Source organism: Streptomyces sp. NPDC048290, assembly GCF_040652095.1.
In the GTDB taxonomy this organism is placed as follows: Bacteria; Actinomycetota; Actinomycetes; order Streptomycetales; family Streptomycetaceae; genus Streptomyces.
In genome coordinates, this window is sequence record NZ_JBEZLM010000009.1 from 251,462 (window position 1) to 307,273 (window position 55,812).

Here is a 55,812-nt window from a genome sequence, read left to right on the forward strand (position 1 = left end):
GACCGGGGTCCACTTGCCGGGCGTGTAGTCGTTGGTGAAGCCGAGCGCCGCGTACTCCAGCGAGATGTCCGCGCCGTCCTTGCCCGCGAGGTAGGCGTTGACCCCCTTGGCGTAGGACTGGAGGTACTTCTTCGTCTCGTCGGTCAGCGTGGAGTCGTACTCCTCCTTCGCCACCCGGTCCCAGCCGAGCGTGCGCAGGAAGGCGTCGTTGTCGACCTGGCTCTCGCCGAACATCTCCGACAGGCGCCCCGAGGTCAGATGGCGGCGCACGTCCATCTCGTAGAAGCGGTCCTGCGCCTGGACGAAGCCCTGGGCCATGAACAGGTCGGCGTCGGAGTCGGCGTAGATCTGCGGGATGCCGTTGCCGTCGCGCCGGACCTCCACCGGGCCGGAGAGACCGTCCAGCGTGATCTCGCCGGTGGTCTGCGGGAACGAGGCGCGCACGGTGCTGATGGTCCAGTACGCCCCGTAGGCGAGGCCGCCGACGATCGCCAGCACCAGGACCAGCACGATCAGCTTCGCCCTGCGTCCCTTCTTCCTGCCGGCTGTGCCGGGCTTGCGACCCGTGGTGGCGGTGGTGTTGGGGGGCATCGCTGTCCTTGCTGTCCTCACGCGAGCGGCAGGGCGGGCTGTGCTTTTGACTGAGCGCTGGAGCAACCATAGGCGCAGGGCCTGAGGGCACTTGACGCGGACCGGTGAACCGGCGCGCACGAGCGTTCGATCTTGCAGGGTAGCCGCGTCAAGAAAGCGTCAAGAGTTAGGTAAGGTAACGAAGTAGTTGGGATACGCGGCGCGGAGCCTCGTGTCCGATGTAGGTGACTGCTCATGCGCGGGGAGCGCGCGTGGGCCAGGGAAGGGAACGGCCGCTGACTGTCCACGACCTCAACGAACTCCTGCTCGTCTGCTCGCTCGTCCTGCTCGTCGCCGTCGCCGCGGTCCGGATCTCCTCGCGCAGCGGGCTCCCCAGCCTGCTCGTGTACCTGGGCATCGGCATCGCGATGGGCCAGGACGGCATCGGCGACATCCAATTCGACAACGCCGCACTGACCCAGGTCATCGGATACGCGGCCCTGGTCGTGATCCTGGCCGAGGGCGGGCTCGGCACGAAGTGGAAGGAGATCAAACCGGCCCTGCCCGCGGCGTCCGCGCTGGCGCTGGCCGGGGTCGCGGTGAGCGTCGGGGTCACGGCGGCGGCCGCGCACTACCTGGTCGGGCTGGAGTGGCGGCAGGCGCTGATCATCGGGGCCGTGGTGTCCTCCACGGACGCGGCGGCGGTGTTCTCCGTGCTGCGCCGGATCCCGCTGCCCGCGCGGGTGACCGGCACCCTGGAGGCCGAGTCCGGCTTCAACGACGCCCCGGTGGTCATCCTGGTCGTCGCCTTCTCCACCGCCGGACCCATCGACCACTGGTACGTACTGCTGGGCACGATAGCGATGGAGCTGGCGATCGGCGCCGCCATCGGCCTCGCGGTCGGCTTCCTGGGCGCCTGGGGACTGCGGCATGTGGCGCTGCCCGCGTCCGGTCTCTATCCGATCGCCGTCATGGCCATCGCCGTCACCGCCTACGCGGCCGGTGCGCTGGCCCATGGCAGCGGCTTCCTCGCCGTCTATCTCGCCGCCATGGTGCTGGGCAACGCCCGCCTGCCGCACGCGCCCGCCACCCGCGGGTTCGCCGACGGGCTCGGCTGGATCGCCCAGATCGGCATGTTCGTGCTGCTCGGTCTGCTGGTCACGCCGCACGAACTGGGCGACGACATCATCCCCGCGCTGGTCATCGGGCTGGTGCTGACCATGGTGGCGCGTCCGCTCAGCGTGGTGCTGTGCCTGGTGCCGTTCCGGGTGCCCTGGCCGGAGCAGGCACTCATGTCCTGGGCCGGGCTGCGCGGCGCGGTCCCCATCATCCTGGCGACCATCCCGATGGTGAACGGCGTCGAGGGCAGCCGCACCATCTTCAACATCGTCTTCGTCCTGGTCGTCGTCTACACCCTGGTCCAGGGGCCCACCCTGCCCTGGCTCGCCCGTGTGCTCCGGCTCGGCAAGGGCGACGAGGCGGCCGACCTCGGCATCGAATCGGCGCCCCTGGAGCGGCTGCGCGGCCACCTGCTGTCGGTCGCGATCCCGGACGGGTCCCGTATGCACGGCGTCGAGATCAACGAACTCCGGCTCCCGGCGGGCGCCGCGGTCACGCTCGTCGTCCGGGAAGGAAAATCGTTCGTTCCGCTGCCCACCACGGTGCTGCGGCGGGGTGACGAACTTCTCGTGGTCACCACGGACCCGGTCCGCGACGCGGCCGAGGCGCGGCTCCGCGCGGTCGGTCACGGCGGCAAGCTGGCGGGGTGGCTGGGGCCGAACGGGAGGGGGCGGCCCGGTTCCGGGCCCGGTTCCGGGTCGGGGGCTACGGGGGTGCGGCGGCGGTAGGGGGTGCTTGTCGGTGGGGCCGGTGGGGTGTGTGCCGGTGGGGGTGTGCCGGTGGGGATGCCGGGCGGCCGATTTAGGCAGGACCTATAGGCAGGCCCTATAGGCAGGACCCTGCATCGGCCTTCGGCCTCATGTCGGCCTTGTAGGCGGGCCCTGTATCGGCCTTATGGGCAGGCCCTATATCGGCCCTATAGGCGGGCCGCATGAGCGGGACGTGGGCGCGGGACGTGGGCGCGGGGACGCGCGAACGCCAACTCGACACGGGAGCCCTTGTACGGGAGCCCTTGTACGATTGGGGCGGACCTGATCGAACCGACTCTGCCTGACGCAGAGCTGGCGCGACCGTATGGCGGCCGGGACGCACCTCGCAGTGGATGCCGGTATCTACCGCAGTTCCGCGCAAGAGGACAGCTCTCGGCGCCCCCGCACGGGCGCGCTACCAGGCGGCAGAAAGGCACGGGGCCGTGGATTCCGCGGTCACCAGCGAACCGTCCGGCAACCCGCCCGAGACCCCGGGGACCCCCGCGGCACCGGCGGACTCGCCGGAGCTTTCCCGCCCGGGTTACGGGCGGCTGCTGCGCACCAAGGGCGCCTGGACGTTCCTGCTCCCCGGCTTCGCCGCCCGGCAGCCGTTCGCGATGCTCACCATCTCCATCGTGCTGCTGGTGCAGCACACCACCGGCTCCTACGGCGCTGCGGGCGCCGTCGCGGCCGTCACCGGCGTGTCCATGGCGCTGTTCGCACCCCTCACGGGCCGTCTCGCCGACCGCTACGGGCAGGGCGCGGTCCTGCTCCCCGGCGTCCTCACGCACACCCTGTCGGGCCTCGCCCTGACCGCGCTGGCGCTCGCGGACGCCCCCCTGTGGGCGCTGTTCGCGGCGGCCGTCCCCACCGGCGCCTCGGTGCCGCAGATCGGCCCCATGGTGCGCGCCCGCTGGGCCGCCCGGCTCCAGGGCACCCCGCTGATGAGCACCGCCGCCGCCTTCGAGTCCGTCACGGACGAGCTGACCTTCGTCGTGGGCCCGCTCCTGGCGACCGCCCTGTGCACCACCGTCGACCCCGCCGCCGGACTGCTCACCGAGGCCGCGCTCACCCTGATCGGCGGTCTGCTGTTCGCCGCGCAGAAGAAGAGCCAGCCCCAGGTGTCGGCCGCCCGCCATCTGCGCGCGGCCCACGGCTCGGCGCTGCGTGTGCCCGGCGTACGGGTGCTGGTCGTGGCGTTCCTGGGCATCGGGTCGGTCTTCGGCGGCATGCAGGTCTCCCTGGCCGCGTTCTCCGAGTCGATCGGCGAGCCGGGCCTGAACGGGGTCCTGTACGGCGTCTTCGCGGCGGGCAACATGCTGGCCGGTATCGCCTGCGGTGCCATCGCCTGGAAGTCCGCCCCGCAGCACCGCCTCCTGGTGGGCTACGCGGCGCTCACGCTCACCGCGTCGGGGCTGTGGGCGGCGCATTCGGTCCTGGTCCTGGCCGGGCTCGGGCTGCTGGTCGGCATGTCCATCGCGCCCGCTCTGATCACCGGCTACACCCTGGTCGACGGCCTGGTTCCGGCCGGTGCCCGCACGGAGGCGTTCACCTGGCTGACCGGCGCCGTGGCGCTGGGCCAGGCGGCGGCCGTCACCGTCGCCGGACAGCTGGAGGACCGCCTCTGGGACGGCGCCGGGTTCCTGGTGCCGATGGGCGGCACCGTGCTCGCCCTGGTGACGCTCGTGTCCCTGCGCTCCCGGCTCGCGACCCGCCCCCGGGGCCGTACGGTGGCGCGTGGCGTGGGTCACCGCGCCCCGGTGGCGGTGGACTGATCCCGAGGAATACGTCACTATGGACCGTCGTTAGCACTCATCGAGTGAGAGTGCCAGGAGGAAGACAGTGCCGACGTACCAGTACCAGTGCACCGAGTGCGGCGAGGGCCTCGAGGCGGTGCAGAAGTTCACCGACGACGCCCTGACCGAGTGCCCCAACTGCGGTGGCCGCCTCAAGAAGGTGTTCTCCGCGGTAGGCATCGTCTTCAAGGGCTCGGGCTTCTACCGCAACGACAGCCGCGGCTCGTCGTCGAGCAGCGCTCCGGCGTCGAAGTCGTCGTCGGGTTCGGACTCCAAGCCGTCGTCCTCCGACGCCAAGTCGTCTTCGTCGGCCTCGTCGACGTCGTCCTCGTCGTCCTCGTCCTCCGACTCGAAGTCGTCGAGCGGCTCCGGCACCTCCACCAGCAGCTCCGCGGCCTGACCTCGGCGCTCCCCGCACCTGTGGCTCCGCGGCCCGACCGCCGCGTTTCGCGCTCCGCGTCCCCCGCTGTCCTGAGCGACGGCGGGGTTTTCGCGTTCCCGGTGGTCCGGGGAGCCCCGCCCTGGGGGGCTGATCCCGGCTCCGCCGCGCCCGGCCCGCCCTGCGGCTAGGGTGCTGGGCATGGCGAACGCAGAGATCGGTGTAATCGGCGGCTCCGGCTTCTACTCGTTCCTCGACGAGGTGACCGAGGTCCAGGTCGACACCCCCTACGGGCCGCCCAGCGACTCCCTCTTCCTCGGCGAGATCGCCGGACGGCGGGCCGCCTTCCTGCCCCGGCACGGCCGCGGACACCATCTGCCGCCGCACCGCATCAACTACCGCGCGAACCTCTGGGCGCTGCGCTCGCTCGGTGTGCGCCAGGTCCTCGGCCCGTGCGCGGTGGGCGGTCTGCGCCCCGAGTACGGCCCCGGCACCCTGCTGGTCCCCGACCAACTGGTGGACCGTACGAAGGGACGGCCCCAGACCTACTACGACGGACTGCCCCTGCCGGACGGGACCGTTCCGAACGTCGTCCATGTCTCCCTCGCCGACCCGTACTGCCCGGTCGGCCGCGCGGGGGCGCTCAAGGCGGCGCGCGGCCGGGACTGGGAGGTGGTGGACGGCGGAACGCTGGTCGTGATCGAGGGACCGCGGTTCTCCACCCGCGCCGAGTCGCTGTGGCACCGGGCGCAGGGCTGGTCCGTGGTCGGTATGACCGGCCACCCGGAGGCGGCACTCGCCCGTGAGCTGGAGCTGTGCTACTCCTCGCTCACCCTGGTCACCGATCTGGACGCGGGCGCGGAGACCGGCGAGGGCGTCTCGCACGACGAGGTGCTCAGGGTGTTCGCGGCCAACGTCGACCGGCTGCGGGACGTGCTCTTCGACACGGTGGCGGCGCTGCCGTCCAACGACGACCGGGACTGTCTGTGCGCGAACGCGCTCGGCGGGGCGGACCCGGGGATCACGCTGCCGTAGAGGGCGGGGCTCCGGAGGGGGAAGGCGGAACTCCTCGTTCGGGTGGCGGAGTTGTCCACAACCGGGGAGTAGGACACGGGCCTCGGCGGGGGTCGGCGAGAAGCCTCATCGTGGGCTCATCAGCCGATTCCTCCACTGGCGGTGATCCCCGTGACGTTCCCTCCTCCCGACCCCTCATTCCCTTCGCCTTCCTCCCCCTACTTCTCCGGCGTCGACCCGTGCCCGCCCGGCAGCGATGTGCCACCCCCGCGCTCCGTGCCGCCGTTCCCGCCCGTGCGGGTGCGCGGGCTGCGGTACGGGGCCTGGCGGCTGGTACGGCGGTGGCGGCGGGTGCTCGCGGCCGGTCTCGCGGTCATGGCCGCCGCCCTGGTCACGCTCGGCCCGCGCGCACCGGCGGACGCCGGGGGCGACCGGGCTGACGGACTCGACGGACGGGCGCGGGGGCATCCGGCGGTCGGGCCGCACGCCGGTGAGCGGAAGGCCGTCCGGCAGGAGCCCGACGAGAAGGTGACCGCGCCCGTGCGGATCGCCGACGCGGCCACGGTCCGGCTGCTGCGCCCCGGTGACCGCGTCGATGTGGTCGCCGCGCGGGAGCCGAGTGCCGATGGGGACGCCCGGGTGGTGGCGCGGGGCGCGCTAGTGACCGAGGTGCCGGAGCCGGTGGACGAGGCTGTGGACGACGGGGCGCTGGTGGTGCTGTCGGTCCCGCGCGCCACGGCCGTACGGCTGGTGGACGCGAGCACGACGGGCCGGCTGGCGGTGACGCTGTGCGGACCGGGCCGAACGGGCTGACCTGGGTCAATGAGCTGAACAGGGCGAGCTGGCCAAGCCTCCCGAAACCACTCAATCGACCCCCGCCACCCCCATCCCGCCCTCGAACACCTCTTCCCCCACTGTCAAGTCCCTCGTTCGAGGGAAGCGATTGGGCAGAATGGCCGCGCCCTGACGTAGGTTGCGGACCGGTCTGTTCCAGTACTCCCCGCATGGATGAAGGAAGGCTCCGAGGTGAGCGAGAAGAAGGAACCAAGTGCGTGGGATGGCTTCAAAGCCTTCCTGACGCGCGGGAACGTCGTCGATCTGGCAGTAGCGGTGGTCATCGGCGCCGCCTTCACCAGCGTCGTCAACTCGGTGGTGAAGGGCGTCATCAACCCGCTGATCGGGGCGATCGGCACACAGAACCTGGACAGCTACAGCTCCTGTCTGAAGGGTCCGTGCGAGAAGGCCGCCGACGGCACGGTCACCAGCGGTGTGATGATCCTCTGGGGTTCGGTGCTGGGCGCCGCGCTCAGCTTTGTGATCACGGCGGCGGTGGTCTACTTCCTGATGGTCCTGCCGATGGCCAAGTATCTGGCCCGGGTGGAGGCCCGCCGCAAGGCGAAGGAAGGCACACAGGAGGTCATCGAGGTGACCGAGCTGGAGGTGCTGAAGGAGATCCGGGACACGCTGCTCGCCCAGCGCGCGCAGGGGCAGGGCCCGGGGTCCGGGCCGGACGAGCGCTAGCGCGGGTCGTTCACAGGTGGTGGGGCGGCTTCTCGTCGAGGAAGCGCTTGAGGTCGTCGGCGCTCTCCGGGGCGGGCCGGTCGCCCCAGCCACGGTCCGTGTCGTCCGAGGACTGGGCGTCCAGCGGATCGTCGAAGATCAGCGCGGGCCTGGGGGCGCGCGGCTCGGGGTCGGAGGCGGTGGTCATGTCTCCAGCGTACGGGTCCGGGCGCGCCACCCCGGTGGGAGCGTCAGCACACGCCTTCCGGTCCGGTTTCGGCTGTTATGGGAGGCATGACCTCCAGCCCGCCCCCGCCGACCCCACCACCCCCACCGCCTGCCCCACCGTCCGCCCCACCGGGCCCGACCGGACCGCCACCCCCCTCCGGCCCCCTTCACCCCCTCACCGCGCGGGGCCGGGGCGAGGAGCACCGGGCCTCGACCCCCCTCGAACTCTTCTTCGACCTCTGTTTCGTGGTCGCGGTCTCCCAGGCGGGTGTGCAGTTGGTGCACGCGCTGGCCGAGGGCGAGGTCGGCAGAGGAATCCTGAACTACGCGATGGTCTTCTTCGCCATCTGGTGGGCCTGGATGAACTTCACCTGGTTCGCCTCCGCGTACGACAACGACGACGTGCTGTACCGCGTGGTGACCCTGGTGCAGATCTCGGGCGTCCTGGTGCTGGCCGCCGGGGTCTCCCGCGCCTTCGACCAGCACGAGTTCCTGCTGGTCTGGCTGGGCTACGCGATCATGCGGGTGGCGATGGCCTTCCAGTGGCTGCGGGCCGCGAAGAACGCCGGGGGACCGGAGCGCCGCTGCGCGGTGCGGTACGCGGTCGGCATCCTGGTGTGCCAGATCGGCTGGCTGGGGCTGGTGCTGCTGCCGCAGTCGGCGCGCGGCTGGGTGTTCCTGGTGATGGTGATCGCCGAGTTGTGCGTACCGCCGCTGTCGGAGCGGGGGTTCGCCACGTCCTGGCATCCACGGCACATCGCGGAGCGGTACGGGCTGTTCACCATCATCGTGCTGGGCGAGTCGATCGCGGCGGCCACGGTGGCGGTGAAGTCCGGGGTGGACGAGAACGAGGCGGTGGGCGATCTGCTGCCGATCGCGGCGGGCGGGCTGCTCATCGTGTTCGCGGCCTGGTGGATCTACTTCGTCGTCCCGATCCACGGTCATCTGCGCGGCAACCGGCAGTCGTTCCTGTGGGGATACGGCCACTATCTGATCTTCGCGTCGGCGGCGGCGATCGGTGGGGGGCTGGAGGTCGCCGTGGAGCAGGCGGTGCACGAGGCGCACATCTCGACGCTGGCCGGGTCGGCGGCGGTGACCCTGCCGACGGCGCTGTATCTGCTCACGGTCTGGGCACTGCACTCGCGCCACTTCAAGGTGGGCATCGCCCAGCAGTCGGTCCTGCCGTCGGCGGCGCTGCTGGTGATCTGCTGCACCTTCCTGGGGCACTGGGCGGTGCTCGCGGCCGGGGTGGTGGCGGCGCTGACGGTGGCGACCGGAGAGGCCCTGTCGGCGCGCGGCCGGCGCCGGGGCCGCGCGGCACAGCTGTCGGCACCGGCGGGCTGACGGCGGGCGGGGCGAGACTGGGAGGCATGACAGTTGACGCTCTGACGGATGTGACCGGTCTGCGGGTGGGCCATGCGACGCTGACCGGGGACGGCCGGCTGACCGGGACGACGGTGGTGCTCGCACCGGAGGGCGGGGCGGTGGCCGCGGTGGATGTGCGCGGCGGCGGCCCCGGCACCAAGGAGACCGACGCGCTCGATCCCCGCAATGTGGTGCAGAAGGTCGAGGCGATCGTGCTGACCGGGGGCAGCGCGTACGGGCTCGACGCGGCTTCCGGGGTGATGGCCTGGCTGGAGGAGCGGGGGCGCGGGGTGCGGGTCGGACCGGATCCGGGGCATGTGGTGCCGGTGGTCCCGGCGGCCTGTGTCTTCGACCTGGGGCGCGGTGGTGACTTCCGGGCCCGCCCGGACGCGGCGACCGGACGGGAGGCGGTGACGGCCGCCGCGGCGAGCGAGCCGGGCGCGCCGGTGACCGAGGGCTGTGTGGGCGCCGGTACGGGCGCGTCCGTGGGGCATGTGAAGGGCGGTGTGGGCACGGCGAGCACGGTGACGGAGTCCGGGTTCACGGTGGCGGCGCTGGTGGTGGCCAACGCGGCGGGCGAGGCGGTCGACCCGGAGACGGGTGTGCTGTACGGGGAGTTGTTCGGGGGGCGGGTGAGCTATCCGTCAGCGGCCGTGCACGGGAGAGCCCGGGACCGTCTGGCCGAGGCGGCGGCCCGCAACTCGCTGCCGCCGCTCAACACCACGCTGGCCGTGGTCGCCACGGACGCCGACCTCACCAAGGCGCAGGCGCAGAAGCTCGCGGGCACGTCCCACGACGGGATCGCCCGCGCGGTCCGCCCGGTCCACCTCCTCAACGACGGCGACACGGTCTTCGCCCTGGCGACATCCGCCCGCCCGCTCCCCCAGGACCAGCCCCTGATCCTCAACGAGATCCTGGCGGCGGGCGCGGACACGGTCACCAGAGCCATCACCCGCGCCGTACGCGCGGCCCACTCGGTGACGGGGCCGGGGGGGCTGTGGCCGTCTTATGGGGAGCTGTACGGGGGTGGGGAGAGGTAGGGGGGAGCGGGGGCCGGGGGGCAGGCGCCTCACAGGTTCGTGTGGCGTGGGCGGGCCTCCGGCCTCCCCTGGCTCAAGACCCGGGTGAGGGTCTCACGGAAGCGGGCGACGGCCTCGCCCGGCGCATCGAGTTCCACCTCGATCTCCGGGTCCATGAGGTGCAGGTCGTCGAGTGCGGCGGGGTCCAGGGTCACGGTGAGCAGCCGGTCCGTCAGGACGACCTCGCGCACGCAGCCGTACGCGGTGCCCTGATCCGGTGTCACCAGGCAGTGGCTGTCGAGCCCGAGGGCCACCGCCTGCTGGTCGGGGGCGGTGATGCCGCTCATGAAGAGGAGGAAGAAGCCCTCGCCGTCCTCGTCCTCGGCGACGCCGGCCTGCATCATGTCGTTGCCGGGGTCGACTTCCGCCGTCGTCACGCGGGCGGTGAACCTGTGGGTCATGGCGCAGTTCTAGCAGGCGCCCGCAAGCCCCCACCTCGTGCCTTCCGGCCATCGGCCACCAGGCGCCTCCCAGCGCGCCAAGCGTCCCGCTCAGGACCCCGTTCCGTGGGATTGTCCCGGTTCTGTCACGTGACGGGCTTCGTTGGGGACGGGTGGAACCCGGGGGCGGGGTCGGGCCCTCTCTTCTGACGCATGGGAGCGGATCACGCACATCACCGGAAATGGAGTCGCTCGTGACGACGTCGGACATAGCAGCGCGGCGCGGAGTCGTGGCCTTCGCGGCCCTGGTGGTCGGTGGCATGGTGCTCACCGCCTGCGGGGGAAGCGCCAACGCCGATGACGACAAGGGCGGGAAGGACTCGGCGAAGTCCGCCGGTGCGCGGATCGTCATCTCGGCGAAGGACGGTTCGACGGGCGCCTCCATCAACACCACCGGCGTCAAGGTCAGCGACGGCAAGCTGACGGGCGTGACCATGACCGATGTCACGACGGGCGAGGAGGTCGCCGGGGAGGTCGCGGCCGACGGTGGCAGCTGGAAGCCCGAGGAGCAGTTGGAGCGCGGGACGAAGTACCAGATCTCGGCGAAGGCCAAGGGCTCCGACGGCCGGGCGACCGCCGCGAACTCGGTGTTCACCACCGTCACGACGGCCAACAGCTTCATCGGGACGTACACCCCGGACGGCGGGACGACGGTCGGGGTCGGGATGCCGGTGTCGTTCAGGTTCGACAAGGAGATCAGCGACAAGAAGTCCGTGCAGTCGGGGATCACCGTCACCTCCAGCAGCGGTCAGCAGGTCGTGGGGCACTGGTTCGGCGACAAGCGGCTCGACTTCCGGCCGGAGGAGTACTGGAAGGCCGGTTCCAAGGTCACGATGAAGATCGACCTGGACGGGGTGGAGGGCGCCAACGGGGTCTTCGGGGTCCAGAAGAAGACCGTGGAGTTCAGCATCGGCCGCTCCCAGGTGTCCACCGTCGATGTGAACACCCAGACCATGACGGTGGAGCGGGACGGCAAGGTGGTGAAGTCGCTGCCGATCTCCGCGGGCAGCGCCGAGAACCCCACGTACAACGGACAGATGGTGATCTCCGAGAAGTTCGAGGAGACCCGGATGGACGGGTCGACGGTCGGCTTCGGCGGGGAGTACGACATCCCGGACGTGCCGCACGCGATGCGGCTGTCCCAGTCCGGCACCTTCGTGCACGGCAACTACTGGTACCCCAAGGGCAACCCGCCCTTCGGTCGGCAGGGCACCAGCCACGGCTGTGTGGGCCTCGCGGACGTCCAGGGCGCGCAGGGCGCGACGGACGGCAAGTGGTTCTTCGACAACTCGATGACCGGTGACCTGGTCGTGGTGAAGAACTCGCCGGACGACACCATCGCCCCCGACAACGGTCTCAACGGCTGGAACATGGCCTGGAGCGAGTGGACCGCGGGCAGCGCCACCTGATCCGGCCCGCCCGGTCCGGCTGCCTCAGCCGTCCCACGTGACCCGGCCAACCAGGTCCGTCTCACCAACCCCTTTCTGACCAGCCCTTTTTGAGGGATCATCAGGCCGTGCGGGAACTTCCCGCACGGCCCGTGAGTTTTCTCTGCGTACGTTTTCTCGGTTCCCGGACATGATGTCCGACCGAGGGGCTACGGTATGCACCCACAAGGTGACACGCAGCAACGCCGGGAGAAACCTTGAGCGTTCCGTACGAGACGGCAGCGTACGAACCACCAGAGTCGCCGGAGTCTCCGGAAGAGCATCTCGCGCGACTGCTCGGCCGCGCCCTCAATTCCTTCGAACTGCCCGACGACACCATAAGGCAGCTCGACTGCGCGCTGGCGCACGACACGTCCCTGCACTCCGCGCACCACAGCGCGGGCCTGCACCGGGAGACGTACCGCCACACCTGGCTGCTGGCCGACGGTTCGGCCCGCACCCTGTGGGAGCTGGTGCACAACACCAGACCGGGCAGCGGCCCACAGCACGAGGTGTACGCCGACGAGGAGGAGCTGCGGGCCGCCACCGCCCGGCTCCCCCTCCCGCCGGACGCGCCCGACTTCGAGCTGTCGGTGCAGGTGCGGCTGCCGCCCGTCCCGGGTCCCCGGCACGCGTATGTGCCGGACGACTCGGCGGACCACGCACGCCGGCTGCTGCGCCGCGCGGAGAACGCGGACCGGCCGGACGCAGACACCGCAGCGCTGCTCACCACGGCGTTCGCGCACCAGATCACCCAGGCGTTCGGACGGCCCTGCCGGGCCGGGCGCGCGGGACTCTGCTTCTCCCTCTACGAGCACGCCTTCCTGCTCCGCGACGGCCGGGAGATCTCCCTGTGGGAGGTCGAGCACACGGCCACTCCGGACGGCCGCCACATGTGCGAGGTGTACATCAGCGAGGACGCGGCGCGGGAGGCCATGGAGCGGCGCGCCGCTCACCCCTCCTGACCGCACCTCCCCCACACCCGCCGGTGCGCGGTGTCGGCGGCGCGCACTGTCAGCGTCGCTCGTCCAGGTTCCGGACGAGGCCCGCGAAGGCGTCCTGTTCGGCGGGGGTGAGTTCCACCGACTCCAGCGCAGGAGCGGACTGGCGCTGATGCGGCAGCGCGGCCAGCGTGTGCGCCCCGGCGGGACCGGAGTGCCAGAGGGCGAAGCCGCTGCGGCCGTGGCGCAGGATGCGGATCACGCAGACGACCCAGGCGACCGCACACAGCACCAGGACGGCCGTGCCCACCCATGGCAGGGGCGAGAAGTTCTCGGGCATGTGCCCCAGTAGACAGCACGGCCCGGGACTTTGGCCCCGGACCGTGATCTATCTCGCAGGTCTCCTGAATGACTCACAGTCATCCACAGCAATTCATAGCTGACTCTAAGGGTTTACATCCGCCCATAGTCCCCTCAAAGGGGCGGACCCTTCTCCTCCGGCGGTACCCACCGTCACACCGTCACCGGCTGCTTGGTCCCGTTCGCCGCAGCCGCCCCGGCGTCCGGCGCACCCGCGGTGGCCGACCCGGCGGGCCCGCGCAGGCTCTTGAGGATCACCACCAGCGCGGTGGTGACGCCGACTCCCGCGGCGAGCGCGAGCAGATAGAGGAACGGATTGCCGATCAGGGGGACGACGAAGATACCGCCGTGCGGGGCGCGCAGGGTCGCGCCGAAGGCCATCGACAGCGCGCCGGTGACCGCGCCGCCCGCCATGGACGCCGGGATCACCCGCAGCGGGTCGGCCGCGGCGAACGGGATCGCGCCCTCGGAGATGAAGGACGCGCCCAGCACCCAGGCGGCCTTGCCGTTCTCCCGCTCGGTCGGCGTGAAGAGCTTGCCGCGCACAGTCGTGGCCAGCGCCATCGCCAGCGGCGGGACCATCCCGGCGGCCATCACCGCGGCCATGATCTTCATCGCGGAGTCACCGGGCGCGGCGACCGCGATCCCGGCGGTGGCGAAGGTGTAGGCGACCTTGTTGACCGGGCCGCCGAGGTCGAAGCACATCATCAGGCCGAGCAGCGCGCCGAGCAGCACGGCGTTGGTGCCGGTCAGCCCGTTGAGCCAGTCGGTCATGGCGTTCTGCGCGGACGCGATCGGCTTGCCGATCACCACGAACATCAGGAACCCGACGATCGCGGAGGAGATCAGCGGGATCACCACCACCGGCATGATCCCGCGCAGCGACGCCGGGATACGCACCCGCTGGATCGCCAGCACCACCGCACCGGCGATCAGCCCGGAGGCGAGACCGCCGAGGAACCCGGCGTTGATGGTGAGCGAGATGGCACCGCCGACGAAGCCGGGGACCAGCCCGGGGCGGTCGGCCATGCCGTAGGCGATGTACCCGGCCAGGACCGGGACGAGGAAGTTGAAGGCCACGCCGCCGATCTGGAAGAACAGCGCGCCCCAGCTGTCGGCCTGGGTCCACCCGAAGTGGTCCATCACCGACGGCGCCTGGTTGATCTCGTAGCCGCCGATCGCGAAGCCGAGGGCGATCAGCAGACCACCGGCCGCGACGAACGGGACCATGTAGCTCACCCCGGACATCAGCCACTTGCGGAGCTTGGTGCCGTAGCCCTCGCCCGCCTCACCGGCCCGGTCCACCGGCGTACGGCCCGGCGCGGGCGCCCCGCTCACCTCGCCGCGCGCCGCCTTGTCCCGGGCCTCGGCGATCAGTTCGGCGGGGCGGTTGATGCCCGCCTTCACTCCGACGTCGACCGTGGGCTTGCCCGCGAAACGGTCCTTCTCCCGGACGGGGACGTCATGGGCGAAGATCACGGCGTCCGCGGCCTCGACCACCGCGGGGTCGAGGCGGGTGAACCCGGCGGAGCCCTGCGGCTCCACGACCAGGTCGACGCCCGCCGCACGGCCCGCGTTCTCCAGCGCCTCGGCGGCCATGTAGGTGTGCGCGATACCGGTGGGGCAGGAGGTGACGGCGACGACACGGAAGGGGCGGCGCCCGGAGTCGACGGCGCCCGGCCCCTCCGGGGTGTCCGGCATCTCCGGGGTACCCGGGGTGGCCGAGGTAGCCGAGGTGGCCATGGAGTCGGACTCAGCGCCAGAGCCAGTGCCGGACTCAGCACCGGAAACAGCACCGGACCCCGCGCCGGAGCCAGTGCCGGACCCCGCGCCGGACCCCGCGCCGGAGTCAGCACCGGACCCAGCCTCGGACTCAACTCCGGAAACAGCGCCGGAAGCACCCTCAGCCCCAGCCGAAGCACCGGCACCCGCACCGGCACCCACACCGGCCCCCGCCCCCGCCTCCCCCATGATCAGCGCCGCCGCGCCCCCCGCGTCCTCCACGGCCCGCAGCGCCGCCGTGAACTCGCCGTTCATCAGCTGCCGGGCGAGCGCGGACAGGATCGTCAGATGGGCGTCGTCGGCGCCCGCGGGGGCGGCGATCAGGAAGATCAGGTCGGCCGGGCCGTCCGGCGCGCCGAAGTCGACACCGTCGGCGCTGCGGCCGAAGGCGAGGGTCGGCTCGGTGACATGCTCGCTGCGGCAGTGCGGGATACCGATGCCGCCGCCCAGGCCGGTCGGCATCTGGGCCTCGCGGGCGGCCACGTCGGCGAGGAAGCCATCGAGGTCGGTCACCCGGCCCAGGGTCACCATGCGCTCGGCGAGGGAGCGCGTGGCGGCTTCCTTGGTGTCGGCGGACAGGTCGAGATCGACCAGATCCGCGGTGATCATCTCGCTCATCGCGGGCTCCTTCGCACGCGTATCACCCGGGGGACGGGGTGGACCGGACAGACATCGTTGGGGACAGAGAAGACAAGAGGAAGAGACGGGGCATAGAGGACCCCGGAGCGGAAGAGCAGACGCCGGTTCATGACACCGGCTCCCGCAGCGCCCGCCCCACGGGGATCTCCGGCGTCACCGTCACCCGCGCCGCGTCCAGGTCCGCCGGGGTCGGCATCACACTGCCGGGCAACTGGACGGCCGCCGCGCCATGGGCGACCGCGGAGGCCAGGGCCGTCGGGCCGGTACCGCCCGCGATGAGGAACCCCGCGAGGGAGGAGTCGCCCGCGCCCACGTTGGAGCGTACGGCGGTGACGGGCGCCGTGGCGAACCACGCCCCCTCGGCCGCGACCAGCAGCTGGCCGTCCGCGCCCAGGCTGGCCAAAACCGCGCGGGCGCCCATCGCCCGCAGTTCCTCGGCCGCCGTCAGCGCGTCACCGACGGTGGCGAGGGGCCGGGCGACGGCCGCGGCGAGTTCCCCGGCGTTGGGTTTGACCACATCGGGGCGGGCGCGCAACGCCTCGACCAGGGCGGGCCCTGAGGTGTCGAGGGCGATCCGGGCGCCCGCGTCATGCGCCCGAGCGACCACGTCGGCGTACCAGGACGGCGCGAGTCCACGGGGCAGGCTGCCGCAGCAGGCGATCCAGTCGGCCCCCGCCGAACGGTCCCGGACGGTCCGCAGCAGGGCTTCCTGCTCGGCCGCCGACAGCCGCGGGCCCGGCGCGTTGATCTTGGTGAGGACGCCGTCGGGTTCCGCCAGCGCGATATTGGAGCGGGTGGCTCCGGCGACCGGTACGGGGGCGACCTCGATGCCCTGCGCGTCCAGCAGTTCGGCGACCAGCGCGCCCGGGGCGCCGCCGAGCGGCAGTACGGCGACGGTCCGCCGACCGGCCGCGGCGACCGCCCGTGACACGTTCACGCCCTTGCCGCCGGGGTCCATGCGGTCGGCACCGGCGCGGATCACCTCACCGCGTTCCAGTGCGGGGATCTCGTAGGTGCGGTCGAGGGACGGGTTGGGGGTGACGGTGAGGATCGTGCCGGTCATGCCCGGACCACCTCGGCGCCGCCGCGCTCGATGGCCGCCGCGTCCTGCGGGGTCAGTCCGTCGTCCGTGATCAGCAGGTCGACGTCGGTCAGATCGCCGAAGCGGGCGAAGTGTTCCTGTCCGTGCTTGGTGGAGTCGGCGAGCAGCACCACACGGCGGGCCGCCGCCATCGCGGCCCGCTTCACCGCGGCTTCGGCGAGGTCGGGGGTGGTGAGTCCGTGCGCGGTGGAGAAGCCGTTGGCGGCGACGAAGAGGACGTCCGCGCGGATCTCGGCGTACGCCCGCAGCGCCCAGGCGTCCACGGCGGCGCGCGTACGGTGCCGGACCCGGCCGCCGACCAGGTGGAGCTGGATGCCGGGGTGGTCGGCGAGCCGGGCGGCGATGGGGAGGCTGTGGGTGACGACGGTGAGGGACGCCTCCAGCGGTACGGCCGCGGCGAGCCGCGCCACGGTCGTACCGGCGTCGAGGATCACCGTGCCGTCGGCGGGGAGTTCGGCGAGGGCGGCTCGGGCGATGCGGTCCTTCTGGTCGGCCGCGGTGGACTCGCGCTCGGTGAGGTCGGGCTCGAAGTCGAGCCGTCCGGCGGGGATCGCCCCGCCGTGCACCCGGCGGACGAGTCCGGCGCGGTCGAGGGTGGTCAGATCGCGGCGGATCGTCTCCGCCGTCACCTGGAACTCCTCGGCCAGCGACAGCACGTCCACCCGGCCCGCGTCCCGCGCGAGCCGGAGGATCTCCTGCTGTCGCTCCGGTGCGTACATGTCCGTTCGCCTCCGACTCTGCCCGAGTGTGTGGTTTTACTTCTGTTACGTCGGAGAGTACGGCTCGATGTCCGGAAAGTAAACTGGTTCGGACGTCGATCGGTGCGGTTCGGACGTCAAACGGGCGTGAACGGACATATACGGGACGGCGGCACAGGGCGGGACCGGCCAGCCCCCAAGGGCCCGGCGTAGGTGTGGCCCCAGAACATGCCGGAAGGCCCGGCGTCCCCACGCCGGGCCCTCCGCCGCACCGCTCCCTGAACCCTCCGCTCAGGAGACCAGCTCCGGCTCCCGCTCCCGCCCGGCCTCCGGCACCCCCGCGCCCTCCGGCGCCCCCGGCACCGCTCGCCGCCCCGGCAGCGCGAACATCACCAGGAAGATCAGCACCAGCAGCCCCGCGACCCAGCCCAGCGCGTTCTGGAACCCGTCCAGGTACTCCGCGCCGAGCGCGCCGGGCGCCACCGTCTCGTCGATGACCCCGAAGAACACCACGGACACCAGCCCGAGCCCGATCGCGTTGCCCATCTGCGTCACCGTGTTCATCAGCCCGGACGCGGCGCCCGCGTGCTCACGCGGCACCTCGGAGAGCACCGCGTCGGTCAGCGGCGCCACGATCAGGCCCATGCCGACGCCCATCACGATCAGCGGCAGCGCCATCTGCCAGGACGCGATGTCCATGCCGTACCGGCCGGACTCCCAGAGGTAGAGCAGCACACCGGCCGCCATGGTCACGGCGCCCGCCTGGAGCACCTTGCGCCCGAACCGCGGGACCAGCTTCTGCACGGACACCCCCGCCGCCACCGACACGGCGACCGAGAACGGCACACCGGTCAGCCCGGCCCGCAGCGCCGACCAGCCCAGCCCGATCTGCATGTACAGCGTCCAGACCAGGAAGAACACGCCCAGCACCACACCGAACACGGTCTGGACGGCGATCCCCGCCGCGAAGCTCTTCACCTTGAACAACGACAGCTCCACCAGCGGCGACCCGTCCCGCGCCGACTTGCGCCGCTCGTACGCCACCAGCGCGGCGAACACCCCGAGCGAGCCCGCCATCGACACGAAGCCCCAGACCGGCCAGTCGTTCTCCCGGCCGTGGGTGAGCGGGTAGACCAGCATCAGCAGACCGGCCGTGACCAGGACGACCCCCACCATGTCCAGCCGCAGCGCGCGCGGCGCCTTCGACTCGGAGATGAACCGGCTGCCCAGGATCAGCGCCGCGACCCCGACCGGGAGGTTGATCAGGAAGATGGGCCGCCACTCGAGACCGAACAGGTTCCACTCCGTGAGCAGTGCGCCGAGCAGCGGCCCGGACACCGCGCCGAGCCCGACGATCGCGCCGAACAGTCCGAAGACCTTGCCGCGTTCGTGCGCCGGGAAGGTGGCGTGCACGATCGCCAGCACCTGCGGGACCATCAGCGCCGCCGTACCGCCCTGGAGTATCCGGGAGGCGACCAGCATCTCCGGGTTCGCCGCGAATCCGCACAGCGCGGAGGCCACCGTGAAGCCGGCGACACCGATCAGGAAGATCCGCTTGCGGCCGTAGATGTCGCCGAGCCGTCCGCCGGTGATCAGTCCGGCCGCGAAAGCCAGCGCGTACCCGGCGGTGATCCACTGGATCTGACTGAAGCTGGCGCCCTCGTCCCGCTGGATGGAGGGGACGGCGATATTGACGATGGTGACGTCGACGAGGTCCATGAAGGCCGCCGTCATCACGATGGCGAGCGCGAACCAGCGCCTCCGGTCCCCCACCTCGCCCTGCTGCCGCGTCTGCGTTGTCTCGCTGGAGTTCATAGGAGCACACTAGAAGCCCAGTAGGTCAGATCGTGTCCTAGTGGTACGGCATCCTCGGAGCCATGACGACGGACACTCCGGCACGGCTGCTGACCCTCCTCTCCCTCCTCCAGACGCCCCGCGAATGGCCCGGCGGCGAACTCGCCGGCCGCCTCGGGGTCTCCCGGCGTACCATCCGCCGGGACATCGACCGGCTGCGCGACCTCGGCTATCCCGTCCAGGCCAGCAAGGGCGCCGACGGCGGCTACCGGCTGGTCGCCGGAAAGGCGATGCCCCCACTCGTGCTGGACGACGAGGAGGCCGTCGCCATCGCGGTCGGGCTGCGGGCCGGGGCCGGACACGCGCTGGAGGGCGTGGACGAGGCGTCGGTACGGGCGCTCGCCAAGCTGGAGCAGGTGCTGCCCGGCCGACTGCGCCACCGGGTGGCCACGCTCCAGGCCGCCACCACCCCGCTGGTCCTCGGCGACGGCCCGCGGATCGCCCCCGAGACCCTGACCACCATGGCGTCCGCGGTGGCCGGTCATGAGCGACTGCGCTTCGCGTACCGCTCCGGCGACGGCACCGAGTCCCGCCGCCTCACCGAACCGCACCGCCTGGTCTCCACCGGCCGCCGCTGGTACCTGGTGGCGTACGACATCGACCGCGCCGACTGGCGCACCTTCCGGGTCGACCGGGTGAGCGACCCCTTCGCCACCGGCGCCCGGTTCGCCCCGCGCGAGCTGCCCACCGGCAGCGCGGCGGAGTACCTGCGGCGCTCGATCAGCCACCACCGCACGTCGTACGACTTCACCGTGACCTTCGCCGCCCCCGCCGCGGCGGTCTCCGCCCGGCTCCCGGCGTTCCTCGGCACCCCGGAGCCGCTCGACCCGGACCACTGCGAACTGCGCGGCACCACGGAGGACCCGGTGGAGTGGCTGGCGGTCCGCCTCGCGATGCTCGGCGTCGACTTCACGATCCGGGAACCGGCCGAGCTGGTGTCCCACGTACGGGAGATGGGGGCGCGGATGGTCCGCGCGGCGGGGGCTGAGGGGGCGGGGGCTGAGGGGGCGGGGGGCTGAGGGGGCGGGGGGTCAACTGGGCTCGGGCTCGCGCTCGGATTCGCGCTCGGGCTTGGGCTCGGGCTCGGGCTCGGGCTCGGATTCGGGCTCGGATTCCGACGCGGAAACTCGGGCTCCGGGCTCCAGGCGCCGACTCGGGGGCTCAGACTCGTCGGGCTCGGGCTCGGAAACTCGGGCTCAGACTCATCGGGCTCGGAGACTCGGGCTCGTCGGGCTCGGAGACTCGGGCTCAGGCTCGGGCCCGTCAGACTCGCCGCTCAGACCCGCTCCCAAGGAAACTCCCGCAGCGCCGCCAGGTTCCGGACCGCGAGCGCGGCCGGTCCGCCCGCCCCGCCCGCCGGGGCGTCCCCGGCCGCCCAGGACTCGACGGCCACACGGACGGCGGCACTGGCCACGGCGGCGGCGAAGCGCAGCGCCGGAGGTGGGGGCGGGGCGGTGTCGGGCGCGGGCTCGGCCGGAGCGGCTGGCGAAGTGGCCGGCGAACCGGCTGGTGAAGTGGCTGGCGAACCGGCTGGCGAAGCGGCTGGCGAAGTGGCCAGCACAGCGGCTGGCGGAGCGACACGGGGCAGGTCAGCCCGGAGGCCAGTCGCGGGACCCCCCGCCCCGGCAACGTTGTCGCCACCGCCCACCGACCGGGTCCGTTCCGCCAGTACCCGCGCGAGTTCCCGCTCCGAGGTCCGCCCCACCTCCGCCCACACCCGGCCCAGCGAGGGGCTCGCCTCGGCCAGCCGGACCAGGGTCCGTACCCATTCCCAGGCCGCCGACGACACCCCGGCGCCCGGGGTGAAGGTGTGCCGGACCGCGTACTCCAGCGCCTCGGGCACCGTCAGCCCGGCCGGGGCGTCCCGGACCGCCTGCGCCCAGCGCTGGGCGCCGGTGGCGTAGAGCGGGGCGACGGCCTCCTCCTTGGTCGCGAAGTACCGGTAGAAGGTGCGCGGGGCGATACCCGCGGCCTGGGCGATGTCCTCGGCCCGGGTCGCCCTGAGGCCCCGGCTGACGAAGAGACCGGCCGCCGCGCGGGCGATCTCCATCCGGGTCGCCGCCTTGCGCCGCTCGGTGAGCGAGCCGGACGGGACGGGCAGGGCGGGCGGGGTCCCCGCCGGAGCCCGCGGGGACGAGGAATCGGGGCGATTCTGTGCGGGGGTGGTGCTGCTCACGTCGGCAGGCTATGCCGCTGTGGCAGAATCTGCCATCCGGCGGGCCACCCCGGGGTTCAGGTTCGGGGTGCCCCGCCTTTCGTATGCCCGCACGGGACCGTCCGCCCGCTCAGCACACCGCCCCCGGATGACCCCGGACACGGGCAGGGAGCCGTACGCCGACCCGGAGCCGTACGCCGCCATGAAGCCGGACGCGGACATGGAGCCGGGCCCTGGCGCCAGGGGGGGGAGGCGCGCAGAGCCCGGCTCTGGGAAAGTCCCGGCGCCGGGGGGGTTGAGCGTCGGGACGTGGCTCCATTGTCAGTGCCGCCACCGCGATGGCAACCGCACTGTGCACTCGTGTGCCCTGAAGTTCTGTTCCCGATACCACCCGGTTCGAAGCAGATCACCGGATCGGCGCACAGCGGATCAGGGCTCACAAGGGTCGTGCCAGGGCTCAGGCCACCGCGTCGAACCCGGTGTCGCGAGCCAGCTTCTTCAGCTCCAGCAGCGCGTGCTTCTCGATCTGCCGGATGCGCTCACGGGTCAGCCCGTGCTCCTTGCCGACCTCGGTCAGGGTGCGCTCACGGCCGTCGTCGATGCCGTAGCGCATCTTGATGATCGAGGCTGTGCGCTGGTCGAGGCGGCCGATCAGGTCGTCCAGCTCCTCACTGCGCAGCAGGGTCAGCACCGACTGCTCCGGGGACACCGCCGAGGTGTCCTCCAGCAGATCGCCGAACTGGGTCTCGCCCTCGTCGTCCACCGACATGTTCAGCGAGACCGGGTCGCGGGCCCAGTCGAGGACGTCGCCGACCCGCTCGGGGGTGGAGCCCAGCTCCTTCGCGATCTCCTCGGGCTCCGGCTCGCGCCCCTGGTCGCGGTTGAACTCGCGCTGCACCCGGCGGATACGGCCCAGCTCCTCCACGAGGTGCACGGGCAGCCGGATCGTCCGCGACTGGTCGGCTATGGAGCGGGTGATGGCCTGGCGGATCCACCAGGTGGCATACGTGGAGAACTTGAAGCCCTTGCGGTAGTCGAACTTCTCCACCGCGCGGACCAGTCCCGCGTTGCCCTCCTGGATCAGGTCGAGCAGGGGCAGTCCGCTGCGGGGATAGCGCCGGGCGACCGCGACGACCAGCCGGAGGTTGGAGCGGATGAAGACGTCCTTGGCCCGCTCCCCGGAGGCCACCAGGGCCTCCAGCTCGGCGCGGCTGGCGTCGGTCTTCGTCTCCTCGAAGCCCTCCAGGACCTGGCGCGCGAACACACCCGCCTCGATGGTCTGCGACAGCTCGACCTCCTTGGCGGCGTCGAGCAGCGGGGTGCGCGCGATCTCGTCGAGATACATGCCGACCAGGTCGCGGTCGGCGATCTCGCCGCCAGAGGCGCGAACGCTGCGTGCCGCGTCGGAGGTCCCACCGGAGGTGGACTTACGACGGGCGACGGCACGGGTTGCCATGCGTGCTCCCTTGCGATGGTGGGGTCAGCGGGTGGTCCGTGGACACTCGACACCCTCGGTACGCTGCCGGGGCTCGCGGCCCGCTGGAGCTGTTGGCGCTCCGCGGGCTCCGCGCGCTCTCGACACGTACTCCGTGTGCCCTGCATCCGATGGAAACAACGACTGGAAACCGGACAGAATTCCCACCGTGCCCCCCAATTTTCTGATCATGCAGTACCCTGTGGCGCCGCGGCGGGGCGCGGGACACCTCCGGAACGGTCGGATGTGCGGGTCGGACAGGAACCGGGAGGGGAACCGGGAGAGGAACCGGGAGTCATCCCGGTGGTCCCGACTCCTCCGGCTTTTTTCCTGTTCGCTCTGGTAGACGGACGGCACCGGCCGAAGGTTGCCAGCGGGCCGTACTCACAGCGAATCCTTGGTCGCACCACATCCGCCTCTTACCTTCCGGCCCCGTCCCGACCCGACCCTTCCGGCCCCGTCCCGACCCGTCTCGGCCCCTCCCGACGACATCCCGGGGCCTCCCCCTATGTCACACGTCCCGGAGGGCCCGGCGGCTCAGCCGAACTGCACCGACCGCTTGGCCAGCCCCATCCAGAAGCCGTCGATCACCGACCGCCGGGCGTCCGGCCCGCCGGAGGCGTCCACCGCGCCCAGGGTGACGAACAGCGGGGCGAAGTGCTCGGTGCGCGGATGGGCGTACCGCCCGGCCGGGGCCTTGTGGAGGAAGTCCAGCAGGCTGTCCCAGTCGCCGGTGTCCAGGGCCCGGCGGCCCCAGTCGTCGAACTCCGCGGACCAGGTGGGCACCCCGGGGCCGGTGTGCCGCAGGGCGGCCAGGTTGTGGGTGAAGAAGCCGGAGCCGACGATCAGCACGCCCTCGTCCCGCAGCGGGGCCAGCCTGCGCCCCAGCTCCATCAGACGGGCGGGGTCGAGGGTGGGCATGGAGATCTGGAGGACGGGGATGTCGGCGGCCGGGAACATCTCGACCAGCGGGATATAGGCCCCGTGGTCGAGGCCGCGGTCGGGGAAGTCCTGCACGGGTGTGCCGGGGGCGCGCAGCAGTTTGCGGACGGACTCGGCGAGGGCGGGGGCGCCCGGGGCCTCGTAGCGGACCTGGTAGTAGTGCTCGGGGAAGCCCCAGAAGTCGTAGACCAGGGGGACGGTTCGCACCGCGCCGAGGGCGAGGGGGGCCTCCTCCCAGTGGGCGGAGACCATGAGGATCGCCTTGGGCCGGGGCAGACCGGCGCCCCAGGCGGCCAGCTCGCCGGGCCATATCGGATCGTCGGCCAGCGGCGGGGCGCCATGGCTGAGGTACAGCGCGGGCATCCTCGCGGGCACGGACGACCTGGGCGCGGGCGATGCGGACGCGGGCGATGCGGACTCGGTGGCCACGGCTCCCCAGCTCCCTTCCACTCATTACTTGAATCCTAAAACAACTCTGACGACCTCACCGTACGACCCCTTTGTTCAAAGTTCAAGGAGATCGGTCGTACAGTGGACCCATGAACACCTGGCTCAGCGCCGACGAACAGCGCGTCTGGCAGGCGTATCTGCACGCCACCACGTTGCTGGAGGACCATCTCGACCGGCAGCTCCAGCGGGACGCCGGGATGCCGCACATCTACTACGGGCTGCTCGTCCTGCTCTCCTCGGCGCCGGACCGCCGGCTGCGGATGACCCAGCTGGCCCGGCACGCCAAGATCACCCGCTCCCGGCTCTCGCACGCCGTCGCCCGCCTCGAACAGCACGGCTGGGTGCGCCGCGAGGACTGCCCCTCCGACAAGCGCGGCCAGCTCGCGGTCCTCACCGACGAGGGGGACGAGGTGCTGCGCCGTACCGCGCCCGGTCATGTGGACGCCGTACGGCAGGCGCTGTTCGCCCGGCTCACCCCGGAACAGCAGAAGTCCCTCGGCGAGATCATGCGGATCGTCGCCGAGGGACTTCAGCCGTGCGAAGCGGGTGCGGACCTGCCCTGGCTCCGCTGAGCCGCTCTCCCGGCGGGAGCCGGGGCAGGTCCTTCGATGCCGTACGGGGGAGGCGTCCCCTCCTCCCCCGCGGGCAGGCCCGAGGGGTACGACGGACGGTGGCCGTCCGTCAGTGGCGCGGGCGCCCGGTCAGTGGGCGATCACCGGCACCGGCGCCTCGTCCTGAGCGCCCTGACCGTCCTTGGCGCCGGAGGTCACCGTGGTGGAGCCGGGGCGGCCGGCGTTGACCATCACGAAGGCGATCAGCGCGGAGACCACCAGGATGCCGACGGCGACCCAGATGGCGCTGGTGTAGCCCTCGACCTGGCCGCGCAGCTGGACCAGTTCCTGCGCGGCGCGGTTGGTGCCCGCGCCGGCGATGTTGTCCGCGATGTACGACGTGGTCGCCGAGGCGGCGATGGTGTTCAGCAGCGCCGTACCGATCGCGCCGCCCACCTGCTGGGAGGTGTTGACCATCGCGGAGGCGACCCCGGAGTCGCGCGGGGCGACACCCTGGGTGGCCAGCGACATGGCGGGCATGAACGCCGTACCCATGCCGAGGCCGAGCAGCAGCATGCCGGGCAGCAGCAGGGCCGCGTAGGACGAGTCGACCTCCAGCTGGGTCAGGATCAGCATGCCGACGGCGGCGACCAGGAAGCCCGGTCCCATCAGCAGCCGGGGCGCGACCCGGGTCATCAGCCGGGTACCGATCTGGGTGGAGCCCACGATCATGCCCGCGATCATCGGCAGGAAGGCGAAGCCGGTACGGACCGGCGAGTACCCCTGCACGATCTGGAGGTAGTAGGTGAGGAACAGGAACAGACCGAACATGCCGATCACGGCCAGGCCCAGCGAGAGGTAGATCCCGCCGCGGCTGCGGTCGGTGACCACCCGCAGCGGCAGCAGCGGGGCCTTGACCTTGGACTCGACGAGCACGAACGCCAGCAGCAGCACACCGGAGCCGACGAACATGCCGACCGTGAGCGGGTCGCCCCAGCCCTCGGACTCGGCGCGGGTGAAGCCGTAGACCAGCGCGACCAGACCCAGGGTGGACAGGATGACGCCGGGGACGTCGAGCGGCGAGCGGTTGCGTCCGCCCTCGGGCTCCCGGATGACGTACCAGGCACCGGCGGCGGCGGCGATCGCGAACGGGATGTTCACGAAGAACGTCCAGCGCCAGTCCAGGTACTCGGTGAGGAATCCGCCGAGGATCAGACCGACGGCACCACCACCACCGGCGATGGCCCCGTAGATGCCGAACGCCTTGGCGCGCTCACGGGCGTCGGTGAACATCACGGCCAGCAGCGACAGCGCGGCGGGCGCGAGCAGGGCGCCGAAGACACCCTGGAGGGCGCGGGCGCCGAACATCATGGCCTCGTTGGTGGCGGCACCGCCGAGCGCGGACGCGACGGCGAAGCCCGCCAGACCTATGACGAAGGCGCGCTTACGGCCCCACAGGTCCGCGATCCGGCCGCCGAACAGCAGCAGACCGCCGAAGGCCAGGGCGTAGGCCGTGACGACCCACTGCCGGTTGCCGTCGGAGATGCCCAGGTCCTGCTGGGCGGAGGGCAGGGCGATATTCACGATGGTGGCGTCCAGCACCACCATCAGCTGGGCGAGCGCGATGAAGACGAGCGCTTTCCAGCGCCCGGGATCGGGGACCGGCGAGGAGACGCCGGAAGCCTTGGCGGCTGTTTCAGACATGGAGGTACCCACTTCGGAACTTCGTGACGGAATGTGGAACGAGGACGGATGACGAGTACGGACAGGGACGGTCAGCCTGAAACGAGGGAGCTACGGCTATTCACCGAGACCTGCTGAAATTTCGGGCTTGGACAGGGAAACGGGAGAGTGAACGCCGAGCGCGCTCAGCGGTACGCGGGACGGATGGGATGGGTGTCGTGAGTCTGGTGACTGCGACTGGTGACTGCGACTGGTGACTGTGGCCGGCGGGCGAACTCATCGTTGGGCCGTGCTCCGGCGCAGATCCTCCATGGTGACGGCGGCTCCGGGCAGCGGTGAGCGGGCCGGTGCCCGCATACCGTCCAGGAACAGCTGAAGATGACGGTGTACGAACGGGTCCATCCCGATGCAGACCGTGCCGGCCGGGGGCCGGCTGAGCTGGGCGACGGCGAGCATCAGATCGCCGACCCCGATGTCCGCCCGGATCTGACCGGCCGCCTTCGCCCGGTCCAGGGCCTCGCCGACCAGCGCCTCGAACCGCATACGCGCCGCTTCCAGATCCGGATGGCTGCGGTCGAAGCTGCTGGACATCATCGGGCACAGCGCGCTGATCCGTTCGTCGGCGGCGGTGTGCGCGATGCGCTCCAGCGCCGAGAACGGGTCCGCGCACTCCGCGAGCGCCTGCTCCGCGGCGTGGGCGGTGCGCTCGATGACCGAGCAGACCACCTCACGGATCAGGGAGTCGCGGTCCGGGAAGTTCCGGTACACCGTGGCGTTGCCGACTCCGGCGCGGCGGGCGATCTCGTCGAGCGGGGCCTCGGCCCCGTACTCCACGAACATCTCCCGGGCGGCGGTGACGATGCGCTCCCGGTTGCGCAGGGCGTCGGCGCGGGGCCGGGGTGCCTTGCGGCGTTCGGGGGTCGCGGTGTCCACGGTGTCTCCTCGGTCGGTGTGCGCCGGTCTGCTGCGTCGCTGGTCCGCGTCGCTGCTTCGCCGGTCGGCGTCGCTGCTCTGCTTCGCTCGGCGTCGCTGCTGTGCTTCGCTCGGCGTCGGTCTGCTTTGTGAACCGGGGAGTGGTTCCCCGGATCGTCGTACGCGTGGTTAAACGGGGACGACGTCCCCGGTTATTTCCCGACCGTGAGAAGAATCCGCGTGACCTGCGTCACAACACTCCGGCCCCGGAATTAACTCCCCCACCACACACAACCCCCCGTCCGGCTCCCTCAGCGCGCGCCCGCGAGCGGCTCCACCCAGGGTGAGCGATAGGAAGCAGCCGGTCGCCGGTGGGTCATCCGTGGGGTCGTCGTCCGTGGGGTCGCCGTCCGTGTGTCACCCGTCCGCCCCGCCCGTCCCGTGTCCGTCCGCGGCTGCCCGGAGCGAAAGGCCCCCCATGCAGCCCTCCCGCAGCCGGATACGTCCCAGCCGAGTCGCCGCCCTCGCCTCCGTGACCGCGCTGACGTTCGCCGTCAGCACCGCGGCCGGCACCGGCCGGCACACCGTCGGTTCGTCGGCCGCGGGCGCCACCGCCCTGTCCCGTTCCTCCGCGCTGGGCCCCTGCATGATCAGCGGACGCGGCGAGGTGCTGATGTCGGAGGGCGTGCCCACCGCGGACGGCTACGCGCCCTCCACCGGCACCGTGCGCGCGCTCAGCCTGATGGTCGACTTCCCCGACGCCCCCGGCCAGGGCGACGCCATGGACCGCTACCGCGAGTTCTTCCCGCAGACCACGGACTGGTTCCGCACCAGCTCCTACGGCCGTCTCGACTACCGCTCCGAGGCCCCGGTCACCCGCTGGCTGCGGATGCCCAAGACGTTCGAGGAGTACGGCATAGAGCGCGGCGCCCCCTTCGACCCGGGCTACCGGCGGCTGGTCCAGGATCTGGTGGGCGCCGCCGACCCCGATGTCGACTTCACCCGCTACGACCTGCTGAACGTGCTGGTCACCCCGAACGCCGGGCCCTCCGCCCTGGACACCGTCCTGTCGGTGACGTTCGCCGGGAACCCGGACGCGCCCACCGCCGACGGCGTCCCGGTCGCCAACGCCTCCTTCGTCTACTCCCGCCAGGACGACGGCTCCGGCTCCTACGGCCGCACCGGCTTCCGGGTCCTGCCGCATGAGAACGGCCATGTCTTCGGCCTGCCCGACCTCTACACCCAGGAGGGCGGGGCCGCGGTCGGCCACTGGGACATCATGAGCGAGGACTGGGGCGCCAACAACGATCTGCTCGGCTGGCACAAGTGGAAGCTGGGCTGGCTGGACGCCGACCAGGTGGCCTGTGTCTCCGGACCGGGCACCGCCGAGCACCGGCTGACCCCGCTCGCCCGGACCGGCGGCCCGAAACTCGTCGTCATCCCCCTTGACGCGCGCACCGGTTACGCGGTCGAGTTGCGCACCCGGGTCGGCAACGACGAGACGGTGTGCCGGGCCGGGGTGCTGATCTACAAGGTGGACGCGGACGTCGACACCGGCCAGGGCCCGGTCCAGGTGTACGACTCCCGGGGCGACAGCGGCGGCTGCACCCGCTCGCCCAATGTCCACGCCGAACTCTCCGACGCGACCTTCCTGCCCGGCGAGACCTTCAAGGACCCGAAGAACGGGGTCACCGTCGCGGTGGCATCGGCGGACCTGGACGGCAACCACGTGGTCCGCGTGACCCGCACGGACTGACGAACCGACCAGGCACCTACTTATCCCCATCCGGTCCGTTGTCCTGTCTATGTGTGCAGTGGGGACGAAGAGGAGGCGGCGCCTGCCCCGACGGGCACACCTCCCGGTGACTTCCCGGGACGGCCCCGCTTTCTTCCCGATCTCTCAGGAACGGCTCCTAACCTCCGGGACATGGCAGATCACAGCCCCCACCCCACCCGCCGTAAGGTCATCGTGGCCGGTGGCGCCGGTGTGACCGCGATCGGACTCAGCGGCGCGTACATCGCCTCCGCCGACACGGCCACCCCGACGACGACGCCTCCCCCTTCCGCCTCCCCCTCCCCCTCCCCCTCCGCCCCGGACGTCCTCCCGCTGACGAAGGAGACCACCGAGGGCCCGTACTACCTCGACTACGACAAGCACCGCGTCAACATCACCGAGGGCAGGCCCGGCACCCCGCTGGAACTGCGCATCCAGGTGCTGAACGCCGAGAACGGCGAGCCCGTGCCGGACGCGTCCGTCGACATCTGGCAGTGCGACGCGCTCGGCATCTACTCGGGGTACGCGGAGACCTCCGAGGCCATGAACGAGGGCGAGCTGGAGTTCGAGGGGGCCATCCCCAAGCTCGCCCCCGACAGCAGGACCACGTATCTGCGCGGCTTCCAGATGACCGACGGCTCCGGCTGGGTCCGCTTCAGGACCATCGTGCCCGGCTGGTACACCGGCCGGACCGTGCACATCCACACCAAGGTGCACACCCGGGGCGTTCCTGGACCAGGCGTACGCCGAGGGCCAGACCGTCCACACCGGCCAGGTCTTCTTCCCCGAGGACCTGATCACCGCCCTCGCCACGCTCAGCCCCTACAGCGGCAACGACCTGCCCCGCACCACCAACGCCACCGACTCCTTCTTCACGGGCGACACGGCGGCCGACGGCATGCTCACGGTCACCTGGGACCGGGCCGCCCCGACCCGGCAGGCCCGCGCCACCATCAAACTGGCCGTCGACCTGGAGGCGATCAACCCGGGCCGGGCCGGCAACACCCCGCCACCGCCCGTCCGCTGACACCCGACGACTCTCTGCTGATCGCCGAGGGCGACGACAGCCTCCGGGTCCTGCCGGAGTCCGTGCCGCGCCACGCCGTTCACACGGCGACGGGCACGGACTCCGGCCGGTCCGCGTCCGCGCTGCGCGAGATCGAACGCCGTCCGCCCGAGGCGATCCCGCTCGACGCCGGGCCACCCGGCCTCGCCGCCCGCGCCACAAGATCGACCGCTTCGACCCACCACTTGACCCCCACGGTCAGGGGGGTGGGCTATTACCTACGCCTCCCACGCGAGCCCCGTACCCCTTGAACCCTTACGACCCCTACGACCCCTACGGCCTAGTCCTTGCGGCCGGTGACGGCGACGGTGACCCCGAGTCCGATCATGGCGAGCCCACCGGCGCCCCCGACGGCGGAGAGCCTTCGCGGGGAGCGCGCGAACCAGTCCCGGGCGGTGGCGGCGGCCAGCCCCCACACCGTGTCGGAGGCGACGGCGATCACGCTGAACACCACCCCGAGCAGCAGCATCTGCGCGGCGACCTGCCCCTGCCCCCGGTCCACGAACTGTGGCAGCACGGCGGCGAAGAAGACGAGCGTCTTGGGGTTGGTCACCCCCACGGCGAACCCTTCCCAAAAGGTCCGCACCCCGCCGACGCCGGCCCCACCGGCCTCCCCGTCGGTGACGGCCCGCGCGAGCGCCCCGCGCTCCCGCCACGCCTTGACCCCGAGATAGACGAGGTAGGCCGCCCCGGCGAGCTTCAGCACGGTGAACACGACGACCGACCGCTCCACCACCGACCCGACCCCCAGGGCGACGGCGACGATCAGCACATAGGCCCCGACGGTGTTCCCCACCACGGAGGTCAGCGCGGCCCGCCGCCCCTGACTGAGGGCCCGCCCCACGACGAACAGCACACTGGGACCGGGCACCACGATCAACAGGAACGACATGGCACCGAAGGCGATCAACCGCTCAGGAGACACCATGCCGCCATGCAAGCACGCGCCGCCCGACCCCCTCCACCCCTTTTCCCACCGGGCCCCTCACGCCCACCCGCTACACTGACGGCGGCGGCGCGCACGGGGGCCGTTCCCCCATCCGCACCACCTACGCCTTCGCCTTCGTAGCTCAGGGGATAGAGCACCGCTCTCCTAAAGCGGGTGTCGCAGGTTCGAATCCTGCCGGGGGCACATAGTTTGACCAGGCAAAACGCATCGAACAGCCCCCTCGGAATGATCTCCGAGGGGGCTGTTTCGTGGCCCGGGGGACACGCGGGGGACAAGACGCGATCAGGCGGCGTCCGGGGCCCCGTCCCGGGGGACAGAGGACACCAGCCGCAGATGTCCTCTGCTGCGAGAGGGCTGGACCTGGCGCTCGTCCGCAGCCCGCCGCTCCGGCTCGTACGGCTCATCGGCGATCTGCGACGGCTGGCTCTCCCCCACTGCGGCGGGGACGGCTGCCGTGGGAGGCTCGGTGTCCGTCTCGGTGGCGGACTGCTGTTTGTCGTCGGGCTTGTTGACGCCGTTCCGGCGCGGCACGAGGTCGAGGGGGGCGTCTGCAGCGGCCTGCTCGAACTGGGGCATCAGGCTGGTGTAGGTGTCGGCGGTGAGCTGGTAGCTGCTGTGGCCGAGCAGGACCTGGATGGCCTTCATGGAGAGGCCGGCGGCGAGGCTCAGGGAGGCCGCGCAGTGGCGCAGGTCGTGGAGTCTGATGGGCGGGAAGCCGAGTCGCTTGATGAACCGGTCGAAGGCCTGGGAGACGTTCTTGGGGTGGTGAGGGCGGCCGTCGGGCAGGGTGAAGACCTTGCCGGAGTCGACGTACGGATGGTCGTACGCCTTCAGCGCCTGCCCCTGCCGCTCTTGCGGGGTGGCGTTCAGCCACTGCTGGTGCTTGCTCTCCCATTCGGCGCGCTGGGCCTTCTGGACGTCCCGCCAGGCGGTCAGGAGGGCGAAGGTCGCGTAGTCCAGGGCGACGGCGCGGCGCCCACTGCTGCTCTTGGGGGTGTCTTCCCAGACGGCGTTGGTGGAGTCGGTGACGATCTGTTCGCTGATGTGCGCGACGCCTTTGGTCATATCAAGTTCGGACCAGGGAAGGCCTGTTGCTTCTCCGCGGCGTGGTGCGCGGAAGGCCATGAGGTGCCACATGATGTACAGGCCTTGTTCGACGGCTGCGTCGAGGAATTCACCGGTCTGCTCGGGGGTCCAGACCATGACGGGGCTGGGCTTCTCGCCGGTTTCACGCCAGCGGGCCACGCGCTCTTCGGTCCAGACGAGCGCCTCAGGGCGCTCGTACTTGGGGATGGTGACGAGCTTGGCCCAGTTCTGGGTGATCAGCTTCTCGGTGACGGCGTCGGAGAGCGCGGCGGAGAGGCAGTCGAGGTATTTCTTCTGCCTGCCGGGGCCAGTGTCCTGGCGGGGCTTGGTGCGGGCCTCCTTGAGGGCTTCACGGGCCTGGTGCCAGGTCTGACGGAGTTCCGGGGGCCGGGGTGTTGGGGCTTTCCTCCAGGCTTGATGGGCTGCGTCGCAGGCGGCCTTGGCCTGCTGGGCGGCGATGCGGTTGGCTTCCTTGATCTTGTTGAAGGCCCAGATCTGCTTGAACATCTCCTGGACGTGGCGGTCCCGGAGCTCGCGCATGGAGAGGTGGCCGAGCGCGGGTATGAGGATGCGGTCGATGAAGTCGCGGTAGTCGCTGCGGGTGCTGCGCTTGAGGTCGACGCGCTTGTCGTGCCAGCGGTTGAGGTACTGGGCGACGGTCTCTTTGGATTCGACGTTGACGCCGCCTTGGGCTTCGTCCCACAGCTTCTGTGCTGCTTCCTTGGCTTTCGTCTGGGTGAGGAAGCCGCCCTTGCGTGGGCGTCGGCGCTGGCCGCCGACGCCGTCGGGGAGTTTGACGTAGTAGTACCAGGTTCCGTGTTCGCGCTTCTTCAGCAGAGGGCAGCTTGAGCCGAGTTCACGTGTCTTGAGTCGGTTGCGAGCGTCGAGTTCCGGCTGGCCGTTGTCGTCGAGTTTGGGCTCGGTGCACTTGCATCGCTTGTAGACGCTGCCGTCGAACACCTGGGATTCCCCCTGAATGTGCTGGGTTGTTCCTTACGTGTCCTGATCATGCTGTAGCGAAGGTGACGCTTCCTTGGACGCCGTATGCTTCCTGCCAGGTGGCGCGGGGAAGAGGGATGTGACCACCTTTGTCCTCATCTGTGATGACCGTGCAGCGCACTCGTTCCGAGGGTCGTCGCGGCGGGATGTCGGTCGAGGAAGTGCGGTCCCTGCCGGCCACGGTGAGCGTGGCGACGGCGGCTCGCGCGTTGGGGATCGGTTCGGACAAGGCGTACGAGTTGATCAGGGACGGCTCGTTCCCGGCGCAGACGATTCCGTTGGGCCAGACGCAGAAGGTGTCGACGGCGAGCTTGTGGAAGGCGCTGGGGATCACTCTGGATGTGTAGCCACCCATGAGGCCCGGACGCTGCGTCGTTTATGCACGTCCGGGCCCCTCTTCCGCCTCGCTCCGGCGTGGATGTAATCGCCAGCGATGCAGATTGCCCCGTACAGGTTGCTATGAGGCGCGTCACATGCGGTGACGGGCGATGCCTCCTGGCCTGCAAATATCGCGTTAAGGCTGGCCAGTTCACGAGGTCGTACGCACGCATGACTCCCGGGCCACATATACATTGGCCTATGTCAGGTCTAAGGGACTCCTAACGCGTTGCCGACGCGAGGGGTCGCAGATGCGAATCGTTGATCGGAGTCAGCTGCGTGGGACGGTTGTCGGGCTACGTGCGCAATGGGGTGGTGCATCCACAGGAGGCGCCGTTGCTGCGGGAGGCCGTCACGCTGCTGTTCAGTGGCGATTCGGAAGCCAAGGCGACGCGGTGGCTGACGAGCAAGGGCATGCTGACCCCGCGCGGCAACGAGTTCCGCCGCGAAGTGCTGCACCGGCTGCTGGTCAATCCGCGGCTTGCGGGTCTGGATGAGAACGGCGAGCCGATCAAGGGCTGGGACGAGCGGGTTCTGGAACCGGACGTCTTCCGCCGCCTGCAGGCGCTGTACGCGGAGCGCAGCGAACAGCGCGGCACACCGCGTGACGCCCACGAGTACCTGGCCACCGGCGGATGCGCGGTGTGCGACGAGTGCACGACGGCCATGATCGGCAGCCGCGCCCACGCTGAGGCCCCGCCGTCCTATAAGTGCGACGGCTGCGGGAGAACCCGCATCAACGCCGAGAAGCTCGAAGACTTCCTGGCCGAGCACGTTCTGGCTGAACTGCTGAAGCCGGGGGCGCGTGAGCGACTTGAGCAGTTGGAGCGTGACATCGAGGCGGAGATCGCCCGCCTGAAGGAGCACATTGCGGGCGCCGACGAACGGTTCGCCGGCATCGGTGACTTGTACGGGCGCGGCCTGATGGTGAAGGCCGCGTTCGTCGCCGCACAGAACGCCAGCAAGGACGACCTGCGGACGTCCAAGGTGCGGTTGAAGTACCTGGAGCAGATGACCGACCTGCCGATCGGTGACGTGCACGACCTGGTGGCCTGGTGGCGTACGGCCCCGTTCGCGTCGAGGCGGGCCCTGGTGCTGCTGGAGATCGAGCACGTGCGGGTCGGTCGCGCCGAGGGCAGCCAGGCCCCGGACAAGCGGGTCCTGCTCGACTGGCGGCAGCCCGTCAACTGAGCCGACATCGCAGCTTCGTTGGTGACCGGGGCGGGCCCAGCCGCGCCCCAGTCGGTGATCGCGAACGCTCCTCCGTCGCTACACGCCCGGGACGGCGGAGGGCATGGTGGCCTGCTGAGCGAGGTCTCCGGGCGCAACGATCATGAGCCGGGTGTTGTCGCCCAGCCTCTCCAGGGCCACGAACTCCACCTCGGTCTCCTCGCGCTGGTGCGGCAGATAGAGACGCCGACGGTCGCCGTCGGGGTGGGTGACGGTGGTGACGTCGTCGTCGAGGATTCGGCGGGCAACCGGATCGGCCTGCCTGATGTGGTCGCAGACCTGGCTGAGGCGCGCGTCGTCCGGGTTCGCTTTGTGCGCGAGGCGCAGTTGTGAGGCCATGGGCTTGGCCCAGGTCTCCTCCCAGTCGATGAGCTGCAGGCGCGCTTCGGGGAAGGTGAGCGCCCAGATCATGACGTTGATGCCGTGCAGCATCCACGGGTAGTCGCGGGCCGCGGCCTCGTTGAAGACGCGTACGTCCCAGCTGTGGGTGTAGGTGTACGCGGGATATATCTGGCTGTGGACGATGGCCGCGCCGACGGGGTCGATGGTGCTGGCGTCCGCGTTCGGGAGGGGTGGCGGTTCGCAGCCGTTGGCCTCCAGCCACAGGTGGGCGCGTTGCGCACTGTCCAGGCCGAGGACGCGCACGATCCTCTCCAGGAACTCGTCGCCGACGTGGTCGAGGACGCCGCGCTCCAGCTTTCCGTACCAGCCCTCGGTCACGCCGGTGAGCTCGGCCATGTCCCGTTGGGTGAGGCCTGTGCGGCGGCGCGCGCCGTAGCGGGCGGTGAACCCGGGCACGGCGTGCGGGTCGCGTGATTCGCGCCAGGACTTGAGCATGCGGGTGATCGGAGGCAGGTTCCGCGACATACAGGTGCAGGGCTCCCCTGAAGTAAAGAACAGGAAAAGTATGAGGGAACCCTAACGCAGCTTATACATGTGTCCGACTTGAGGGGCCTGTCATACAAGACGGGCATGTTCACATCCATTCCAGACATTCCGACGCCCCGGATGGGCGATAACCCGTACTCGCAGTGCCGGTTGTGCGGGTACCGGCACGCCCAGAACCGGCCTAGCGGGATGGAATCCGGGCAATGTGTGGCACCGCCGCCGAGGTCACCTTCCTCGACGGCCCTCTCGCCTCCGACCTCCGCCCCACCGGGCGACGAGCCGTGGGCGGACATTGCATCGACGACGATCCCAGAGGTGTCAGGCATGAGCGTCTTCATCACCGGCGGCAACCGAGGCATCGGCTACGCCATAGCCACCGAGCTTGCCCAGGCCGGCCACAACGTGACCGTCACCTACCGCTCCGGTGAGCCGCCCGCCCATTCCTACCTTCCGGGCCAGGAGCACACCGGGGGTCGCTTCCTTGCCGTGCGATGTGACGTGACCGACCCTGAGCAGGTCGACGTGGCGTTCAAGCAGGCCGAGGCCGAGCACGGCCCGGTCACCTCCCTCGTCTCCAACGCGGGGATCACCCGGGACGGGCTGCTCGCCCGCATGAGCGAGGACGACTTCACCGCGGTCCTCGATGCGAACCTGACCGCCGCCTACCGGGTCGCCAAGCGCGCGCTGCCGGGGATGCTGCGCGCCAAGGGAGGCCGGATGGTGTTCATTTCGTCGGCGACCGCGATGCACGGGGAGGCCGGGCAGACCAACTACGCCGCCTCCAAGGCCGGGCTGATCGGACTGGCCCGGTCCATCGCCCGCGAGTACGGCTCGCGCAGCATCACCGCGAACGTCGTCGCGCCGGGGCTGACCGCCACGGACATGGCCGCCGCTCTGCCGGAGGACCGCGTCAAGGCACTGCTTGGGCAGATCCCGCTCGGCCGCCTCGGGCAGCCCGAGGAGATCGCGCGCACCGTGCGGTTCCTCATCGACGAGGGCTCCTACATCACCGGTGCGGTGATCCCGGTCGACGGTGGCGCGGGAATGGGGCACTAACAGGTGACCGTATCGAGGCAGCCCGCCTGGGGCTGCGGGGGAAGACGGAGGCGAGGTTGTAACGCGGGACGGCGGCGCTGCGCACAAGGCCGGAAAGGGGCAGCCGGTCTACGCACTGCCGGGACGAGGGGGCAGGGGTGATCGACGTTGACCGCATTCTGACGCTGGCCGCGCAGCCTGCCCGGGCGGGGTCGGGCCGCGGCCGCGATGCGGACCGCATGGCCGCGCTGGCCGGACTCGCGGACCGGCGCGATGCGCTGGCCCGGCCCGTGGCATGGTCGGCGGCCCTGTGCACTGAGCACGGTCGGACGGAGCTTGAGGGGCCGGGCGGCGAGCGGGCGGCGGCGCGGGTGTGCAGGGCCTGCCCGATCCGCAAGGAGTGCTTCACCGTTCCCATCTCGGGGGCGCCGCCGCAGGTGCGGGCCTGGCGCAAGCATGCGGACGAGCAGTTGTAGGTGACGCTGACGGGCGCCGAGATCTCCTCGGCGCCCGCCAGTGTTTCCGCATGTCAGAGCCCCTTTGAGGGCGTGGTCGAGGTCACGTTGGCGTGGGATTCCGGGAGTGGACACCCCCTCTATGGATAGTAGAATTAACTCAAGAGATGAGGGAGAAAGAAACCTCACCAGCACCACTTGGAGCCCGAAATGCAGCGCGTCCTCAAGATGAGCCAGGTCCACCGCAACCCGCGCCAGCCGCGCGAGTACTTCAGCGAGGACGCGCTGAACGAGCTGGCCACCTCGATCGACACCTACGGCCTCATGCAGGCCATCGAGGTCCGCCCCGACAACGAGAAGGGCGGCTACGAGATCGTCTCCGGCGAGCGCCGCTTCCGCGCCCACCAGATCCTCGGCCGCACCAAGATCCGCGCCAACATCACCTCCGAGAAGAACGAACTCCAGCGGTTCAAGCGGTCCATGTCGGAGAACGTCACCCGCGAGGACATGACGCCGTTCGAGGAGGCCCACGGCTACCAGCGCATCCTTGACGAGGAGGAAGGCGCGACCATCGAGTCCGTGGCCGCCGACTTCGCGAAGACCACCACCTACGTGAAGCTGCGCCTCGCACTGCTGGACCTGCGCATAGAGGTCCAGGAGCTCGTACAGGACGGGAAGATCGGCACGCAGGCAGCCGTACAGATCGCCGCCCTCAACCTCGCCAACCAAGGCTCCGTCCTCAGCAAGTTCGTACGCGGCGAGTTCGCCTCGGACAACGAGATCGTGCACTTCGCCTACGCGATGAAGCAGCAGCAGGATCAGGCCGTCCTCATGGTCGTCGAGGAGATGACCGAGGAGCAGCGCACCGAGCGCGCGGCAGCGCAGAAGAAGACCCGCAGCACGCTCGACAAGATCGAGCAGGTGCGGGCGCTGCTCGACGAGATCGGCAAGACTGAGCCGCTGAAGCTCGCCGAGACTCTCGAGACGCAGGTCGGGGCACGCCTGGAGCAGCTCGACCGGGTCGCCGAGTCGCTGACCCGGGCCCGCTTCCAGCTCAAGCAGGCCAAGGCGCACGCCGAGGCCCGCCAGCTCGTCACGGTCAACCCGGAGGCCGAGGCCGACCACAGCACCGAACAGGCGGACGCCGCCGACGAGCGGGAGCCTGTCGCGGCCTGACCGGCTCACCTCCGGGGGTGCGGGCGACCGCGTCCGCACCCCGGCCGGCGCGGCCACAATTCCGCGCCGCTTCTTTCCCGAAACCCCGTCACTGCACAGGAGCAGGTTCGTCATGCGCTACAGCGCGCCCCTCAGCCCCGCCCAGGCCGAGCAGCTCGGCAACGACGTCGGCATGATCGTCGCCTTCGCCGCGAGGGCCCTCAACCACATGCACGGCACGAACATCGATCGCCTCATGCGGACCTTCACGTCGTCCAACGCTCTGGAGGTCACCGCGGCCCGCTACTTGAAGGCCCTCGAGGACGGCCACACCCCGGGTGAGGCGGCAGGCCGGGCCGGGACCGCGCTCGTACGGGACTGGGCGGACGCCGTCCTCGAAGCCTCCGGGACCGCCCAGCCTCACAAGGAGAGCAAGTGACCACCCGCCGGGACTGGACCGTCATGGGCCGCGCCGACTTCGACGCAGCGGCCCCCAACGAACTTCCCGTACCGGCGGGCCCCGCTCGGATCGCTGCCGTACCCGACCGGTTCGGCACCGCCGCCCTCTTCGGCGACACCGTCCCTGATCCCGGCCCGCATCGGTCCGGCCGCGAGCAGCCGGGCGACGTCGCCGGTCAAGAAGAACTGTTCTGACACCCGCACCCCTGCAAGGAGTAAGCCTGTGAGCACGAGCACCGAGGCGCTGCTCAGCGATGTCCGAAGCGCCCTGCACCGCCGCCACATAAGGTCCCATTCGCCGGACAAGGACCGCCCGGGCTGGCGCGCCCAACCCACTCTGCTGGACGACATTCCAGCCGTGATCCTGACCTGGCACGGCGCGGAGGAGCCCAACGCCCATACGCCCCAGCACAGCACCATCACCGCGGTCGCAGGCTGGCTCCTCCATCTCGAACGCCACCTGGAGCAGGAGTTCATCGTGGGACGGCTCTATGCGGAACGCCCCGGCAGCGGGGCCGACCGCACGCTCGTCGCCCTCCTCGCCTTCCACTCTGTCAAGGGCAATGCAGCACCAGGCGAGCAGAACGCCTTCTGATCTCAACCCCCGTCACCACAGGAGCTTTCATGCCGATCTACCTGCCTGCGCCTGCACCGACACGACCCGCCGACGGCAAGGGATTCAACCGCCTCACCCTGAACGCCCACATCGGGGCGGGCGGCCCGCAGTGCGCCCTGATGCCCACCTCGTACCCGACGCTCTTCGAGAGCTACGACACCCGCCGTGCCCGGTGGGGCGGCTTCGGGCCCTGCATTCAGCGCAAGCCGGACTGCGAGACCTGCCCCGTGCTGACCGAACTGGGCAGCTCCACCGAGCAGATCACCTTCAACAGCCCGCGCGTCCTGGTCCGCATCGACACGACCGTCAACCCGGACGCATCGTTCAACGCCACGCCGGTCACCACACTGTGGATGACCGACCAGCCAGAAGACCCGCGGTACCGCAGCAACGGACAGAAATGGACCTGGCGGCGCATCCTGCACGTCAAGGGCTGGGAGCTCGGCCGCCGGCACCGGGACGAGCTCGGTGACGGGTTCTGGCTTCACCGCACCGTGCACGCGGCGGCGCCGCACGTCGAGGTCCGCACCAGGGCCCGCCAGACCTCCACTCGTCACGCCTTCTTCGTGAACGGTACGCGGGCAGCTCTGCTCATCTGCTACAGCCGATGCCGCCACGACGAGACACTGCTCAACTCGGTCGGCCACCACACCCCCGAGCGCGCCGAGGACGATGCGACGGCACTGGGCTGGTCGCAGCTTCGCCTCCCGCAGGACCACAGCGGTGGCCGGTACCTGCAGCTCCAGGTGAACTGGGGCGCGTGCAGCGTCACCTTGGCGGATGGCGGAGAGGTCCTCGCCCGCCTGGAGTTCAGCGGATCCTCCTGGGCGGCCGGGCAGATCCAGAACGCGGCCGCCGCCCTGGCCGCGCAGATCGGGGACTGACACCGTGGCGACGTACACCCCGCCGCGGCCGTTCTTCCTGCCGGACGCTCATCTGCCGAACTCGGCCTCCACACCGTGGACATGCCGAACCTGCACCGGCACCTGGCCGTGCGAGACAGCCGAGCAGTACCTCACCGCAGGCCGATGCCAGTGCGGCTCGCCGATGTACTGGGAGAAGAGCAATCCGCGCCGCTGGCACACCGGCCCCCGCTGCTACAGCCACGCTGACCAGATGGCCGCGCTCGCCGAAGAGCTGCACCAGTACCACCAGGCGCACCCGCATTACCCGCCGCCCCGACCGGACCCGCCGAGACGCAGGCGCCGCCAGCGCCCTCCGTACGCTCACACGCCGAGCGGGCCCGGAGACATCCGTCCGGGCACCTGGCTGTGGGTCAAACCCGGTGGCCTGCACCCGGCCTGGGGTGACATTCACCGTCTGGCGATGCTCACGCATCTGGACAGGTCGTACTGCGAGGTGTGGCTGGACGACACCACCGTCCACCGCGTCAGACCGCACCTGTTGATCCTGGAGCGCACGCCCGTCGTGAACGCGGCCCGCGCGGCAGGCGTTACCTCCCTGGTGTGCGGCGGCAGCGGCCCTGCGCCGAGGCCGCTTCTCCCCCAGTGGCGATGGCTCGGCTGGACGCTCGCCGAGCACATCGAGCATCTGGGCGCCGATCCCGAGCCGCAGGCAGTGCCCGTGCAGGAGGGCCTGTTCGCCGCGTAGCACCGCGACGGGCGTGGCGGAGATCATTTGCGGGGAGTGGACATCCCCACCATGGATAGTAGAATTAACCCAAGAGGTGAGGGGGTAGCCCACACCGGCCCAACCATCAAAGGAGGAGCGGGTGTTCGCCACTCCGGCAATCATCGACGCGATCACTGTCACCGGCACTCACGCCCCGGAATGCGACGGGTGCGAGGGTGGCGGCACCATCACCTACTTGCACGGGCCGTACGAGCGCAACCGCGAGTGCGACACCTGTCACGGGACCGGCCGATACCTGCCCTGCCCCGCGTGCAGCGACGGCACCAGCCCCGGCACGGGCGACACCTGCCCCGTATGCGAAGGCTTCGCAGCCCTCGCCTGACCAAAAATAGGCCACTACCCAAATGGAGACTTAGTGATCTTCGGAGACTCGCTCACCGCGGAAGCCCTGGCCGCAAGCGGCAAGACCAGCGCGACCCTCAGCCCCAGCGGCACAATCCGCCTCGCCATCACCCTGCACGACGACACCATCCAGCACTTCGAGCACCCGCCCGCCGGCACCTGCACGGACTGGCGGGTCGCCGAACTCGAAGCCCCCGGCTCAGGCTTCACCTTCGATGAACCCGTCACCGAACAGTGGGGCCACGCACTCACCCTCATCGCCCGCAACTCCCTTACCTGACCAGCCAGGAGACCAGCATGGAAGACTTCGAGAAGCACACAGGCGTGACGCTCGCCCGGCCGACTCCCAAGGGCATGCTCCGGCCCTTTGGTGAAGTGCGCGGACACGCCACCGACCCCATCAGCGGACAGCGGCTCGTGATGGTGCAGTGGCCCGGCGCACCCAAGCCCCTCCCGTACGAGCCCGATGAACTCGCCATCGCGGACTGACCCAGAAATAGGTCAGTGCACATCTTTGTGTTAGGTTCTGAGTGATGTCAGGCCCTGGCACGGCCCGACCATCCACCCATACCTCCGGACGGGCAGCGACCCCCCGCGCCCCGCCCGCCCGGAACGGCTCGTCAGATACGAGCCACCCCTCCGGCCGGGACCCGCACCCCCCTGCGGGTCCCGGCCAACCCATGGAGCAACCAACATGCCTGCCCTGAACAACCACCACGACATCCAGCACACGAGCCACGACGACGCCCTGTACGAGGCCCTCATCCTGGAGCGATACGGCCGCTCCCTGCAGGAGATCCTGTGGGAGGAAACGAAGCGCCCGCTGCCCGAACTCCTCAAGGAACGCCACCGCCGACCCGCGCTCCCGGCCACACCCGCCGTCCGGCGCCAGCCGCGACCGGACCCGGACGCCGCCGCGCACCTCGCCGCCCTCCTGGAGGCCGACGTCCCGTGCCGCAGGCGGGCCGCGTGACCGAGGAACAGTTCCGCCGGCATGTCCGCAAGATCGCAGCCCTCCGCGGCTGGACACTCACGTACCACACGCACAACTCGCAGCGCAGTGACGCCGGATGGCCCGACGAGGTCTACGGACACCCCAAGGCCAAACGCATCATCTTCGCCGAGTTCAAGTCCGACACCGGACGAATACGCCCCGCCCAGCGCGACTGGCTCAAGCACCTCGCCGACTGCGGCCTCGAAACCGCACTGTGGCGGCCCAAGGACCTCGACCACATCGTGAACGTCCTCGCCCCCGACGGCCCCCGCGCCCAACTCCCCAACAACTTCTGACAAAGGAAACAGACCTCGTGCACGATCGCACCAAGCAGCACTCCGAGATTCCTCCGATGCCCGGAGCCACGTGGTGCAACTCCTGCGACAGTTGGTTCAACCCCATCACCAACACCTGCCGCTGCAACAACCGCTAACCACCCAGGGAACATCCGCCATGAACCACTCTGCTCGCGCGACCAACCACACGACGGCACCCCCCGAGCCCCTCGGCCCGGACCGCGAGCAGAGCACCCCCACGCCAGACACCGGCACCGATCTCGTCCTCGCCGAAGTCGCCCGCCTGGCCAACGATCTGTGCGAACACCTCTCCGACGACCAGTGGCGCACAGCAGCCCGCATCCGGGAACTCGCCGAGGCCGCCCTGCCGACCGCCGGAGACCGCTGAATGCACGCCCGCTTCGAACCCCTGCCTGCCCCAACCCGCAGCCAGGAGGCGTACGAAACCGCTCAGGCCCTCCGCGAACACCCGGACGAGTGGGCGCACATCGAGAACCTCGGCAACCTGAACAGGGCCACCAACCTCGCGTACCGCATCCGGACCGGCCGTCACAGCGCCTTCCGCCCGGCCGGCGCATTCGATGCCACCGCCCGCCTCGCCGACGACGGCACCGCCAGCGTCTACGCCTGCTACATCAGCACCACCCGGCAGTAGCCTCCGCCAGCGCCACCACCTCCGGAGCCAACGCCATGGACAGCGTCCTGCTCGACGGAGCAGACCTCACCGCAGCCCACGACACGTACGACGACTTCGCCGAACTCGCAGCCCACGAAACCGAAGGAGTCGACTGGACCAGAGAGCTGCGCCCCGCCCCAGGCTCCGACCTGGCCCACATAGCCATCCACGGCGGAGGCATCGAAGTCGGCACCACCGAGGCCGCGAACGCTGCCGCAGGAGACAGCCACAACTACTACTCGTTCCGCGGCAGGAAAAGGACCTCCACTAACCGAGTCCTGCACATCACCTCAAGCCACTTCGACGAGCCCCGCTGCGTCGCCCTGCAGAACAGCATGGTGCGCACCGTGTCCTGGCACGGATTCCACAGCACCACCAAGATCACCGAAGTCGGAGGTCTCGATGAGCAGCTCAAGCTGTGGGTCAAGCGATCACTTCAGCACGCGGGCTTCACCGTCATCGACGCCGCCGCCGAGCGCGCAGGACGCAACCCGACGAACATCTGCAACCGAAACCTCTCCGGGTACGGCGTCCAGCTAGAGCTGTCGACCGCGCAGCGTGCAGCCTTCTTCCGCGACGGCGACACGAGCGCCGCCAACCGGCAGCACACCACAGAGGAATTCAGCCGCTACATCGAAGCCGTACAGGTCGCCTACCGGCGGCTTCGCGCCTGACTTGTTCCGGGGATCACGCCGGACGCCCGAGAGATCCACGGAGCGAACTCCAGTCAGCGACTCGCGACGGGAGGACGCCCGGGAATGTAGCCCTTCCACTCGGACCGCTCGATGATCCCCTCCCATTCACTGCGCGGCGTGGCGCCTGGCGGAGGGACATCAGTGAACCCGGTCGCCCACAAGGTGCCGGCCGGGACTTCGAGGAGCGGCGTGAAGGGCACCTGAAGCCCGTTCGATTCGGTGGGCGGATCGAAGTGCCACCCCCAGTCGCGGTCGAACAGAAACCCTCCGAAGCTCACACGGCCGTCGCGGCCCGACGCGCAGGCCCCCATGGTCTCGAAGTCCACCCACGGCATCACGAGGTAGGGCCACGTCTTATCGGCCGTCGCAGGGCCCCACACCTCGACCGCCGCCTTGGACGTACGGGTGGCGGCCACCACCAGGCCACTCAGGACGGCCGCGCTCGGGGCTTCCTTCCCCAGCTCAGTAACGTCCACGTCGACGTCCAGCCACTCCTCGGGATGGTCGTCCGCCTGGTCGATTCCCCACCGCTCGGCGACCTGCTGCCGCGAATCGGGCTCGGTCTCCAGCGCGATCTTCATGTCGGCCAGCACTAGCGGGCCGCGGTCGATGAGATGACGGCGGTCGTCCAGCGGGGTCAGCCGGATCACCTCTCCGACGAAGTCCACGGTGGCTCCCTCTTTGGCTCTCGGATCTCTTCGTGTGCCCCGCTCTGGGGACTCGTGTCAGGCAGCTTCCCTTTTCCGGGGGCTGGCCTCGGTCGACTTCTGCCCTGCCTCGCTCATGTGCATGCCCACCCTGCGATTGCTGGTCACGGTAGGCGAGCCCATGGCGCTGCAGCGTTATGAAAGGTGTGCCTGCGCGGCGATTTCAACGACAGCCGTACCGTCGAGCGTGGTGATCGCGCAAGTTGGGATCCCGCCGTACAGCAGGTCCTCCGTCAGCGCGTCGTCGCCGAGCAGCGTACGAAGGAGGTCTACGGTGACGCCGCCGTGAGTGACAACTGCGACCGGCCCTGGTTCGCCAGCCAGGTCGGTCAAGCACGCGAGGACCCGGTCGCCGGCCTGACGTGAGGAATCCCCGGACCTGGGAACATAATCCCGATCTTGTACCGTTGCAGCCCAGTCGGCCAGGAACTCCTCAAGTGGTTCGTCATCGCTCCAGTTCATCCGCTCCCGCAGCCGGGTATCCATCCGGACCGCGAGTCCGCACGCGACCGCGATGAACTCTGCCGTCTCGCGAGCTCGCCTCAGAGGGCTACTGATCAAGGCGCCAATCCCGACGTCCTGCAGATGCTTCGCTGTTCGGGCCGCCTGCTGACGTCCGAGGAGAGTCAAGCCCGGATCGCCGAGTTGGCGCTCCTTCTCCGCGTGCTGCACCAGATAGAAGATGGTCACAGTGGAGCGTGGCGCACGGCCCGCAGCGGGCGCCACTGGAATATGGCCGGCTCAACTCCTGGTCAGGCAGTGAGGATTCGGCGGATTCTCACGAGCCGAACGGGACGCGGGCGAGGACCAGGCCACGCACCTCGGCAGCCTTCCCCTCGGTGATGAGTCGCTTACAAACGGTGTGGAATGTGGCGCCTGTTGTGAACACGTCGTCAACGAGCAGGATGCGTTTGCCCTCCACGCTCCTGTGGAACCTCAGTGCCTTGGCGTGCTCCTCTGCGGCGTGCAGTTTGTCCGCCCACTGAGCGCCGCCGCTGGCCGACTTCTTCGTCTCGTATTTCTTGGTCGCCACGGGCCTGTCGGGGGCGGCGATGGGCCACCGGTCCAGTGTGTCTTCCGTGTAGGCGGACTCCATGATCTTTTCGATGTGCTGGAGCGGCACGCGGTCAGGTGCTGTGGGGTTTCCGATGATGAGGTCGATGTCGGCGACCTGTCTGCGGTTCTCCTCAAGCCATCCGACGATGAGCCGACCGAAGACCTTGCTCCACCCCTTGCGGCCGTCGTACTTGAACCTCTTGATCGGTTGTTCCAGAGGGTGAGTGAACAGGGCAAGGGCATCGACTCGGGTGAAGTAACGCTTCTCCGGGCTCCAGCGGCAGATCTTGTTCCGGCATATGGCGTCCGGGGCATCCAGGCTCTGGCTGCAGACCACACAGTGATGCTCTGCCAGAGGGCGCATGGTTGCCGCGGCACATTCCGCGCACACGGCGGGAGTTCCGTTGATGCGGTAGGCGCATCGGCTGCAGTTGGGGAACCCCAGTGGCCGGGGCAGGCCAGAGGTTCCCGTCACAGGCCCTCCAGCGCGAGTTGGAGCCGCTGTTGGCCGGCTTGCTGGACTCGCGCTGCGCTGCCGAGGCGGGAGAGAACATCGTCGAGTTCGACGACTTCCACCGCTCGCCCTTCGGTGACCATCTTCGCGGCCCACGGCTCATTGGTGGCCAGGGAACGGATGAGGAAGACGTGCTTGCCGTGCTCGGCCGCGAGGCGCGCCTGCATCTTGGCGCCGGAGGTGGAGGACGCCTCGATGACGATGCTGCCGATCGTGCATCCGGACATGACGACGTTTCGGCGTGGGAACGTCCAAGTCGCCGGTCCGGAGGTGGGCCAGAACTGGGACAGGAGCGCGCCGCCCTGGTCGAGGATGCGTGCGGCCAACTGCTTGTTTTGGGCTGGGTAGACCTTCGCGGCAATGCCTGTGCCCATCACCGCCACGGTGCGGCCACCGGCTTCCAACGTTGCCGTGTGCGCGGCAGTGTCGATGCCCTTGGCCAGACCGCTGAACACCACAACGTCGTTTTCCACCAGACCGGCTGCCATGCGAGCGGCACGACGTACTCCGTCTGCGCTCGCGTTGCGGGTGCCGACGACGGCAGCGGACCGGGCATCCCGCTCGTCGAGATCACCGAGGTAGAACAAGAACGGTGGCAGGTTGGGGATCAGCCGCAGGTTGGCCGGATACTCCGGATCAAGCACAGTCACCAGGCGAGCTCCGACCTGGGAGGCAGCCTCAAGTTCGGCGGCGACCCGGCTCCGGGCGTCGTCGAGCTCCGGGAGCGCCTTCCGCAAGATGGTCACGCTCTTGCTGGCGATATCGGAGTCTTCAGGGATGTCGCCGCCGAGGAGCACGTGGAGTGCCTCAGGCGACTGGCACGTCCTGGCCAGCAGGTGCCAGTCGACGGACCTGTTGTCCGTTCGCAGTGCGCAAAGGGCCAGCAGGTCCAGTTGCAGGGGCGTCGTTGTGATCATGTCCTCGGGGGTCCTTCTACTCGCGGTCCAAGGTGTTCGAAGGGTGGTGCTGCTGTGCTGTGGACCGCCTCCATCATGACCTATACGCGCGGAGGCGTATAGGTAGACAAACTGTCGCAAGATCGGCGCTTGCGGGCTCCTTCATTCGAGGTTGACGTCAGTCGACTATCAGGCGCTGTTCGGACACTGCTACTCATCACGGTCCCCATCTGTTGGGACTCGCCCTTCCCGCCCCTGCCTCAGCTCAGCGACTGCATGGCGGATCGAGTCGACCGCCTGGATCCAGGCCACGACGAAAAATCTTCATATGCGCGCGAGCCGACGCACCCGATCAGAGGCGAGACTCAGCAGCCCGATACATGACAAGATCCAAAGCATCATCATGGCCACGGCCCGGCAGTCCTCGATAAGGGTCGGCCTTGGCCCGCCTTGGAGTCACGCCGCTGCCCCTTGAGAACTGCGCGCCCCGGCTGCGGGCGGCCCGGCGCCGGCCGCCCGCAGCCGAATCAAGCGACTACTGCTGCCAGGGGCCGAAACCCCAACTGGCCAGTCCGGCCGCGATAGATACACCCGTCGCAACCAGCGGCGAGACGTACACCGAAAGCAGCGTGCGTCCGCCGAGTTCGACGTGCAGGCCGTGGCCGAACTGGATCTGCAGCCCGCGGCGCGGGACCGGCGCCGCGGGCTCCAGGGCTGCTTCCGCACCCCGGTCGGCGGGGGTGGGGCTGATGGAGGGTGACTGGTCACCGTCGCGTGTGCCATGGTTGGAGCTCATGTGTGTTCCCTTCGCTGGGTGTAGCCGCCGCTTCGCTGGCCTAGGAACCTGAAGACGGCGGCGTGACGCAGGTCTCCCCGGGGGGAGGAGACACAAAAGGGCCCCACCGTGCACGGCACGGTGGGGCCCACTTTGATGTCGGAGACGCTACCGAACGTAAGCCGGGCAGGACAAGCCGATCATGCAGATCTGTGGATCTACGGCCCTCCTGCTTCAGGGTTCTGTCGGTTTATCAGGTCCTGAAGTCGCAATGCGACAGGAAGCGATCAGGGCCCCCACCCGTACGCGTCCTCGGCGGTCTCCGCGAGGAGCAGCGTGCCTTGGCACCGATCTGCGTGCTTCGCAGCGAGATCCATACGTCAGCTCCGGTTCAGCGTCATCGCCCCGCGATCAGTCCGGCAGGGCGTCGCGGGCGATCACCTAGGCTCGATGGTGGGCGTGGGGCTGGAGACCCGTGTCCTCTGCCGCCACCCGCATACCGGCCTCGCTCGCGGAGCTGGCCGTTCCGGTCGACGAACTGGCCCCATATCACCGCAACCCGCGCACTGGTGATCTCGACTCCATCGCCGAGTCGCTGGCCGTCAACGGCCAGTACCGGCCGATCGTCGTCAACCGCGGCACCCTGACTGGCCGTCCGAATGAGATCCTCGCCGGCAACCACACCTTCAAGGCAGCCAAGCAGCTCGGCTGGGACACCATCGCGGTTACCTGGCTCGACGTGCATGACGACGCCGCAGCGAAGATCGTCATCGTCGACAACCGAACCAGCGATCTCGCCGGGTACGACACGGTGCTGCTCGCGGACATCCTCACCGAGCTCCCCGACCTTCAGGGCACCGGCTACGACCAAGAGCAGCTCGACCAACTCCTGGACGAGACGGCACTCCCGGCCCCCATCGAGCTCCCCACCGATGGGGCAGACACAGGGGCCGCTGCGACGGTGGACTACCTGCAGTGGGGGTACATGCAGTGGTCGTCCACGCGTGTACGGATCACGCAGGCCGAAGTCGAGTTGCTCGACGCGCTGTACAAGCAGTTCGTCGGCGACCACGACTCCGACCTCGGGTTCGGCTGGCACGTCCTCAACGAGGAGCACCGTGCCGAAGAGGGAGCGGTCGCGTGAACCCGCTCGACGTTCGCTTCGACCCCGCCTACCCGCTGTCCAAGCTGCGGCCCGCGGACTACAACCCGCGGCGTCTGTCCGAGGAGTCGTTCGTCCGGCTGCAGGGCTCGCTACGCCGCCACGGGGTCGTGAAGCCCGTGATCCTGAATGCCGACGGAACGCTGGTCGCGGGCCACCAGAGGACCAAGGGCTTGAAGGCGATCGGCGAGACGACGACGCCGGCGATGATCCTGCCGCAGAAGGTGCGGCTGCAGGACGAGATCAAGTTCAACCTCCTGCACAACCGGGTCGAGACCGAGTCATCTGTGGTGTACGCGGAGCCCGGGCCGATCGGCCAGTGGTGCTGGATCCCGTGGCAGACCATCGAGGTTGAGGAGTCGAAGAACCTGCCGTTCCAGCAGGCGATCGGGTTCATGACCGCCGCCCACGGACCGTGGGGGTCGGTAGTCATCGACGACCAAGGCCGCATCGTGCTGAACGCCGAGTACGCGGCCGTCGCCAAGGCCCAACGCTTCGACATCCTCGCCTGGACCTGCGCCTCCTTCGACGCCGGCCAGCTCGTTGAGGACCTCACCGGCGAGTACGGCGTCTACGACTGGACCGGCCTCGAAGAACAGGCGCCCGTGTGGAACCAGCACATCGTGCAGCCCAACCGGCTGCGAGAGCACTCCTCGAAGGCCAAGGCGGACAAGGTCCGCTACAAGTCCGAAGTATGGGAGCGCCTCGTCCTGCCGTGGCTGACCACCTCCCACCGGGTGGTGGACTTCGGCGCCGGGCACGGCGACTACGCCCGACACCTCCGCGGCAAGGGCTACAAGATCCACGACTACGAGCCCTACCGCACCCTGAAGGGCAAGTACGCCGTCGACATCCGCACGATCGTCAGCCAGATCCGCACGATCGAACGCGAGTTGAGGCAGAACGGCCTCTACGAGGTGGTGGTCCTCGACTCGGTCATCAACGCCACCACATCCCTCGACTACCAGCACTGGGTGCTCACCACCGTCAACGCGCTCTGCGCAGCGGACGGGCAAGTCTGCATCGGCACACGCAACTTGGAGCGGGAGCTGGCGTACGAAAACTCCGAGCACTCCATCAGCCGCGACTCCACCCGGCTGTCCTTCCTCGACAGCGAGAACGTCGACATGCGGTTCGTGCGCGGCAAATGGCAGCGGATCCGCTACCACACGCCCGAGTCCCTCCTCGGCCTGCTGTCCCGGTACTTCGAGGACGTACAGATCAGCGACACCACCAGGGCCACCGTCAAGGCCGTCTGCAAGCGTCCCCGAGTCCTACCGATCGAGGAATACCGTCAGGCATTTTCGGAGGAATTCAATATGCCCTACCCTAACGAATTCCGACACAACAAGCACAGTGGAATTCTGGACATTTTGATAGAATTGATCGAGGGCAGGAATTCCAAGTTGGAGGGGTAGAGGAATGCATTTTAAGGCGGCCTCAGAAAGAGTCCGCATAGATATAGAAGCCAGGGCCAGCTACCGCATCATGTGGCTGGCCGGCATCCGTGAAATCGACCTGACACAGCACTGTCTGAAGACGTTCGGAGAAGCCGACCGGCCACACATCAACACTCATCAACGTCGGCAGACACTTCACCTACCCGCAGCAAACCCGCCAGTCGCCTGGTACCTGTGCGCTCTACCGATCCCCTGGGACTGGTCCCGCAACGCACACTTGGCGTTCGAGCACGCGCCCGGCGAGACCTGGCAGGGGAACGCCCTCGTGCCAGGCCTCGGAGTTCGACTGGCCAACGCTCGCCCCATCCTCGGATGGGGCGAGCACTCCATTCCGCTCGACGCCACCGGGAGGAGCTCCCGGCTGTACCGGACCTGCAGGAACTGGCAGTTCGCCTGGTGGCTGCGCCTCAACCGCGACGTACCAGACGCGCCACCGCTGCCCGGAGGTGATGCAGACGAGAACGGCCCGGAGCAACTGACGTTCGCCTGACCGACTGACCGGTGGACTCGATGGGCGGCCCTCGTGGACCGCCTACCGAGTCCACCGTGCGGGTCTCCATCTCCGACAAGACCAGTGGGGGCAGGGTCGTGCGGTCTGTGAGGAATGCGGGGGGCTGTGGGACCCTCGGGCGGCGCCTTGCCTCCAGTCAGAAATGCTCGCCGTAGACGCGGGCGTCGCTGCTAGCATCTCCGCATGATCGCGCCTTCGTTCCGAATCGAGATGATGCCCCGCCAGCGGGGCTGCTGATACCGGACGCGCGTGTTTCCGAGGCCCCGAGTCGGGGCCTCGTTCTGTTCACGGACTCGGAGCTCCGCCTCGTTACTGGAGGTTCCGATGACCGCATCACGCCACTACATCACCACAACGATCCCGTATGTCAATGCCCGCCCGCACCTCGGCTTTGCCTTGGAACTGGTGCAAGCAGACGTCCTTGCCCGGCACCATCGCCACCGCGGCGATGAGGTCCGGTTGCTCAGCGGAACCGACGACAACTCTCTCAAGAACGTCCTGGCCGCCGAGGCCGAAGGGGTCGACGTCCAGACCCTCGTCGACCGAAATGCCGAGGCCTTCGCCGCACTGCGGGAACCGTTGGCGCTCTCCTTCGACGACTTCATCCGCACCAGCTGCGACCCGCGCCATCGCATCGGCGTGGAGCGGCTGTGGCGCCAGTGCGCCTCGACCGGTGACCTGTACCGCAAGCACTACGAGGGCCTGTACTGCGTGGGCTGCGAGCAGTTCTACACTCCGGCCGATCTGGTCGACGGCCGATGCACCGAGCACGGCACCGAGCCCCAACTGGTCGCCGAGGAGAACTGGTTCTTCCGGCTGTCCCGCTATGCCGACACCCTCCACGAGTTGATCTCCAACGGGACCCTGCGGGTCGAACCGGCTGCCCGCCGCAACGAAGTCCTCGCTCTCATCACCAGCGGGCTGCACGACTTCTCCATCTCCCGCTCCCACAGCCGAGCCCGCGGCTGGGGCATTCCTGTACCGGGCGACGCCAGCCAGGTCGTCTACGTGTGGTGGGACGCGCTCGGCAACTACGTCACCAGCCTCGGCTACGGGGACAATGCCGAGGCCTATCAACGCTGGTGGGTGCAGAGCAAGCGACGCATCCACCTGGTCGGCAAGGGGGTGGTGCGCTTCCACGCCGTGTACTGGCCGGCCATGCTGCTGTCCGCGGGGCTACCACTGCCCACCGACATCCTGGTCCACGACTACCTCACCGTCGACGGACGCAAGATCAGCAAGTCCAGCGGCAACACCGTCGACCCTGCGGACCTCGTCGACGAGTTCGGCACCGATGCGGTGCGCTGGTGGCTTCTGCGGGAAGTCCCCCGGGTCGGTGACGCCGACTTCACCCGGGAGCGGCTCATCGCCCGGGCCAACGGCGACCTGGCGGGCGGCCTGGGCAATCTCGTCAACCGGGTCGTGACCATGGTTCATCGCTACCGACAGGGGCACGTGCCCCTGCGCCGCGGCGTGGCTCTGGCTACGGAACCGCTGATCGCGGCTTGTCGTAGCGTCCCGGGCGAGGTTGATACGGCCCTGTCCGACTTCGACTTGCGGAAGGCAGCCTCCTCGGTCTGGAGGATCGTGGAAGAGTCCAACCGCTGTGTCGACAACACCCGTCCCTGGGAGCTGGCCAAGGCAGAGCAGGGCGGTGATCGTGGGGCCGGGGAACGTCTCGACACGGTCCTTGCCGCCCTTGTTCAGGCATGCCGCGTACTGGGCGACCAGTTGCAGCCCTTCCTCCCGGATGCCGCCTCCCGTATCGCCGGGCAGGTTGCAGAGATCAATGGGGTTCTGCCGCCTGCGAACCCTCTGTTCCCTCGCATTGCCGAGGGCGACGCATAGGGCGAAGCTCGACCTCGCCTCGTGACGCGCTTCCGGCGGGAGTGGCTTCCGCCGCTCCCGCCACACCGCCCCTGTACAGCCGATAAGTTGGCCAGCTCACGTCATCGTGTTGGTGCTGTGGATCGGGGGACTCATGTTGCCGGAGATCGACGTGAAGCAGCATGAATGGCGGATCGAAGACCGGGAGTACGCCCGGCAGGAGGAACGCCGTGGCCGCCGGTTCGCGTTCACGCACCTTGACCCAGCCCGCACCGCCTTGGCGGTGATCGACATGGTGCCGTTCTTCGTCTCGCAGAATCCGTACTGCCGAGGCATCGTGCCGAACATCAGCCGCCTCGCGGACAGCCTTCGAGCGGCGGGCGGCACGGTCGCCTGGGTCCTGCCGGCGGTGGGTGAGCGTACGGCGGTGGGCGACGAGTTCTTCGGCCCGGAGATTGCCGAACTCTTCCGCACTTCTGGTGGCACCGGGCCTCTGGCCGACCGTCTCTGGCAAGACTTCTTGGTCCACCGCGAAGACTTGTTGGTGGAGAAGTCCGCGCCCAGCGCGTTCTTCCCTGGCCGCTGCCGCCTTCCTGACCTGTTGGAGCAGCGCGACGTGGATACGGTCCTGATCACCGGCACTGTCACCAACGTGTGCTGCGAGTCGTCGGCCCGTGATGCCAGCACGCTCGGTTTCCGGGTCATCATGGTGGCAGACGCGAATGCGGCAGGTCGCGATCAGGATCACAACGCCACGCTGCACACCGTCTACAGAACATTTGGCGACGTGCGTCCCACCCTGGATGTGCTCGACTTGTTCAAGGGGTGAGAGCCCCTGGAAGGTCTGCCGTCGTCCCCGGCCGACGCAGGGGGCAGCCGGGTAGTGCGCTTTGGAGCGCCGCCGCCGCTCCTGTCGCTGCGGGTGTCCCTGTGTCCCGGATCGTGATTTTGTGAACGCGCAGGTCACCCCGGTTCGCGGCTGAGTCAGGGATCATGGACAGTAGGCGCGGGGCCCAGGGAGTTGTGTCATGGGCCGCCCCAACCGCGCCACCCGGGCTGCCATCACTCAGCGCCGCGCCGACGCGATCGATCTCAAGCTCGCCGGCGTCGACTGGCTGACCATTGGCCGCAAGCTGGCCGCCGACCCTGCGATCAACACAGACGGCATCGCCTACCCACAGGGGTATGGCATCGACAAGTACAAACGCGGGCTGGAGCCTCCCACCGACAAGCGGCTGATCGAGCTCGCCTGCAAGGACGTCTCCAAGGCCCTCGTCGAGCGCACCACTGCTCTGGACACCAACACCGATGAGCTGCGTCAGCTCATGGTGGAGCGCCTCGAGCGACTCTTCTTCGGCGTCTACCGCGCCGCGATCCGTAACGGCGACTACCAGGCCGTGGACCGAGCGGTACGGATCATCGAGCGCAGCAGCCGCCTCCTCGGCCTGGACCGGCCGGCCCGCACCGAACTGTCCGGCCCGGACGGCGCCGCGGTCCAGGTGGAGACTGCGGGCCTGGACGAACTAGAGCGGCTGATCACCCTTGCCGGGGGCGATACGGGCGAGGATGGCAAGGGCTGACGAGGCCGCGGTCCTCCAGCTCTACCGGTCGCTTCCCGCGCAGCGACGCCGTGAGATAGCCGCAGCCTCAACCCCTGAACTGCGGGCTCGGCTTGTGCGGATCGAGCGCGAGCTGGCGATGGACCGTTCGCCGGGCGCGATGGCCTCAGTGCTCACCGACGGTCGGGAGATGCAGGCCCCCCACCTGGGGCTGATCGACGCTGCCTTTGAGCAGGTCGCGGCGGGGAAGCCGACTCGGCTGCTACTGACGATGCCGCCCCGGCACGGAAAAAGCCGCAGAGCCGCGAGGTGGGCGCCCCTCTGGTACTTGAGGCGGCGCCCGGAGCACCGGGTGATGATCGCCTCCTACTCCTCCGACCTCGCTGACGATCACGGTCGGTGGATCCGCGACGCGATCCTCACCTACGGCCCGCAGCTCGGCGTCAGCCTGCGCCCCGGCTCCAGCGCGGCGAACCGTTTCGACCTGGCCGGCACCGAGGGCGGCGCCGTCATGGCCGGTGTCGGCGGCGGCCTCACCGGCAAGGGCGCCCACCTGGCCGTGGTGGACGACCCGATCAAGGACGCCCAGGAAGCGTCCTCACCCACCATGCGCAAGCGCCTGTGGGAGTGGTGGCAGGCCGTCCTCCTGACCCGCATCGAGCCGGGCGGCTCGGTGATCTTGATTCAAACGCGCTGGGACGAGGATGATCTCGCCGGCCGTGTCCTGGCCGATGAGGGCGACCGGTGGACGGTCATTGATCTCCCTGCACTCGCCCTGTCCGAGGACGACGCCCTCAACCGTGCGATCGGTGCACCGCTGTGGCCTGAGCGGTACGACGCCGACGCACTCGCCGAGATCCGCCGCTCGGTGGGCGAGCGGGTGTGGTGGTCGCTGTACATGCAGCAACCGCGCCCACAGGACGGCGGTGTGTGGCAGTGGCCGTGGATCACCGAGAACCGGACCAGCGCAGCACAGCTGCGCGGTATCGACCTGGCCCGCATCGTCGTCGCTGTCGACCCGGCAGGCGGAGAGTCCGCTGTCGGTGACGAGACGGGCATCGTCGCGGCAGCGTCTGATCGCGACGGACACCTTTACGTCCTGGACGACCGCTCGGGAAATCGCGGTGCGGACGCTTGGGGCCGCGAAGCATGTCTGCTGGCCATCGAGTTGCGGGCCGACGCCATCGTGGTCGAGTCGAACTTCGGCGGCGACATGAGTACGCAGATCCTCCACCAGGCGTGGCAGGGACTGCAGCGTGAACAGCGCACGGAGGGCATGCTGATGCCCGCGGTACTGCCGGTGACTGCCAAGCAGGGCAAGCGACTTCGAGCGGAGCCGATTGCGCAGCTCTACGAGCAGGGTCGCGTGCACCATGTTGGTGAGTGGCCT

At 69.7% G+C, this 55,812-nt stretch carries 60 protein-coding genes and 1 tRNA gene (2 of these 61 only partly in view); 40 read left to right on the forward strand and 21 right to left on the reverse strand.

Annotation, left to right across the window (positions count from 1 at the left end):
- On the reverse strand, positions 1–591 hold the 5' portion of the coding sequence (locus tag AB0D49_RS18115; protein ID WP_362758166.1) for a penicillin acylase family protein. It extends 2,268 nt beyond the left edge of the window; only the first 591 of its 2,859 coding nucleotides appear in the window; it begins with the start codon at positions 589–591; its stop codon lies off the left edge, out of view.
- A gap of 251 nt (positions 592–842) precedes the next feature.
- Between AB0D49_RS18115 and AB0D49_RS18120 the strand changes: the two genes are divergently transcribed.
- From AB0D49_RS18120 to mscL, 6 genes are all read left to right on the forward strand, one after another.
- Entirely contained in the window at positions 843–2,417 is a 1,575-nt protein-coding gene (locus tag AB0D49_RS18120) for a potassium/proton antiporter (protein WP_362758168.1), read from the forward strand.
- A gap of 464 nt (positions 2,418–2,881) precedes the next feature.
- Positions 2,882–4,213, forward strand: coding sequence for an MFS transporter (locus AB0D49_RS18125; RefSeq protein WP_362758170.1), 1,332 nt, complete (start codon positions 2,882–2,884; stop codon positions 4,211–4,213).
- 67 nt (positions 4,214–4,280) lie between these two features.
- Positions 4,281–4,634, forward strand: coding sequence for an FmdB family zinc ribbon protein (locus tag AB0D49_RS18130; protein WP_362758172.1), 354 nt, complete (start codon positions 4,281–4,283; stop codon positions 4,632–4,634).
- A gap of 180 nt (positions 4,635–4,814) precedes the next feature.
- The gene (locus AB0D49_RS18135; RefSeq protein WP_362758174.1) at positions 4,815–5,648 is read left to right on the forward strand and encodes an S-methyl-5'-thioadenosine phosphorylase; all 834 of its coding nucleotides are present in this window, start codon (positions 4,815–4,817) and stop codon (positions 5,646–5,648) included.
- 255 nt (positions 5,649–5,903) lie between these two features.
- The gene (locus AB0D49_RS18140) at positions 5,904–6,440 is read left to right on the forward strand and encodes a hypothetical protein (protein WP_362758176.1); all 537 of its coding nucleotides are present in this window, start codon (positions 5,904–5,906) and stop codon (positions 6,438–6,440) included.
- A gap of 213 nt (positions 6,441–6,653) precedes the next feature.
- Positions 6,654–7,148, forward strand: coding sequence for a large conductance mechanosensitive channel protein MscL (gene mscL, locus AB0D49_RS18145; protein WP_362758178.1), 495 nt, complete (start codon positions 6,654–6,656; stop codon positions 7,146–7,148).
- A gap of 10 nt (positions 7,149–7,158) precedes the next feature.
- On the opposite strand, the gene AB0D49_RS18150 is transcribed toward mscL, so the two are convergent.
- A complete protein-coding gene (locus tag AB0D49_RS18150; protein ID WP_362758180.1) occupies positions 7,159–7,335 on the reverse strand; it encodes a hypothetical protein in 177 nt (58 codons plus the stop codon).
- A gap of 86 nt (positions 7,336–7,421) precedes the next feature.
- Here AB0D49_RS18150 and AB0D49_RS18155 point away from each other — a divergent pair, with 86 nt between their 5' ends.
- Both AB0D49_RS18155 and AB0D49_RS18160 read left to right on the forward strand, forming a co-directional pair.
- Positions 7,422–8,699, forward strand: a complete 1,278-nt coding sequence (locus AB0D49_RS18155) for a low temperature requirement protein A (protein ID WP_362758182.1) — start codon at positions 7,422–7,424, stop codon at positions 8,697–8,699.
- 26 nt (positions 8,700–8,725) lie between these two features.
- Positions 8,726–9,760, forward strand: coding sequence for a P1 family peptidase (locus AB0D49_RS18160; RefSeq protein ID WP_362758184.1), 1,035 nt, complete (start codon positions 8,726–8,728; stop codon positions 9,758–9,760).
- A gap of 29 nt (positions 9,761–9,789) precedes the next feature.
- Here the strand turns inward: AB0D49_RS18160 and AB0D49_RS18165 are convergent, their stop codons facing one another.
- Complete coding sequence (locus tag AB0D49_RS18165; protein WP_362758185.1) at positions 9,790–10,200, reverse strand: Imm10 family immunity protein; 411 nt, start codon at positions 10,198–10,200, stop codon at positions 9,790–9,792.
- Positions 10,201–10,433: 233 nt separating this feature from the next.
- Here AB0D49_RS18165 and AB0D49_RS18170 point away from each other — a divergent pair, with 233 nt between their 5' ends.
- Positions 10,434–11,648, forward strand: a complete 1,215-nt coding sequence (locus AB0D49_RS18170) for an Ig-like domain-containing protein (RefSeq protein ID WP_362758187.1) — start codon at positions 10,434–10,436, stop codon at positions 11,646–11,648.
- Positions 11,649–11,884: 236 nt separating this feature from the next.
- Complete coding sequence (locus AB0D49_RS18175; RefSeq protein ID WP_362758189.1) at positions 11,885–12,631, forward strand: DUF6227 family protein; 747 nt, start codon at positions 11,885–11,887, stop codon at positions 12,629–12,631.
- 49 nt (positions 12,632–12,680) lie between these two features.
- Here the strand turns inward: AB0D49_RS18175 and AB0D49_RS18180 are convergent, their stop codons facing one another.
- From AB0D49_RS18180 to AB0D49_RS18200, 5 genes are all read right to left on the reverse strand, one after another.
- A complete protein-coding gene (locus AB0D49_RS18180) occupies positions 12,681–12,947 on the reverse strand; it encodes a hypothetical protein (RefSeq protein ID WP_362758191.1) in 267 nt (88 codons plus the stop codon).
- Positions 12,948–13,120: 173 nt separating this feature from the next.
- On the reverse strand, positions 13,121–15,367 hold the full coding sequence (locus tag AB0D49_RS18185) for a fructose-specific PTS transporter subunit EIIC (RefSeq protein WP_362758193.1): 2,247 nt from the start codon (positions 15,365–15,367) through the stop codon (positions 13,121–13,123).
- Positions 15,368–15,494: 127 nt separating this feature from the next.
- Positions 15,495–16,451 carry a 1-phosphofructokinase gene (pfkB, locus tag AB0D49_RS18190; RefSeq protein ID WP_362758195.1) on the reverse strand — a complete coding sequence of 319 codons (957 nt, stop codon included), beginning with the start codon at positions 16,449–16,451 and terminating at the stop codon, positions 15,495–15,497.
- Positions 16,448–17,209, reverse strand: a complete 762-nt coding sequence (locus tag AB0D49_RS18195) for a DeoR/GlpR family DNA-binding transcription regulator (RefSeq protein WP_362758197.1) — start codon at positions 17,207–17,209, stop codon at positions 16,448–16,450. The genes pfkB and AB0D49_RS18195 overlap by 4 nt, the downstream gene beginning before the upstream one ends.
- Before the next feature lie 270 nt (positions 17,210–17,479).
- Positions 17,480–19,003 carry an MFS transporter gene (locus AB0D49_RS18200; RefSeq protein ID WP_362758199.1) on the reverse strand — a complete coding sequence of 508 codons (1,524 nt, stop codon included), beginning with the start codon at positions 19,001–19,003 and terminating at the stop codon, positions 17,480–17,482.
- A gap of 62 nt (positions 19,004–19,065) precedes the next feature.
- On the opposite strand from AB0D49_RS18200, the gene AB0D49_RS18205 reads away from it, so the two are divergent.
- Complete coding sequence (locus tag AB0D49_RS18205) at positions 19,066–20,061, forward strand: WYL domain-containing protein (protein WP_362758201.1); 996 nt, start codon at positions 19,066–19,068, stop codon at positions 20,059–20,061.
- Between the two features lie 257 nt (positions 20,062–20,318).
- On the opposite strand, the gene AB0D49_RS18210 is transcribed toward AB0D49_RS18205, so the two are convergent.
- The 3 genes from AB0D49_RS18210 to AB0D49_RS18220 all read right to left on the reverse strand — a co-directional run bounded on the left by AB0D49_RS18210 (position 20,319) and on the right by AB0D49_RS18220 (position 23,976).
- Complete coding sequence (locus AB0D49_RS18210) at positions 20,319–21,143, reverse strand: TetR family transcriptional regulator (RefSeq protein WP_362758401.1); 825 nt, start codon at positions 21,141–21,143, stop codon at positions 20,319–20,321.
- A 511-nt stretch (positions 21,144–21,654) separates the two neighbouring features.
- The gene (locus AB0D49_RS18215; protein WP_362758202.1) at positions 21,655–22,653 is read right to left on the reverse strand and encodes a sigma-70 family RNA polymerase sigma factor; all 999 of its coding nucleotides are present in this window, start codon (positions 22,651–22,653) and stop codon (positions 21,655–21,657) included.
- 555 nt (positions 22,654–23,208) lie between these two features.
- Positions 23,209–23,976 (reverse strand): class III extradiol ring-cleavage dioxygenase, encoded by a 768-nt coding sequence (locus tag AB0D49_RS18220; protein ID WP_362758402.1) that lies wholly within the window; start codon positions 23,974–23,976, stop codon positions 23,209–23,211.
- Positions 23,977–24,152: 176 nt separating this feature from the next.
- On the opposite strand from AB0D49_RS18220, the gene AB0D49_RS18225 reads away from it, so the two are divergent.
- The gene (locus tag AB0D49_RS18225; RefSeq protein ID WP_362758204.1) at positions 24,153–24,635 is read left to right on the forward strand and encodes a MarR family transcriptional regulator; all 483 of its coding nucleotides are present in this window, start codon (positions 24,153–24,155) and stop codon (positions 24,633–24,635) included.
- Between the two features lie 129 nt (positions 24,636–24,764).
- Here the strand turns inward: AB0D49_RS18225 and AB0D49_RS18230 are convergent, their stop codons facing one another.
- Both AB0D49_RS18230 and AB0D49_RS18235 read right to left on the reverse strand, forming a co-directional pair.
- Positions 24,765–26,318 carry an MFS transporter gene (locus tag AB0D49_RS18230; protein WP_362758206.1) on the reverse strand — a complete coding sequence of 518 codons (1,554 nt, stop codon included), beginning with the start codon at positions 26,316–26,318 and terminating at the stop codon, positions 24,765–24,767.
- A 255-nt stretch (positions 26,319–26,573) separates the two neighbouring features.
- Positions 26,574–27,230 carry a helix-turn-helix domain-containing protein gene (locus tag AB0D49_RS18235; protein WP_362758208.1) on the reverse strand — a complete coding sequence of 219 codons (657 nt, stop codon included), beginning with the start codon at positions 27,228–27,230 and terminating at the stop codon, positions 26,574–26,576.
- A 457-nt stretch (positions 27,231–27,687) separates the two neighbouring features.
- Between AB0D49_RS18235 and AB0D49_RS18240 the strand changes: the two genes are divergently transcribed.
- Both AB0D49_RS18240 and AB0D49_RS18245 read left to right on the forward strand, forming a co-directional pair.
- Positions 27,688–28,965, forward strand: a complete 1,278-nt coding sequence (locus tag AB0D49_RS18240; protein ID WP_362758210.1) for a M6 family metalloprotease domain-containing protein — start codon at positions 27,688–27,690, stop codon at positions 28,963–28,965.
- Positions 28,966–29,136: 171 nt separating this feature from the next.
- On the forward strand, positions 29,137–30,300 hold the full coding sequence (locus AB0D49_RS18245) for a hypothetical protein (RefSeq protein WP_362758212.1): 1,164 nt from the start codon (positions 29,137–29,139) through the stop codon (positions 30,298–30,300).
- A 29-nt stretch (positions 30,301–30,329) separates the two neighbouring features.
- On the opposite strand, the gene AB0D49_RS18250 is transcribed toward AB0D49_RS18245, so the two are convergent.
- Positions 30,330–30,977: a LysE family translocator gene (locus AB0D49_RS18250; RefSeq protein WP_362758214.1), complete on the reverse strand. Its 648-nt coding sequence runs from the start codon at positions 30,975–30,977 to the stop codon at positions 30,330–30,332.
- 131 nt (positions 30,978–31,108) lie between these two features.
- On the opposite strand from AB0D49_RS18250, the gene AB0D49_RS18255 reads away from it, so the two are divergent.
- Positions 31,109–31,181 (forward strand) — tRNA-Arg (locus tag AB0D49_RS18255).
- 99 nt (positions 31,182–31,280) lie between these two features.
- Here AB0D49_RS18255 and AB0D49_RS18260 read toward each other — a convergent pair.
- Entirely contained in the window at positions 31,281–33,044 is a 1,764-nt protein-coding gene (locus AB0D49_RS18260; RefSeq protein ID WP_362758216.1) for a tyrosine-type recombinase/integrase, read from the reverse strand.
- Between the two features lie 143 nt (positions 33,045–33,187).
- Here AB0D49_RS18260 and AB0D49_RS18265 point away from each other — a divergent pair, with 143 nt between their 5' ends.
- Positions 33,188–33,430 carry a DNA-binding protein gene (locus tag AB0D49_RS18265; protein WP_362758218.1) on the forward strand — a complete coding sequence of 81 codons (243 nt, stop codon included), beginning with the start codon at positions 33,188–33,190 and terminating at the stop codon, positions 33,428–33,430.
- Positions 33,431–33,740: 310 nt separating this feature from the next.
- On the forward strand, positions 33,741–34,652 hold the full coding sequence (locus AB0D49_RS18270; protein ID WP_362758220.1) for a recombinase family protein: 912 nt from the start codon (positions 33,741–33,743) through the stop codon (positions 34,650–34,652).
- A 78-nt stretch (positions 34,653–34,730) separates the two neighbouring features.
- On the opposite strand, the gene AB0D49_RS18275 is transcribed toward AB0D49_RS18270, so the two are convergent.
- Positions 34,731–35,528, reverse strand: a complete 798-nt coding sequence (locus AB0D49_RS18275; RefSeq protein WP_362758222.1) for a helix-turn-helix domain-containing protein — start codon at positions 35,526–35,528, stop codon at positions 34,731–34,733.
- Positions 35,529–35,903: 375 nt separating this feature from the next.
- Between AB0D49_RS18275 and fabG the strand changes: the two genes are divergently transcribed.
- The 16 genes from fabG (at position 35,904) to AB0D49_RS18355 (ending at position 43,934) form a co-directional block, all read left to right on the forward strand.
- Positions 35,904–36,635 (forward strand): 3-oxoacyl-ACP reductase FabG, encoded by a 732-nt coding sequence (gene fabG, locus AB0D49_RS18280; protein WP_362758224.1) that lies wholly within the window; start codon positions 35,904–35,906, stop codon positions 36,633–36,635.
- 137 nt (positions 36,636–36,772) lie between these two features.
- Complete coding sequence (locus AB0D49_RS18285; protein WP_362758226.1) at positions 36,773–37,090, forward strand: hypothetical protein; 318 nt, start codon at positions 36,773–36,775, stop codon at positions 37,088–37,090.
- A 189-nt stretch (positions 37,091–37,279) separates the two neighbouring features.
- Entirely contained in the window at positions 37,280–38,245 is a 966-nt protein-coding gene (locus AB0D49_RS18290; RefSeq protein WP_362758228.1) for a ParB/RepB/Spo0J family partition protein, read from the forward strand.
- A gap of 112 nt (positions 38,246–38,357) precedes the next feature.
- Positions 38,358–38,663: a hypothetical protein gene (locus tag AB0D49_RS18295; RefSeq protein ID WP_362758230.1), complete on the forward strand. Its 306-nt coding sequence runs from the start codon at positions 38,358–38,360 to the stop codon at positions 38,661–38,663.
- Positions 38,660–38,878 (forward strand): hypothetical protein, encoded by a 219-nt coding sequence (locus AB0D49_RS18300; protein ID WP_362758232.1) that lies wholly within the window; start codon positions 38,660–38,662, stop codon positions 38,876–38,878. Before AB0D49_RS18295 ends, AB0D49_RS18300 begins: the two co-directional genes overlap by 4 nt.
- Positions 38,879–38,906: 28 nt before the next feature.
- Positions 38,907–39,278: a hypothetical protein gene (locus AB0D49_RS18305; protein WP_362758234.1), complete on the forward strand. Its 372-nt coding sequence runs from the start codon at positions 38,907–38,909 to the stop codon at positions 39,276–39,278.
- A 29-nt stretch (positions 39,279–39,307) separates the two neighbouring features.
- Positions 39,308–40,183, forward strand: a complete 876-nt coding sequence (locus AB0D49_RS18310) for a hypothetical protein (protein WP_362758236.1) — start codon at positions 39,308–39,310, stop codon at positions 40,181–40,183.
- Positions 40,184–40,187: 4 nt separating this feature from the next.
- Positions 40,188–40,910, forward strand: coding sequence for a hypothetical protein (locus AB0D49_RS18315; protein WP_362758238.1), 723 nt, complete (start codon positions 40,188–40,190; stop codon positions 40,908–40,910).
- A 121-nt stretch (positions 40,911–41,031) separates the two neighbouring features.
- A complete protein-coding gene (locus AB0D49_RS18320; RefSeq protein ID WP_362758240.1) occupies positions 41,032–41,274 on the forward strand; it encodes a hypothetical protein in 243 nt (80 codons plus the stop codon).
- Between the two features lie 33 nt (positions 41,275–41,307).
- A complete protein-coding gene (locus tag AB0D49_RS18325) occupies positions 41,308–41,574 on the forward strand; it encodes a hypothetical protein (protein ID WP_362758241.1) in 267 nt (88 codons plus the stop codon).
- Positions 41,575–41,591: 17 nt separating this feature from the next.
- Positions 41,592–41,783 (forward strand): hypothetical protein, encoded by a 192-nt coding sequence (locus tag AB0D49_RS18330; RefSeq protein ID WP_362758243.1) that lies wholly within the window; start codon positions 41,592–41,594, stop codon positions 41,781–41,783.
- Positions 41,784–41,988: 205 nt separating this feature from the next.
- Positions 41,989–42,267 (forward strand): hypothetical protein, encoded by a 279-nt coding sequence (locus tag AB0D49_RS18335; RefSeq protein WP_362758245.1) that lies wholly within the window; start codon positions 41,989–41,991, stop codon positions 42,265–42,267.
- Complete coding sequence (locus AB0D49_RS18340; RefSeq protein WP_362758247.1) at positions 42,264–42,584, forward strand: VRR-NUC domain-containing protein; 321 nt, start codon at positions 42,264–42,266, stop codon at positions 42,582–42,584. The genes AB0D49_RS18335 and AB0D49_RS18340 overlap by 4 nt, the downstream gene beginning before the upstream one ends.
- 157 nt (positions 42,585–42,741) lie before the next feature.
- Positions 42,742–42,972, forward strand: a complete 231-nt coding sequence (locus AB0D49_RS18345; protein WP_362758249.1) for a hypothetical protein — start codon at positions 42,742–42,744, stop codon at positions 42,970–42,972.
- Complete coding sequence (locus AB0D49_RS18350) at positions 42,973–43,239, forward strand: hypothetical protein (protein ID WP_362758251.1); 267 nt, start codon at positions 42,973–42,975, stop codon at positions 43,237–43,239.
- Between the two features lie 35 nt (positions 43,240–43,274).
- Positions 43,275–43,934, forward strand: a complete 660-nt coding sequence (locus tag AB0D49_RS18355; RefSeq protein ID WP_362758253.1) for a poly-gamma-glutamate hydrolase family protein — start codon at positions 43,275–43,277, stop codon at positions 43,932–43,934.
- Between the two features lie 53 nt (positions 43,935–43,987).
- Here the strand turns inward: AB0D49_RS18355 and AB0D49_RS18360 are convergent, their stop codons facing one another.
- The 5 genes from AB0D49_RS18360 to AB0D49_RS18380 form a co-directional block, all read right to left on the reverse strand.
- Positions 43,988–44,623 carry a hypothetical protein gene (locus AB0D49_RS18360; protein ID WP_362758255.1) on the reverse strand — a complete coding sequence of 212 codons (636 nt, stop codon included), beginning with the start codon at positions 44,621–44,623 and terminating at the stop codon, positions 43,988–43,990.
- 174 nt (positions 44,624–44,797) lie between these two features.
- On the reverse strand, positions 44,798–45,352 hold the full coding sequence (locus AB0D49_RS18365; RefSeq protein WP_362758257.1) for a histidine phosphatase family protein: 555 nt from the start codon (positions 45,350–45,352) through the stop codon (positions 44,798–44,800).
- 88 nt (positions 45,353–45,440) lie between these two features.
- Positions 45,441–46,055, reverse strand: a complete 615-nt coding sequence (locus AB0D49_RS18370) for a phosphoribosyltransferase family protein (protein ID WP_362758259.1) — start codon at positions 46,053–46,055, stop codon at positions 45,441–45,443.
- A gap of 134 nt (positions 46,056–46,189) precedes the next feature.
- Positions 46,190–47,149: a DNA-processing protein DprA gene (locus AB0D49_RS18375; protein WP_362758261.1), complete on the reverse strand. Its 960-nt coding sequence runs from the start codon at positions 47,147–47,149 to the stop codon at positions 46,190–46,192.
- 514 nt (positions 47,150–47,663) lie between these two features.
- Entirely contained in the window at positions 47,664–47,924 is a 261-nt protein-coding gene (locus tag AB0D49_RS18380) for a hypothetical protein (RefSeq protein ID WP_362758263.1), read from the reverse strand.
- A 454-nt stretch (positions 47,925–48,378) separates the two neighbouring features.
- Here AB0D49_RS18380 and AB0D49_RS18385 point away from each other — a divergent pair, with 454 nt between their 5' ends.
- The 7 genes from AB0D49_RS18385 to AB0D49_RS18415 form a co-directional block, all read left to right on the forward strand.
- On the forward strand, positions 48,379–49,047 hold the full coding sequence (locus AB0D49_RS18385) for a ParB/RepB/Spo0J family partition protein (RefSeq protein ID WP_362758265.1): 669 nt from the start codon (positions 48,379–48,381) through the stop codon (positions 49,045–49,047).
- Positions 49,044–50,483, forward strand: coding sequence for a ParB N-terminal domain-containing protein (locus AB0D49_RS18390; protein WP_362758267.1), 1,440 nt, complete (start codon positions 49,044–49,046; stop codon positions 50,481–50,483). The genes AB0D49_RS18385 and AB0D49_RS18390 overlap by 4 nt, the downstream gene beginning before the upstream one ends.
- A 70-nt stretch (positions 50,484–50,553) precedes the next feature.
- Positions 50,554–51,015 (forward strand): hypothetical protein, encoded by a 462-nt coding sequence (locus tag AB0D49_RS18395; RefSeq protein ID WP_362758269.1) that lies wholly within the window; start codon positions 50,554–50,556, stop codon positions 51,013–51,015.
- A gap of 345 nt (positions 51,016–51,360) precedes the next feature.
- Entirely contained in the window at positions 51,361–52,884 is a 1,524-nt protein-coding gene (locus AB0D49_RS18400; RefSeq protein ID WP_362758271.1) for a methionine--tRNA ligase, read from the forward strand.
- Positions 52,885–53,017: 133 nt separating this feature from the next.
- Positions 53,018–53,692, forward strand: a complete 675-nt coding sequence (locus AB0D49_RS18405) for an isochorismatase family cysteine hydrolase (RefSeq protein ID WP_362758273.1) — start codon at positions 53,018–53,020, stop codon at positions 53,690–53,692.
- Between the two features lie 199 nt (positions 53,693–53,891).
- Positions 53,892–54,443 (forward strand): hypothetical protein, encoded by a 552-nt coding sequence (locus tag AB0D49_RS18410; protein ID WP_362758275.1) that lies wholly within the window; start codon positions 53,892–53,894, stop codon positions 54,441–54,443.
- Between the two features lie 94 nt (positions 54,444–54,537).
- A protein-coding gene (locus AB0D49_RS18415) for a terminase family protein (RefSeq protein WP_362758277.1) crosses the window boundary here: on the forward strand, positions 54,538–55,812 show its 5' portion. The gene runs 156 nt beyond the window's last position; the window shows 1,275 of its 1,431 coding nt (coding positions 1–1,275); the start codon lies at positions 54,538–54,540; its stop codon lies off the right edge, out of view.

What these genes read in the sequence shown, in the direction of transcription:
- AB0D49_RS18135 (WP_362758174.1), top strand. Translation starts at nt 4,815, where the DNA reads ATGGCGAACGCAGAGATCGGTGTAATCGGCGGCTCCGGCTTCTACTCG.
- AB0D49_RS18150 (WP_362758180.1), bottom strand. Translation starts at nt 7,335, where the DNA reads ATGACCACCGCCTCCGACCCCGAGCCGCGCGCCCCCAGGCCCGCGCTG.
- AB0D49_RS18155 (WP_362758182.1), top strand. Translation starts at nt 7,422, where the DNA reads ATGACCTCCAGCCCGCCCCCGCCGACCCCACCACCCCCACCGCCTGCC.
- AB0D49_RS18160 (WP_362758184.1), top strand. Translation starts at nt 8,726, where the DNA reads ATGACAGTTGACGCTCTGACGGATGTGACCGGTCTGCGGGTGGGCCAT.
- AB0D49_RS18165 (WP_362758185.1), bottom strand. Translation starts at nt 10,200, where the DNA reads ATGACCCACAGGTTCACCGCCCGCGTGACGACGGCGGAAGTCGACCCC.
- AB0D49_RS18180 (WP_362758191.1), bottom strand. Translation starts at nt 12,947, where the DNA reads ATGCCCGAGAACTTCTCGCCCCTGCCATGGGTGGGCACGGCCGTCCTG.
- AB0D49_RS18185 (WP_362758193.1), bottom strand. Translation starts at nt 15,367, where the DNA reads ATGAGCGAGATGATCACCGCGGATCTGGTCGATCTCGACCTGTCCGCC.
- pfkB (WP_362758195.1), bottom strand. Translation starts at nt 16,451, where the DNA reads ATGACCGGCACGATCCTCACCGTCACCCCCAACCCGTCCCTCGACCGC.
- AB0D49_RS18195 (WP_362758197.1), bottom strand. Translation starts at nt 17,209, where the DNA reads ATGTACGCACCGGAGCGACAGCAGGAGATCCTCCGGCTCGCGCGGGAC.
- AB0D49_RS18200 (WP_362758199.1), bottom strand. Translation starts at nt 19,003, where the DNA reads ATGAACTCCAGCGAGACAACGCAGACGCGGCAGCAGGGCGAGGTGGGG.
- AB0D49_RS18205 (WP_362758201.1), top strand. Translation starts at nt 19,066, where the DNA reads ATGACGACGGACACTCCGGCACGGCTGCTGACCCTCCTCTCCCTCCTC.
- AB0D49_RS18215 (WP_362758202.1), bottom strand. Translation starts at nt 22,653, where the DNA reads ATGGCAACCCGTGCCGTCGCCCGTCGTAAGTCCACCTCCGGTGGGACC.
- AB0D49_RS18220 (WP_362758402.1), bottom strand. Translation starts at nt 23,976, where the DNA reads ATGCCCGCGCTGTACCTCAGCCATGGCGCCCCGCCGCTGGCCGACGAT.
- AB0D49_RS18225 (WP_362758204.1), top strand. Translation starts at nt 24,153, where the DNA reads ATGAACACCTGGCTCAGCGCCGACGAACAGCGCGTCTGGCAGGCGTAT.
- AB0D49_RS18230 (WP_362758206.1), bottom strand. Translation starts at nt 26,318, where the DNA reads ATGTCTGAAACAGCCGCCAAGGCTTCCGGCGTCTCCTCGCCGGTCCCC.
- AB0D49_RS18240 (WP_362758210.1), top strand. Translation starts at nt 27,688, where the DNA reads ATGCAGCCCTCCCGCAGCCGGATACGTCCCAGCCGAGTCGCCGCCCTC.
- AB0D49_RS18245 (WP_362758212.1), top strand. Translation starts at nt 29,137, where the DNA reads ATGGCAGATCACAGCCCCCACCCCACCCGCCGTAAGGTCATCGTGGCC.
- AB0D49_RS18250 (WP_362758214.1), bottom strand. Translation starts at nt 30,977, where the DNA reads ATGGTGTCTCCTGAGCGGTTGATCGCCTTCGGTGCCATGTCGTTCCTG.
- AB0D49_RS18265 (WP_362758218.1), top strand. Translation starts at nt 33,188, where the DNA reads ATGACCGTGCAGCGCACTCGTTCCGAGGGTCGTCGCGGCGGGATGTCG.
- AB0D49_RS18275 (WP_362758222.1), bottom strand. Translation starts at nt 35,528, where the DNA reads ATGCTCAAGTCCTGGCGCGAATCACGCGACCCGCACGCCGTGCCCGGG.
- fabG (WP_362758224.1), top strand. Translation starts at nt 35,904, where the DNA reads ATGAGCGTCTTCATCACCGGCGGCAACCGAGGCATCGGCTACGCCATA.
- AB0D49_RS18290 (WP_362758228.1), top strand. Translation starts at nt 37,280, where the DNA reads ATGCAGCGCGTCCTCAAGATGAGCCAGGTCCACCGCAACCCGCGCCAG.
- AB0D49_RS18295 (WP_362758230.1), top strand. Translation starts at nt 38,358, where the DNA reads ATGCGCTACAGCGCGCCCCTCAGCCCCGCCCAGGCCGAGCAGCTCGGC.
- AB0D49_RS18310 (WP_362758236.1), top strand. Translation starts at nt 39,308, where the DNA reads ATGCCGATCTACCTGCCTGCGCCTGCACCGACACGACCCGCCGACGGC.
- AB0D49_RS18330 (WP_362758243.1), top strand. Translation starts at nt 41,592, where the DNA reads ATGGAAGACTTCGAGAAGCACACAGGCGTGACGCTCGCCCGGCCGACT.
- AB0D49_RS18335 (WP_362758245.1), top strand. Translation starts at nt 41,989, where the DNA reads ATGCCTGCCCTGAACAACCACCACGACATCCAGCACACGAGCCACGAC.
- AB0D49_RS18345 (WP_362758249.1), top strand. Translation starts at nt 42,742, where the DNA reads ATGAACCACTCTGCTCGCGCGACCAACCACACGACGGCACCCCCCGAG.
- AB0D49_RS18350 (WP_362758251.1), top strand. Translation starts at nt 42,973, where the DNA reads ATGCACGCCCGCTTCGAACCCCTGCCTGCCCCAACCCGCAGCCAGGAG.
- AB0D49_RS18355 (WP_362758253.1), top strand. Translation starts at nt 43,275, where the DNA reads ATGGACAGCGTCCTGCTCGACGGAGCAGACCTCACCGCAGCCCACGAC.
- AB0D49_RS18375 (WP_362758261.1), bottom strand. Translation starts at nt 47,149, where the DNA reads ATGATCACAACGACGCCCCTGCAACTGGACCTGCTGGCCCTTTGCGCA.
- AB0D49_RS18380 (WP_362758263.1), bottom strand. Translation starts at nt 47,924, where the DNA reads ATGAGCTCCAACCATGGCACACGCGACGGTGACCAGTCACCCTCCATC.
- AB0D49_RS18395 (WP_362758269.1), top strand. Translation starts at nt 50,554, where the DNA reads ATGTGGCTGGCCGGCATCCGTGAAATCGACCTGACACAGCACTGTCTG.
- AB0D49_RS18400 (WP_362758271.1), top strand. Translation starts at nt 51,361, where the DNA reads ATGACCGCATCACGCCACTACATCACCACAACGATCCCGTATGTCAAT.
- AB0D49_RS18405 (WP_362758273.1), top strand. Translation starts at nt 53,018, where the DNA reads ATGTTGCCGGAGATCGACGTGAAGCAGCATGAATGGCGGATCGAAGAC.
- AB0D49_RS18410 (WP_362758275.1), top strand. Translation starts at nt 53,892, where the DNA reads ATGGGCCGCCCCAACCGCGCCACCCGGGCTGCCATCACTCAGCGCCGC.